This is a genomic window from Silvanigrella aquatica (assembly GCF_001907975.1).
GTDB lineage: Bacteria > Bdellovibrionota_B > Oligoflexia > Silvanigrellales > Silvanigrellaceae > Silvanigrella > Silvanigrella aquatica.
Window position 1 is genome coordinate 1,568,002 of the sequence record NZ_CP017834.1, and the last position, 57,671, is coordinate 1,625,672.

General features: G+C 33.8%; 48 protein-coding genes (2 of these 48 only partly in view). 28 read left to right on the forward strand and 20 right to left on the reverse strand.

What is annotated here, in order from left to right:
- A protein-coding gene (locus tag AXG55_RS06505; RefSeq protein WP_148697320.1) for an NAD(P)/FAD-dependent oxidoreductase crosses the window boundary here: on the reverse strand, positions 1-188 show its 5' portion. Its footprint begins 964 nt before the window's first position; 188 of the gene's 1,152 nt are visible here — the first part of the coding sequence; its start codon is at positions 186-188; the stop codon falls past the left edge of the window.
- A 390-nt stretch (positions 189-578) separates the two neighbouring features.
- Here AXG55_RS06505 and AXG55_RS06510 point away from each other — a divergent pair, with 390 nt between their 5' ends.
- The 7 genes from AXG55_RS06510 to AXG55_RS06540 all read left to right on the forward strand — a co-directional run bounded on the left by AXG55_RS06510 (position 579) and on the right by AXG55_RS06540 (position 8,582).
- Positions 579-1,244: a hypothetical protein gene (locus AXG55_RS06510; protein WP_148697321.1), complete on the forward strand. Its 666-nt coding sequence runs from the start codon at positions 579-581 to the stop codon at positions 1,242-1,244.
- A gap of 107 nt (positions 1,245-1,351) precedes the next feature.
- Entirely contained in the window at positions 1,352-2,389 is a 1,038-nt protein-coding gene (hemH, locus tag AXG55_RS06515) for a ferrochelatase (RefSeq protein WP_148697322.1), read from the forward strand.
- 21 nt (positions 2,390-2,410) lie between these two features.
- Positions 2,411-4,444 (forward strand): excinuclease ABC subunit UvrB, encoded by a 2,034-nt coding sequence (uvrB, locus tag AXG55_RS06520; RefSeq protein ID WP_148697323.1) that lies wholly within the window; start codon positions 2,411-2,413, stop codon positions 4,442-4,444.
- Entirely contained in the window at positions 4,445-5,272 is an 828-nt protein-coding gene (gene truA / locus AXG55_RS06525; protein ID WP_148697324.1) for a tRNA pseudouridine(38-40) synthase TruA, read from the forward strand.
- Positions 5,273-5,398: 126 nt separating this feature from the next.
- Positions 5,399-6,481, forward strand: coding sequence for a protein-glutamate methylesterase/protein-glutamine glutaminase (locus tag AXG55_RS06530; RefSeq protein WP_233231424.1), 1,083 nt, complete (start codon positions 5,399-5,401; stop codon positions 6,479-6,481).
- An 82-nt stretch (positions 6,482-6,563) separates the two neighbouring features.
- Positions 6,564-7,682, forward strand: coding sequence for a phospholipase D-like domain-containing protein (locus tag AXG55_RS06535; RefSeq protein ID WP_148697325.1), 1,119 nt, complete (start codon positions 6,564-6,566; stop codon positions 7,680-7,682).
- Positions 7,683-7,721: 39 nt separating this feature from the next.
- Positions 7,722-8,582: an NAD(P)-dependent oxidoreductase gene (locus AXG55_RS06540; protein WP_148697326.1), complete on the forward strand. Its 861-nt coding sequence runs from the start codon at positions 7,722-7,724 to the stop codon at positions 8,580-8,582.
- Between the two features lie 17 nt (positions 8,583-8,599).
- Here AXG55_RS06540 and AXG55_RS06545 read toward each other — a convergent pair whose 3' ends face one another.
- Positions 8,600-9,421 carry a hypothetical protein gene (locus tag AXG55_RS06545; RefSeq protein WP_148697327.1) on the reverse strand — a complete coding sequence of 274 codons (822 nt, stop codon included), beginning with the start codon at positions 9,419-9,421 and terminating at the stop codon, positions 8,600-8,602.
- Positions 9,422-9,624: 203 nt separating this feature from the next.
- Here AXG55_RS06545 and asnS point away from each other — a divergent pair, with 203 nt between their 5' ends.
- Positions 9,625-11,028 carry an asparagine--tRNA ligase gene (asnS, locus tag AXG55_RS06550; RefSeq protein WP_148697328.1) on the forward strand — a complete coding sequence of 468 codons (1,404 nt, stop codon included), beginning with the start codon at positions 9,625-9,627 and terminating at the stop codon, positions 11,026-11,028.
- 41 nt (positions 11,029-11,069) lie between these two features.
- Here asnS and AXG55_RS06555 read toward each other — a convergent pair whose 3' ends face one another.
- The 9 genes from AXG55_RS06555 to AXG55_RS06595 all read right to left on the reverse strand — a co-directional run bounded on the left by AXG55_RS06555 (position 11,070) and on the right by AXG55_RS06595 (position 25,703).
- Complete coding sequence (locus AXG55_RS06555) at positions 11,070-11,807, reverse strand: substrate-binding periplasmic protein (RefSeq protein ID WP_148697329.1); 738 nt, start codon at positions 11,805-11,807, stop codon at positions 11,070-11,072.
- Positions 11,808-11,985: 178 nt separating this feature from the next.
- Positions 11,986-12,210 (reverse strand): hypothetical protein, encoded by a 225-nt coding sequence (locus tag AXG55_RS06560; RefSeq protein WP_148697330.1) that lies wholly within the window; start codon positions 12,208-12,210, stop codon positions 11,986-11,988.
- A gap of 199 nt (positions 12,211-12,409) precedes the next feature.
- Positions 12,410-13,948 (reverse strand): APC family permease, encoded by a 1,539-nt coding sequence (locus AXG55_RS06565; RefSeq protein WP_148697331.1) that lies wholly within the window; start codon positions 13,946-13,948, stop codon positions 12,410-12,412.
- A 224-nt stretch (positions 13,949-14,172) separates the two neighbouring features.
- Positions 14,173-17,202, reverse strand: coding sequence for an efflux RND transporter permease subunit (locus tag AXG55_RS06570; RefSeq protein WP_148697332.1), 3,030 nt, complete (start codon positions 17,200-17,202; stop codon positions 14,173-14,175).
- Between the two features lie 25 nt (positions 17,203-17,227).
- Complete coding sequence (locus tag AXG55_RS06575; RefSeq protein WP_233231425.1) at positions 17,228-18,328, reverse strand: efflux RND transporter periplasmic adaptor subunit; 1,101 nt, start codon at positions 18,326-18,328, stop codon at positions 17,228-17,230.
- A 159-nt stretch (positions 18,329-18,487) separates the two neighbouring features.
- Positions 18,488-21,343, reverse strand: coding sequence for a 2-oxoglutarate dehydrogenase E1 component (locus AXG55_RS06580; RefSeq protein ID WP_148697334.1), 2,856 nt, complete (start codon positions 21,341-21,343; stop codon positions 18,488-18,490).
- A gap of 98 nt (positions 21,344-21,441) precedes the next feature.
- Positions 21,442-22,854, reverse strand: a complete 1,413-nt coding sequence (locus AXG55_RS06585; RefSeq protein ID WP_233231426.1) for an ATP-binding cassette domain-containing protein — start codon at positions 22,852-22,854, stop codon at positions 21,442-21,444.
- Positions 22,855-22,858: 4 nt separating this feature from the next.
- Entirely contained in the window at positions 22,859-24,646 is a 1,788-nt protein-coding gene (locus tag AXG55_RS06590; RefSeq protein WP_148697336.1) for an ABC transporter permease subunit, read from the reverse strand.
- A 100-nt stretch (positions 24,647-24,746) separates the two neighbouring features.
- Positions 24,747-25,703 carry a succinylglutamate desuccinylase/aspartoacylase domain-containing protein gene (locus AXG55_RS06595; protein WP_233231427.1) on the reverse strand — a complete coding sequence of 319 codons (957 nt, stop codon included), beginning with the start codon at positions 25,701-25,703 and terminating at the stop codon, positions 24,747-24,749.
- Between the two features lie 374 nt (positions 25,704-26,077).
- Here AXG55_RS06595 and AXG55_RS06600 point away from each other — a divergent pair, with 374 nt between their 5' ends.
- Positions 26,078-26,653, forward strand: a complete 576-nt coding sequence (locus AXG55_RS06600) for a lysophospholipid acyltransferase family protein (RefSeq protein ID WP_233231428.1) — start codon at positions 26,078-26,080, stop codon at positions 26,651-26,653.
- A gap of 115 nt (positions 26,654-26,768) precedes the next feature.
- Here AXG55_RS06600 and rpmB read toward each other — a convergent pair whose 3' ends face one another.
- Positions 26,769-26,999, reverse strand: a complete 231-nt coding sequence (gene rpmB / locus AXG55_RS06605) for a 50S ribosomal protein L28 (RefSeq protein WP_148697339.1) — start codon at positions 26,997-26,999, stop codon at positions 26,769-26,771.
- Positions 27,000-27,244: 245 nt separating this feature from the next.
- Between rpmB and lon the strand changes: the two genes are divergently transcribed.
- Both lon and AXG55_RS06615 read left to right on the forward strand, forming a co-directional pair.
- Positions 27,245-29,899 carry an endopeptidase La gene (gene lon, locus AXG55_RS06610; protein WP_148697340.1) on the forward strand — a complete coding sequence of 885 codons (2,655 nt, stop codon included), beginning with the start codon at positions 27,245-27,247 and terminating at the stop codon, positions 29,897-29,899.
- Between the two features lie 5 nt (positions 29,900-29,904).
- A complete protein-coding gene (locus AXG55_RS06615) occupies positions 29,905-31,146 on the forward strand; it encodes a cysteine desulfurase family protein (RefSeq protein ID WP_148697341.1) in 1,242 nt (413 codons plus the stop codon).
- On the opposite strand, the gene AXG55_RS06620 is transcribed toward AXG55_RS06615, so the two are convergent.
- Positions 31,135-32,331 carry a pyridoxal phosphate-dependent aminotransferase gene (locus AXG55_RS06620; protein WP_148697342.1) on the reverse strand — a complete coding sequence of 399 codons (1,197 nt, stop codon included), beginning with the start codon at positions 32,329-32,331 and terminating at the stop codon, positions 31,135-31,137. The two genes, AXG55_RS06615 and AXG55_RS06620, sit on opposite strands and share 12 nt — an antisense overlap.
- A 90-nt stretch (positions 32,332-32,421) precedes the next feature.
- Between AXG55_RS06620 and AXG55_RS06625 the strand changes: the two genes are divergently transcribed.
- The 3 genes from AXG55_RS06625 to AXG55_RS06635 are packed head-to-tail and all read left to right on the forward strand — an operon-like array spanning position 32,422 to position 34,424.
- Positions 32,422-33,108, forward strand: a complete 687-nt coding sequence (locus AXG55_RS06625) for a hypothetical protein (protein ID WP_148697343.1) — start codon at positions 32,422-32,424, stop codon at positions 33,106-33,108.
- A gap of 16 nt (positions 33,109-33,124) precedes the next feature.
- Positions 33,125-33,628: an SCP2 sterol-binding domain-containing protein gene (locus AXG55_RS06630; RefSeq protein ID WP_148697344.1), complete on the forward strand. Its 504-nt coding sequence runs from the start codon at positions 33,125-33,127 to the stop codon at positions 33,626-33,628.
- On the forward strand, positions 33,609-34,424 hold the full coding sequence (locus tag AXG55_RS06635) for an SDR family NAD(P)-dependent oxidoreductase (RefSeq protein ID WP_148697345.1): 816 nt from the start codon (positions 33,609-33,611) through the stop codon (positions 34,422-34,424). Before AXG55_RS06630 ends, AXG55_RS06635 begins: the two co-directional genes overlap by 20 nt.
- Positions 34,425-34,426: 2 nt before the next feature.
- On the opposite strand, the gene AXG55_RS06640 is transcribed toward AXG55_RS06635, so the two are convergent.
- Positions 34,427-34,846, reverse strand: coding sequence for a hypothetical protein (locus AXG55_RS06640; protein WP_148697346.1), 420 nt, complete (start codon positions 34,844-34,846; stop codon positions 34,427-34,429).
- Between the two features lie 124 nt (positions 34,847-34,970).
- Here AXG55_RS06640 and mutM point away from each other — a divergent pair, with 124 nt between their 5' ends.
- The 6 genes from mutM (at position 34,971) to AXG55_RS06670 (ending at position 43,589) form a co-directional block, all read left to right on the forward strand.
- On the forward strand, positions 34,971-35,786 hold the full coding sequence (mutM, locus tag AXG55_RS06645; protein ID WP_148697347.1) for a bifunctional DNA-formamidopyrimidine glycosylase/DNA-(apurinic or apyrimidinic site) lyase: 816 nt from the start codon (positions 34,971-34,973) through the stop codon (positions 35,784-35,786).
- Between the two features lie 9 nt (positions 35,787-35,795).
- Positions 35,796-37,310 carry a hypothetical protein gene (locus AXG55_RS06650; RefSeq protein WP_148697348.1) on the forward strand — a complete coding sequence of 505 codons (1,515 nt, stop codon included), beginning with the start codon at positions 35,796-35,798 and terminating at the stop codon, positions 37,308-37,310.
- Between the two features lie 120 nt (positions 37,311-37,430).
- A complete protein-coding gene (locus tag AXG55_RS06655; protein WP_148697349.1) occupies positions 37,431-39,473 on the forward strand; it encodes a SpoIIE family protein phosphatase in 2,043 nt (680 codons plus the stop codon).
- Positions 39,474-40,029: 556 nt separating this feature from the next.
- A complete protein-coding gene (gene lysA / locus AXG55_RS06660; protein ID WP_148697350.1) occupies positions 40,030-41,382 on the forward strand; it encodes a diaminopimelate decarboxylase in 1,353 nt (450 codons plus the stop codon).
- Positions 41,383-41,433: 51 nt separating this feature from the next.
- Positions 41,434-42,435 (forward strand): tyrosine-type recombinase/integrase, encoded by a 1,002-nt coding sequence (locus tag AXG55_RS06665; RefSeq protein ID WP_233231429.1) that lies wholly within the window; start codon positions 41,434-41,436, stop codon positions 42,433-42,435.
- 155 nt (positions 42,436-42,590) lie between these two features.
- Positions 42,591-43,589, forward strand: coding sequence for a leucine-rich repeat domain-containing protein (locus AXG55_RS06670; protein ID WP_148697352.1), 999 nt, complete (start codon positions 42,591-42,593; stop codon positions 43,587-43,589).
- On the opposite strand, the gene AXG55_RS06675 is transcribed toward AXG55_RS06670, so the two are convergent.
- Entirely contained in the window at positions 43,586-45,502 is a 1,917-nt protein-coding gene (locus tag AXG55_RS06675; protein WP_148697353.1) for a MutS-related protein, read from the reverse strand. The genes AXG55_RS06670 and AXG55_RS06675 overlap by 4 nt on opposite strands.
- 301 nt (positions 45,503-45,803) lie before the next feature.
- Here AXG55_RS06675 and AXG55_RS06680 point away from each other — a divergent pair, with 301 nt between their 5' ends.
- The 4 genes from AXG55_RS06680 (at position 45,804) to AXG55_RS06695 (ending at position 48,578) form a co-directional block, all read left to right on the forward strand.
- Complete coding sequence (locus AXG55_RS06680) at positions 45,804-46,280, forward strand: transglycosylase SLT domain-containing protein (RefSeq protein WP_148697354.1); 477 nt, start codon at positions 45,804-45,806, stop codon at positions 46,278-46,280.
- A gap of 96 nt (positions 46,281-46,376) precedes the next feature.
- Complete coding sequence (locus tag AXG55_RS06685) at positions 46,377-46,736, forward strand: hypothetical protein (RefSeq protein ID WP_148697355.1); 360 nt, start codon at positions 46,377-46,379, stop codon at positions 46,734-46,736.
- A 164-nt stretch (positions 46,737-46,900) separates the two neighbouring features.
- On the forward strand, positions 46,901-47,749 hold the full coding sequence (locus AXG55_RS06690) for an HDOD domain-containing protein (protein WP_233231430.1): 849 nt from the start codon (positions 46,901-46,903) through the stop codon (positions 47,747-47,749).
- 25 nt (positions 47,750-47,774) lie between these two features.
- Complete coding sequence (locus AXG55_RS06695) at positions 47,775-48,578, forward strand: CheR family methyltransferase (protein ID WP_233231431.1); 804 nt, start codon at positions 47,775-47,777, stop codon at positions 48,576-48,578.
- Here AXG55_RS06695 and AXG55_RS06700 read toward each other — a convergent pair.
- Entirely contained in the window at positions 48,573-49,847 is a 1,275-nt protein-coding gene (locus AXG55_RS06700; RefSeq protein WP_233231432.1) for an NAD(P)/FAD-dependent oxidoreductase, read from the reverse strand. The two genes, AXG55_RS06695 and AXG55_RS06700, sit on opposite strands and share 6 nt — an antisense overlap.
- A 116-nt stretch (positions 49,848-49,963) precedes the next feature.
- Here AXG55_RS06700 and AXG55_RS06705 point away from each other — a divergent pair, with 116 nt between their 5' ends.
- A complete protein-coding gene (locus tag AXG55_RS06705) occupies positions 49,964-50,518 on the forward strand; it encodes a thymidine kinase (protein ID WP_148697358.1) in 555 nt (184 codons plus the stop codon).
- 9 nt (positions 50,519-50,527) lie between these two features.
- Here AXG55_RS06705 and AXG55_RS06710 read toward each other — a convergent pair whose 3' ends face one another.
- Both AXG55_RS06710 and AXG55_RS06715 read right to left on the reverse strand, forming a co-directional pair.
- Positions 50,528-51,757, reverse strand: a complete 1,230-nt coding sequence (locus AXG55_RS06710; RefSeq protein ID WP_148697359.1) for a 3-deoxy-7-phosphoheptulonate synthase — start codon at positions 51,755-51,757, stop codon at positions 50,528-50,530.
- 67 nt (positions 51,758-51,824) lie between these two features.
- A complete protein-coding gene (locus tag AXG55_RS06715) occupies positions 51,825-52,712 on the reverse strand; it encodes an undecaprenyl-diphosphate phosphatase (RefSeq protein WP_148697360.1) in 888 nt (295 codons plus the stop codon).
- A gap of 173 nt (positions 52,713-52,885) precedes the next feature.
- Between AXG55_RS06715 and prfB the strand changes: the two genes are divergently transcribed.
- The 3 genes from prfB (at position 52,886) to AXG55_RS06730 (ending at position 55,647) form a co-directional block, all read left to right on the forward strand.
- Positions 52,886-54,026 (forward strand): peptide chain release factor 2 gene (gene prfB, locus AXG55_RS06720; RefSeq protein WP_148697361.1). Its coding sequence is split into 2 segments (ribosomal slippage): positions 52,886-52,945 and positions 52,947-54,026, totalling 1,140 coding nucleotides; the frame shifts between segments, so codons are not numbered across the junction.
- A 37-nt stretch (positions 54,027-54,063) separates the two neighbouring features.
- Entirely contained in the window at positions 54,064-54,600 is a 537-nt protein-coding gene (locus AXG55_RS06725; protein ID WP_148697362.1) for an adenine phosphoribosyltransferase, read from the forward strand.
- A gap of 192 nt (positions 54,601-54,792) precedes the next feature.
- Entirely contained in the window at positions 54,793-55,647 is an 855-nt protein-coding gene (locus AXG55_RS06730; RefSeq protein ID WP_148697363.1) for a mechanosensitive ion channel family protein, read from the forward strand.
- Between the two features lie 3 nt (positions 55,648-55,650).
- On the opposite strand, the gene AXG55_RS06735 is transcribed toward AXG55_RS06730, so the two are convergent.
- Together AXG55_RS06735 and AXG55_RS06740 are read right to left on the reverse strand one after the other, a co-directional pair.
- A complete protein-coding gene (locus AXG55_RS06735) occupies positions 55,651-56,886 on the reverse strand; it encodes a mechanosensitive ion channel family protein (protein WP_148697364.1) in 1,236 nt (411 codons plus the stop codon).
- Between the two features lie 97 nt (positions 56,887-56,983).
- Positions 56,984-57,671: the 3' portion of an esterase/lipase family protein gene (locus tag AXG55_RS06740; RefSeq protein WP_148697365.1), read on the reverse strand. Its footprint extends 515 nt past the window's final position; only the last 688 of its 1,203 coding nucleotides appear in the window; the start codon falls outside the window, past its right edge; it ends in the stop codon at positions 56,984-56,986.

Here is a 57,671-nt window from a genome sequence, read left to right on the forward strand (position 1 = left end):
TTATAGTAAATTCCAGCATGAATAACTTCACTATTTCGTGAGGATGTTTCCCTACCAAATCCATCGTGATTTTCCAACAGTGCGACCGATTTTTTGGGATACATTTTTGCAATATGTGCCGCAATTGATAACCCTATTACGCCTGCTCCGATAATAATAACGTCGTTGTGAAAAATTTCTTGAGTCATTTTATTTTTCTCCTAATTGCTCCTTATTTATATTTAAAATAAAAATAAGATATTTTATAAATTCGATAAGAAAGAGTTTAAAAATGTAATTTATCATTTTTTAAAATATATTCAATTCAATTTGAATGAAATAAATTGTATTCAATTTGAAAATAAATAGCTTTAAAAACGAAAAGCTCTATGGTTTGCCGTTTTATTAAGCATTCATTACATAGGATATAGATATTTTATGCTAGTTATTAGAAAATATTATTATTTAAAAAATGAAACAAATTATTTGAAATATTATTATTTTATAATTATATAAATTGTTTCTTCATCTTTATAAAAAAATGAAGAAACAAAATAATTTAATTATAAATTTTTTTTTAATTTTAATGGGAGATTAACATGAAAATTAAAGTATTCCTTTCTGTTTTGAGTGCTTGTTTTATGGCATCAAATGTTTATGCCGAAGAGACAAAAGTAACTAATAATAACCAAAATTCAGAAAGTGATTTTGATGTTATCATAAGCGGGGGATACTCAAGCCTCACCGGGTTTCAAAAGGCAAACGACTATGCCTTTCAAATTCCAAATATGACCGGGTATAATTTGGGAGTGGATTTTTATACATCATTTGGCAGTGGTTTGATTGCTCCTGTCGTTGGTGGCGGTGCTAACTTTTTATATGCTTCAGGCAGGAATGAACCTTCGAATAACCAGTATCTCAATCTTGCAATAGGTGATTTATCGGCCGTGATTCGCGGTGGTGCGAAATTTAATTTATCAAAAGATTTTGAACTTGTTACTGTTGTAAATCTTGGTATTAGTATGATACAATATTATAATAAAAAAGCATTAAATACTTCCGACGTTGATGCTGATTATCTCAGTTGCTGCTATTTCGGTTTTACTGCCGTAGGTAGTTATCGAATTGCTGAAGACATCAGCATTGGTGCGGGATATACGTTCAACCAAAGATATTTTTCTGTAAAAAGCAAATATGATGACTATGATAAGCTCATTTCAGCTCAAGAAAACTCCATAAACGCGATCATTGAATTTAAGTTATAATTCATACTATTGGCACCCTATTTTACCTGTGTTAATTGAAAGACACACCTTTGTTTAATTAAAGGTGTGTTTATTGTTATCATCATCAATTTAAAGCAGGATTCAAAATGGACTTAAATCAGAAAATAGGTGTGCTTTTGGTAAATGTGGGCACTCCCGATGCTCCTGAAACCTCGGCGGTGAGGCGATATCTAAAAGAATTTCTCTCCGATCCTAGAGTCATTGATATTCCTGCCTTTGCTCGATTTTTACTTCTACGTCTGATTATTTTACCCTTTCGAAGTTCAAAATCGGCTCATGCTTATAAAACAGTTTGGCTCCCCGAGGGTTCCCCTTTAATGATTCACAGCCAAAGTTTGGGGAAAAATGTATCAGAAATATTAGGTGATCATTATTTTATCGAAGTGTGTATGCGCTATCAAAATCCGTCTCTTGAAACAGCTATAAAAAATTTAATTGCCAAGGGTGTAAATAAAATAGTTGTTTTCCCACTTTTTCCTCAATATTCATCTGCTGCAACGGGAACTGTTTTTGAAAAAGTAGGAGAAATTGCTAATAAAATGTGGAACGTTCCGCCCCTTGTTTACGTTCCTTCTTTTTATAATCATCCTGGATTTATAGAAAGTTTTTCTCAAGTAGCAACACCTTTATTAAATGAATTTCAGCCCGATTTTGTTTTGTTTAGTTATCATGGATTGCCCGAAAGACACGTCAAAAAATCCGATCAATCTCATGGAAAATACTGTCTTGCAGATATTAAATGTTGTGACAAAATAGTGCATGCAAATTCTTATTGCTACAGAGCGCAATGTTACGCTACGACAAAAGCGATTGTAAAGAGTTTAGGATTATCTAAGGAGGGTTATACCACTTCTTTTCAATCAAGATTAGGCAAAAGCCCTTGGATAAAGCCCTATACCGATCTTGTTTTGCCCGAATTGGCGCAAAAAGGCGTGAAGCGGATTGCGGTTATGTGTCCTGCGTTTGTAGCTGATTGTCTTGAAACGTTGGAAGAAATTAAAATTCGCGCCAAGGAACAGTGGCTTTCTTTAGGAGGAGAGGACTTAACTTTGGTTCCTTCTTTAAATTCTCACCCCTATTGGTCCGATGTGGTGGCAAAAATGATTCAAAGTGCAGCCCGTTAATATGTTTTCAAAGGAAAGCAAATGAATTCAGAAAAATTCCAAAGTTCTTGGCCTCTTGAGCCGATGGGGGATCAACCTCAAGCCATTCAAAAGTTGGTTGAGGGGCTGAATAATGGTGTTTCTGAGCAAATTCTGCTTGGTGTCACAGGTTCAGGTAAAACATTTACAATTACCAATGTGATTGCCCAAACTCAACGTCCCACTCTTGTTATTGCTCACAATAAAACACTTGCGGCACAGCTATTTCAAGAATTTAAAGAGCTTTTTCCTAATAATGCCATAGAATATTTTATTAGTTATTATGATTATTATCAACCTGAAGCTTATGTGCCTAGCACCGATACCTTTATTGATAAAACCGCATCTATAAATGATGACATTGATAAAATGCGCCACAGCGCCACAAAAGCGTTATTTGAGCGGCGTGATGTTATAATTGTCAGTTCTGTCAGTTGTATTTATGGATTAGGTGCGCCCGATGCCTATTTAAATTCCAGAATTATTTTAGAGTTAAATAAAAAGTTATCCCGCGACGATTTTATTCGTCAATTATTATCAATTCAATATACGAGAAATGATATTTCCTTAGAGCGCGGTAAATTTCGCGTGCGCGGTGATATTGTTGAAGTTGTTCCTGCCAATGAAAATGAAAAGGCAGTTCGCATTCAATTTTGGGGTGATGAAATTGAAAAAATTTCAACAATTGATGCTTTAAGAGGAACTGTTTTTGAAAAAATTCATAAAATAGGAATTTATCCAGCATCACACTATGTTCTCAATAAAGATGAAATTGAAACAATTGTTGCTCATATTACTAAAGATTTATTAATTAAATTAGATGAATTTAAAAGTCAGGGAAAATTAATTGAGGCACAAAGATTAGAACAGCGCACATTACATGATATAGAAATGATCCGAGAAATTGGATATTGCCAAGGGATAGAAAATTATTCTCGTTACCTTGATGGTCGTAATCCGGGAGAACCTCCTTCAACATTACTTGATTATTTCCCTAAGGATTATCTTCTTGTCATTGATGAAAGTCATGTCACTGTGCCTCAAATTGGCGGCATGTACAGGGGAGACAAAGCTCGTAAAGAAACATTGGTGCAATATGGCTTTCGTTTACCTTCCGCTTTAGATAATCGCCCTTTAAATTTTGAAGAATTTAAATTGAGGATGGGACAAACGATTTATGTTTCCGCAACGCCTGCTAAATATGAAATGGAGCATGCAGGGCAAGATATTGTGGAACAAATTATTCGTCCTACGGGTCTCATCGATCCTATTATTGATATAAAGCCTGCTAAGGGACAAATAGATGATCTTTTATTTGAAATAAAAGAAACTGTTGCTAAAAAATCTCGAGTTCTTGTGACAACATTAACAAAAAAAATGGCAGAAAATATCACCTCTTATTTTGCTGATTTCAATATTAAAATAAAATATTTGCATTCTGAAATTCAAAGTATTGAAAGGGTGGAAATATTAAGGGATTTACGCCTTGGTGTATTTGATGTTTTGGTGGGAATTAATTTGTTACGTGAAGGATTAGATTTACCTGAAGTGGCTTTAGTTGCTATATTAGATGCAGATAAAGAAGGATTTTTGAGAAGCCGCACCAGTTTAATCCAAACCGTGGGACGTGCCGCACGTAATGCTAATGGGCGTGTTATTTTATATGCAGATAAGGTGACAGACAGCATTCAGTTTTGTATTGATGAAACAAATAGAAGAAGAATCAAGCAATACGAATATAATAAATTAAATAATATTACACCTCAATCTATAATTAAGAAAATTCCTGAAAATCTAAAAAAATTATATAATTTAGATTTCGGTGATGAGTATCAAGAGAAATTATTACAAGCAATTTCTTATATTGGGGATGTAAAAATTTTAAAAGACCCCAAAAAATTAGAAAAAAACATTCAAAAACTATCTAAGGAAATGCTTAAAGCATCTCAGCGTATGGAGTTTGAATTAGCTGCCGACTTGCGCGATAAAATGAATTTATTAAAGGAACAATTACTATTATTGTCTGGTGATGTTTAAATGGAATCAATAGAATATCAAAATTTAAAACTCATTCTTTCATGGAATGGAGAAAAATTTAGTGGCTATCAATATCAGCCCCATGCTTTTACTGTGCAAGAAGCAATTACAAATGCTTGGCATATTTTAACTAAAGAAACGGTAAAATTACAAGGATGTAGTCGTCTCGATGCCGGTGTTCATGCACAACATTATGTGTTAAATCTACACACTATGACAAAATTATCTGTAGAAAGAATTATTAAAGGTTTAAATGGAATTTTACATTCTAATTTAGCTTTAGATATTAGTGTTTATCAGGGGTGTTTTACAAATTCTGATTTTCACGCGCGCTTTCATTCCAAAGGAAAGCATTATCGATATTTAATTTGGTACGGATTTTCCGAACACACATTTTTAACAAAACGCTGTTGGCATGTGCGCGCCAAGCTTTCTTTAGAAGATATTCAAGAGGCTTTAAACCAATTTATTGGAAATCATGATTTTGCCGCTTTTCGGTCTTCAGACTGTTCAGCAAAAACCACAGTGAGAAATATTTATCAAATAGATTCGTGGATACATCCCCTTTATCCTGAAATGTTGGTTGTTGATATTTGGGGAGATGGTTTTTTAAAAAATATGATTCGCAATATTGTGGGAACTGGTGTTGATATGGCGACAGGCAAGCTTCATAAGAATACCATAACCGAAGCTTTTCAATTAAAAGATCGCAATAAAACAGGAATGTGTGCACCTGCTTGGGCTTTAACGTTAATGCATGTTTTTTATGAAAAAAATGAAATGGAAATGGCAATTAAGAAATCAGGACGTTATTTGGTACCTTGTTAATTTAAGAATATCATTGTGTCATCAATCTTTTTTTCTAGTTACTTTTATCCTCCTTTATCAAAATTTTTCCTAGTAATATAATTTCAGTGAAACAAAATAAAAAATGTTCTTTGCTAGAGGCTATTATTGACTCATAAGCACAAAAATCATAAAAAAATAAAAGTACTTATTGTTGATGATTCCATTTCCATGCGTAAATTTTTTACGAGTTTATTGTCCTATGATAATTCTATTGAAGTCGTAGGTACCGCTCCCGATCCCTTAGTCGCTTTAGAAATGCTTATCGATTTAAAGCCTGATGTCATGACTCTTGATCTTCATATGCCTAAAATGGATGGTCTTACATTTTTAGAAGAAATCATGGCAAAAAATCCAATACCGACAATAATTGTGAGTAGCTATGCCAAAGATAATTCTGATAATGCTCTCCGTGCTTTGAGCTTAGGTGCCCTTGATATTTTTCCAAAACAAGTGCTTTCTCCGGGTATGGATGTGGAACCTATTGCAAGAGCTTTTATTGCAAAAATTAAAGCAGCAGCACTTGCCGTCATGAAAAATCAAATTTTAAAAATCCAAGTGATTAAGCAAGAGCCTATTCAAAAATTACCAACAAAATTAAAAATAAAAATCATAGCCATTGCCGCATCGACAGGAGGGACTGAAGCTTTAAAAGTCATATTATCCCGACTGCCGCCGAATATACCTGGAATTTTAATTGTGCAACATATGTCAGCAGAGTTTTTAATTTCTTTTGCAAAATCATTATCAAAGTTCTGTCAGTTTGAACTTAAGTTGGCAGAGAATAATGATGCTATTTTTCCAGGTAGGGCACTACTTGCTCCTGGTGATAAGCATATGGAGTTGGTGCGCAATCAAAATGAATATGTTGTCAGACTAAAAGAAGGTCCCTTAATTCACGGTGTCCGTCCCTCGGCAAACCCTCTGTTCTCCTCTGTCGCTCGCAATGTAGGAAAAAACGCTTTGGGAATTATTTTAACGGGAATGGGGTCGGATGGTGCTACGGGGATGCTTGAAATGAAAAAAGCAGGAGGCTTTAATATTGCACAAGATGAAAACACAAGTGTGATATTTGGTATGCCTAAAGTAGCAATTGCAACAGGCGGAATTGATGTCGTGTTACCTTTGCATAATATTGCCGATAGAATAGTTGAGGAATGTTTAAAAATTGAAATTAATAATGATATTTAATGTTTATTTTTTTAGTTAAGTTTACAAATTTTTTATGAAATGCTAATATCCCTTTTTACAAACATATACTAGGGGATTTTGCATGAAATATTTTCGTGTTCATGGAATTTTATTATCTATTGCTTTTTCTTTTCCATTATTATCAGAAGCGAAAACTGTAAATCTCCTTCAACAAGAAGCACATCTTGGCTTTAGTCCTAATGCTGGTGCATTGCAATTGATCGTCGATGCTATTCAAGGTGCTCAAAAAAGTATTGATATGGCTACGTTGTTAATTACCAGTGACTCAATTTACAATGCTTTAATAGATTCCCATAACCGAGGAGTGAAAATACGAATTGTTGTCGATTCAAAATCTGCGAATACCTCAGGCTCTGATGTTCAAAGACTTATTGATAATAATATTGCCGTAAAACTAAACAGTGAGTTTCGTATTATGCATAATAAGTATTTTATTATTGATGGTCAATCTGTTGAAACGGGTAGTTTTAATTATTCTGAAAATGCAGATAAAAGAAATGCAGAAAATGCAATTTTTTTATATAATCAACCAAATATTGCTAAGTTGTATTCGGAAATTTTTGAGAGGCTATTTGCGGATTCCAATAAATTAAATAATGTGTATGATTATAATGAGTATCCAAATGAAATATCAAATTATGATCATTTCAGCATAGAAAATACCTATGAATATTCTGCTAAAAGTAAAAATATGGAGACGAAAATATTTGAAATTGAAAAAGGGAAAGTTGATGTTGCTTTTTCAAAGGCATGTAACTATATAAATGATTCGCAATCTGCTAAAGATTTAGTTTTAAATGTTATTAAAAATTCCAAAAATAGTATTTATATGGCGGCTTATAATTTTTCCGATCCAGACATTATTGCATTTTTAAAAATCGCGCAAAAAAACGGTGTTCAATTAAATATTGTTTTAGATTATAAAGCAAATTATTCAAATTCAGCGGTTGATAATTTAAAAGAATTAGGAGCAAATATTTACCTTAATAAAAAATTTAATATCATGCATAATAAATATATTATATCTGATAATGATACTGTGGAATTTGGAAGTTTCAATTATACTTCTTCGGCAAATGAAGATCAGTGTAATAATGTTTTGGTATTTTATAAACAAAATGACTTAACAAAATATTACATGGAAGATTGGAATATGCTTTATCAGACGTCTAAAAAATAAATATTTTAATTTCCTATTTCTGCTTTGAAAGGATGTCAAATGGCTAAAATTACATTTTTAGGTTTAGGTGCCATGGGAAGTCGTATGGCAAAAAGACTTCTTGAAGCAGAAAATGAAGTGACTGTTTATAATCGTTCCGATGTAAAAGCTGTGCCTCTTAAAAATTTGGGTGCTCATGTTGCAAATTCTCCTAAAAATGCTGTTAAAAATGCAGACTATGTCATTTCTATGGTCACTGATGATTTAGCCTCTAAAGATATTTGGCTTAGTGGAGAAAAAGCGGCTGTTCATGGATTAAAAAAAGACACTATTTTAATTGAATCAAGTACAATATCTTCAGAGTGGGCAAAAGAATTAAATAATCAAATGAGTCAGCATCACGTATTTTTCTTTGAAGGTCCTGTATTAGGCTCTTTACCACAAGCAGAATCGGGTAAATTAATATATTTATTAGGCAGTAATGAAGCTGTACAAAGTGAAAAAGTTAAAAATATATTAAAACCTTTATCGGAAGACATACGCTTTGTGGGAAAGGCGGGAAATGCTGCTGTATTAAAATTAATGATCAATGGCTATCTTCTTTCACAAATTGGAGCCTTATCTGAATTGTTTTTAATTGGAAAAAATTATGGCATTGACATGAGTTTAGCCAATGAGATTTTTCAAGCGAGTCCTGCCACAAGTGCATCTTTAAAAGTTATATTGCAATTGGTTGCAGACAATAATCATGCACCACGTTTTCCTGTGAGACTCATTGAAAAAGATTTGAGATATTTATTAAATATTAGTTCAGAAATAAATGCTACGTGTGATATTGTAAATCGAGTTCATAGTTATTATAAAAAAGCCATTCAAGATGGTTTTGAAAATAAAAACGCCTCTGTGATTGTCAAAAATTAATTCTTATTTATGAATTATTAAATTGAAAATCCAACCTGTAAAACGCGGCGTGTTTCATCAAAAGATTTTAATGCCATGGGATTTGCTGTATAATTAGGGTTTGTAATAATAAAAGAATTTTTTTCAAAGAAGCCGCTAAATCTAAAAATTCCAATTTCAATTCCTCCTCCTACTTTAAATCCACTTTGTTGTGCATAATTAGAAGGTATTGCAGGCCAATCATTATTTGAAAAAAGCCATGAGCCTTCAAAACGCAGTCTTTGTGCAAGGTAGACAATCACTGCGGCCTCCCAATTCCATTCTTCGTAATATTGCCCTTGCAATGGTCTCTGCGAATTTCTGAAATTGATAAATAAGGCAGAGTCCTGTTGATTGCGGCCAAAAAAGCGGAGAGAACCACCAAAAGTATCAATATGGTTTAAATTGCGTGAGGCTTCTTCACGGTGCTCTCCAAAAGCTCCTAAGACAATATTAGGAGTGGGAATTTTCAAAATTCCGGAGATAAAATTATTAAAATATAAGCTTCCTCCATAACCCATTCCTTCCCAAACGGTGCCATCACTTCCATTTGCATTATACCAAACACCATATATAAAAGGTTCCAGGCGTGGTGTATTTTTACCCGAACCATCGCTGTAAAAACGGATTAGTAAATCAGACTGTTTGAGTTTATTTTTTTCGGTAAAATAAGTTGTCAGTGACCAACGTTCTGAATTTCGATCATTTTGTCTTTGAAAGTTTGAAGAACTTTGGGCATATGTAAACTTATTTATGATTAATAATATGGCAAGTATGGAATATTTAATAGATTTATTTATGAATTGATCTTTGTGTTTCAAAGAAATTCTCCTATTGATATTGAATCCGTTTCAACGGATTTTAGAAAAAAAGCATCCTCTTGTTTCAGCTCTATATATTGCGCTAAGGCGAAGCTTATGACATACTCTGAGCTTTGGGTGGATTGAAATACTGTAGCAAATAAATAATTAATCCCCAATAATTTTAAGCGGTAACTATTAAATTCGTAATTGCAGGTGAAACAATGGCAACTTTACTTTCTGGCTTAAGTCAGATTTCAGAAATCCATGCTGACAAAATCGCTCCCTCATCTATTACCATCGCGGGTTGGGTCAGAACCCGTCGAGGTTCTAAAAAGTTTTCCTTTCTAGAAATCAATGATGGGAGCAGTGCCAAATCATTACAGGTCATTGTCGATGCAAGTATCTCAAACTATTCAGAAATTGAAAGACTTACGACCGGTTGTTCGGTTAAAATTCAAGGCAATTTGGTTTTGAGTCCGGGCAAGGGGCAAAAGTATGAAATGCAGGCAACGGAGGTTTCGGTTTTTGGTCTTGCGGATCCGGAAACCTTTCCTTTGCAAAAAAAGGAAATGACTCTGGAATATTTGCGTGAAAATGCACACATGCGAGTCCGAACTTCAACGTACTCCAGTATTTTTAGAATTCGCAGTCGCGTGAGTTTTGCCATTCACCGTTTTTTTGTGGAGCGTGGTTTTTCCTATGTTCATACTCCTATTTTAACCACGGCCGACGGCGAAGGAGCCGGGGAATCCTTTAAGGTAACAAATTTTGATATGGCTAAGGTACCAAAAACCAAACAAGGCCAAGTGGATTTTGAACAAGATTTTTTTGCCGAACCTTCCATGCTGTGCGTGACAGGGCAATTAGAAGGTGAGTTACTCACCATGGGACTCAATAAAATTTATACTTTTGGCCCTACATTTCGTGCTGAGAATTCAAATACCTCACGCCATTTGGCTGAGTTTTGGATGGTAGAGCCTGAAGTGGCTTTTGCTAATTTAGAAGACAATATGTATTTAGCGCAAGACATGATTCGTTACGTTGTTGCTGATGTTTTGGAAAATTGCTCAGATGACATTGATGTTTGTGTTCAAAAAACTCAGAATGACACGCGCGGTTATTTAAAAATGGCGCTTGAAAATCCTTTTATTCGCGTGAGTTATACAGAAGCTATAGATATCTTAAAAAAATCAGGGCAAAATTTTGAAAATCCTTTATTTTGGGGGTGTGATTTAAAGAGCGAACACGAGCGTTACCTTTGTGAAGTTCATTTTAAATCACCTACAATTGTTTATGATTATCCTGAAGAACAAAAAGCTTTTTATATGTATTTAAACGATGATGGAAAAACAGTGCGAGCCATGGATGTTCTTATGCCAGGAATTGGTGAAGTTGTCGGTGGAAGCCAACGTGAAGATCGTGAAAATATTTTAATCGAACGGATGAAAGCCAAAGGAATAGATGCCAGCCATATGGATTGGTATGTTTCCTTACGCCGTTATGGATCTATTCCCCATGCGGGTTTTGGTTTAGGTTTGGAACGCTTAATTATGTGGATTACAGGAATGGGTAACATTCGTGATGTCATCCCATTTCCAAGAACACCAGGAAATTGTAAATATTAAGTTAATTTAATTTCAAAGTGAAGCAAGGAATGAAACAGGAATCACGGCGTTCTATATTTTGCATAGATTTTTTCAACCGTGCTATCTTGTTTCATTTTTTTCAAAGTGGAATTTAATTTTTTAATAAGTTCATCACTCGTACCTAAATTAAATGCTGCATAAAGATCCGTTTTATTAAATGTAAATAATTCTGTTATTTTTCCCGATTTCGCTGTTTTCACAATCCAAGGTCCTAAAGTGGAACCCGATGCCCAGAGATCAATACGACCAGCCTCTAATTTTAATGCGTTTTGTTGATCATTTGTTGAAACATCTAAATTTTTATTTCTTTCAAATCCATTTTTAAGAAGATATTCGGTTACAGCGTCTTCGTTATAGACTCCCACCACATGTTTTTTAGCATCTTCTAAACTTATAATTTTTATAGTCGATCCTTTTTTGGCAAAAAAAACCCAATTATTTGCCACAAGGGGACCTACCCATTTGAATAATTTTTCTCTTTCAGGAGTTCGCGTTGTTGAAAACAATGCGGTATTATTTTGTTTTTGTGTCATATTAACACCTCTAGCCCAGGGATAAATATCAAGGGTATATTCAATTTTTTCACGGCGCATGAGCTCTTGCATAATTTCAGTGGACATCCCTGTTATTTTATCATTTACAAGCATGTTTAGTGGCGGCCTAAAATCTTCTGTAATGAGAGTTAGTTTTGTTGTAGAATAAATATAACTGCTATATATTGTGCTTAATATAAGAAAAAATAATTTTATAAATTTCATAATTTTATTCCTTAAGATAATTAATATTATAAAATTTTAAACTTAATAAAGCGATAATGAAAATGTCAAAATTTTGTGATTATAGTTTTTTTATGAACAGTATTTTATGAACAAGAATTACAAATATGATAAGAAAAATTTTATTTTAATACGGTTGGAGCATATTAAAAAATATGTATTAATGACACAAGTATCTTTTTTTGATTTCTAAATTTAATCTTTTATATATAGTAGATATTTTCTTTCTATCTTGTATGCATTCTAAACTAGATTGATGCACAAATCGTTGTTGAAATAAAAATTCATGTTTAAAATAATTGTGCAAATAAGATAAATTTTCAAGGCTTAATTGCTTAATTTCATTTTCATGATTTGAGTATAATTCAGAAATTTTATATTCCATATATATTCCTCTTTTTCTTCAGATTAAAATCCGAATAATAATATATATTTAATTAAATTTTATTAATTAAATATAATTTTCTTTTAATAGATAGATTTTTTAGTGTCAATTATTTTTTATTATTTAGTTTTTTAAGTATTTTAATTTAATTACACATTTTTTGAGTATTGACAAGGAGGGAAATTAGGACTGAAAATTATTATTGTGTAATTGTTCTTTGTTTTTCAACTTCTGAATAGCTTTTTAATGATAATTTTAAATAAATTATGATTACAATTGACACAATGAATTGACTGCCAAGTTCAAAATAAATCGATTCAAAGTCTTTTTTATAATATGTAAATACGGCAATCGAAAACATATGAAAGGGAAGGAGGGCATGATACATTGCGCTAAATTGAAAGTTTTTAGTATAGATGTCTTTTACAAGAATGAAGCTATAAAAAATAGCGAATATAATTGTAACAAATTTAATCGCATTCCAGCCACACCAGATTAGCATGAGGTTTGAAAAATAGAAGCTGAGCAATGAGTATAAGTTATAATGCTTAACTTTGAAACTCGTATCAAGAGAGCCAGTCCCTCGGGCAAATAGCGCGTATAAAGGAACATAGGACATGGTTAATATAATTAAAGCACACAATATGGTGATCATGTTTTGCCAACCAGAGACATTTAAAATAAAAATTATACCAATAACGTAATTCAATAAGTTTGCAATATATGGTGAACCAAAATTATTTCTGTTTGAAAAAAACTTGGGGAAAATTCTTGATTCACCAATATTGCAAAGAACTCTTGAAGCCGCAATTTTATAGCTTAATCCTGTGCCAAAAGGAGATATTACGGCATCAACATATAAGAATATGCTCATAGACATAAATCCAAAAATAGCGAGCAATCCTGCAATAGGACCCGCATCACCAGCAAAGTTTAAATTTGCCCAACCGTCTTTTAAATATTCCGATGGAACAGAAAGGTTGAAGGTAATTTGAATTAATATGTATATTACACAAGCTATAAAAATAGATCCAAAAACAGCAAACGGAACATTTTTTTGTGGATTTTCCGATTCATTTGCTAAGAAAATAGCAGTTTGAAATCCAATAAAAGAAAATGCGATACCGCATGTTGATATCGCAGTTAATGTGCCACTGATACCGCCACTAAATAAATCGGTTGAAATATTGGCAAGAGCATTCGTAGGATTATTGAATATGACATAGAGGAAAATAAGAGTAACAATAATAGGAATTACAACTTTAAAAATAGTAATTATTTTATTTAATACTCCCACTGTATTGATGGCGAATATATTTATGACAAACATGATGGTCATAAGGCCTATGGAAAGCATTAGGCCATAGGTAGAAAGACCAAAAACCGTGGAATCTGTTTTAATCCATTCAAAATAATTGGAGGCATATTGGACTGTCGCTTGGACTTCAATAGGTGGAATAAGAGTGGTCCAAATCCAAGTTAATAAACTGATTAAAGTTTTGCCTCCTTTTCCAAAAGTGTATCCAGCCGCATCCGAAAGTTCAGGAAATTTTTTATTCAATATAACTTCAGCATATCCTAGAGCAATAATGGTATACATAATACCACCAATAATCCAAGAAATAATACCCGAATTTCCAGCGGCTTTTGCCGTATGGTACGCTCCATATAACCAACCCGATCCAATAATCGAGCCTAGTGATAAGAAGAGTAAATTTATTTTAGTAACTTTATTCATGAGCAATACTTTCCTTATTCTTTTTTAAGAATTAAAAACCAATGCGGCCATCACGCAAGCTATAACAAAATAAACGGTAATATAACATAAGAACTTCTTGTATTATAAAAAAAAACCAAAAGCAATAATTAGTTATTATTTTTAAAAAAAATTTAAAATTATGTAATTTGTATTTGTTTATAATAAATTGTTTTGGATAGCTAAGGATATTTAGAAATATACGATCAGTGCTTTTTCTTCGCTATGATCGTATACATGGTAGGAACGATGAAAAGTGTAAATAATGTTCCTATGGAAAGGCCTGAGGCAATGACAAGTCCTATATTAAATCGGCTTGCTGCTCCGGCGCCGGTTGCAATAATAAGTGGAATTACGCCCAAAACCATAGCTGCTGTTGTCATTAAAATAGGACGCAAACGAACAGCTGCTGCTTTTTGAATTGCAGTAACGAGGTCGCATTTTTCTTTATGCTGTAATTCATTTGCAAATTCGACCATTAAAATACCGTGTTTTGTTATAAGACCAATTAAAGTAATTAAACCAATTTGAGTATAAATATTAATTGTCGCCAATCCTAAATTGAGTGGAATTAAAGCGCCGCATATTGCCATAGGAACACTCACCATAATGACGAGGGGATCGCGAAAACTTTCAAATTGCGCCGCCAGAACAAGAAATATGACGAGCAAGGCAAAAGCAAACGTCGCTACTAACGCGCTGCCTTCAAGCTGTTCGGTGCGCGTATCTCCTGAAAAATCGTAAGACATACCATAAGGCATAATGCGATCTGCAGTTTTAATTAAAAATTGAATTCCCGTCCCAGTGGTTTGTCCGGGGCGCATCACTGCACTAAATGTTGCCGAATTTAATTGTTGAAATTGATTTAAAGTATTTGGTTCTGTTGTTGTTTTATATTTCACAAAATTTGATAAGGGAACAAGAGAGCCACTGCTATTGCGCACATAAGCTTTATCTAAATCGCTTGCATTGCTTCTATTCTCATCTTTTAATTGAGGAATAACTTGGTAGCTTCTGCCATTCATGCTGTACAGATTTGTGTAACCACCACTTAGCATTGTGGCAAGAGTATTACCAATTGTTTGCATAGTTATGCCCATTTCAGTGGCTTTTAGTTTATCTATTTCGACATTTAATTGCGGTGATTCGTAGCTTAAGTCACTATCTACAACAATAAATAAACCACTTTTTTTAGCTTCTGCCTTTAATTCTTCCATAACACTATACAATATTTTATAATCATCTGTTGTTTTTAAGACAAATTGCACAGGAAAACCACTAGAACCCGTAGGTAAATCGGGAAGGGCAACAATAAATGATTTTACTCCTGCAATTTGTGATAAATCTTTTTGAATAAGAGGCATTACTTTTTGTGCAGAACGTTTGCGATCTTCCCAAGGTTTAAATATAAATCCTGATATGGCTGCATTTTCTGTTCCCATGCCATTGACATTAAAACTTGCCGCGCGTTCTTCATATTTTAAGAAAACTTTATCAATTTCTTGGGTAAATTTTTCAAGATAATGAACATTTGAATATTGAGGAGCTGTGGTAATTGTAATTAAAAATCCTTGATCTTCTTTGGGTGCCAATTCCTTGGGAGTTAAAATAAATAAAAAGTAAACACTGACTAAAATGACACTACCAAAAAGTAACACAATAGGTTTGGAATCAAGGACTGTTTTTAATGTTCTTTCATATTTGAGTTGCATGCGATCGAGCTTAACATTAATCCATTTGACAAATTTTATATCAGCTTGTTTATTATTTAATATTTTTGAACACATCATGGGAGATAATGTTAATGCAATCACTCCTGAAACAATAACCGATGCTGCTAAAGTTAATGCAAATTCTTTAAATAAAGCACCCGTTAATCCTCCCATTAAACCAATGGGAGCATATACTGCTCCTAAGGTAATAGTCATAGTAATAACAGGAACAGCAATTTCACGTGCGCCTATTAATGCGGCTTCGAGTGGGGCTTTTCCTTCTTCAATATGGCGCTGAATATTTTCAACAACTACAATGGCATCGTCCACAACGAGTCCTATGGCAAGAACCATCGCCAGTAATGTTAAAAGATTAATAGAGTATCCTAAAACGAGCATAATGGAACAAACGCCAATGAGCGATAATGGAATAGTTACGATAGGGATACTAACAGAACGAATCGAACCCAAAAATAAGAAAATAACTAAAATAACTATTATTGTTGCTTCTAATAGTGTTTTAATAACATCTCGAATTGATGCAGAAATAAATTCAGTAGAATCGTATACCATGACTTGATTTAAAGAGGGTGGTAAAACTTTTTGAATGTCAGGAAGAACTTTACGAACATCTTTAATGACTGTTAAGGGATTTGCTGAAGGAACGGCTTGAACGCCAATAAACACACCTTTATTGCCATTAAAAGTAACAGATGAAGAATAACTTTGAGATCCTAATTCCACATCGGCAACATCGCGCATGCGAATTAATTTCCCTTTATTTTGCTTTATAACTAATTCTTTAAATTCTTCCTCAGCGTGTAAATCTGTTTCGGCGCTTACATTTGTTATGGTATATTGACCTTTTAGTTGTCCCGCAGCGGATAAATAACTATTTGCTCTAAGAGCCATACTGACATCATCAGCGGTAATCCCTAATGCCGCCATTTTTTCCGGGCGTAACCAAATGCGCATGGCAAAAGGATTTCCACCTAAAATATCAGCGCTAGAAACTCCTGAAACCGATTGAATTTTAGGCTGCACTACGCGGCTTAAAAGATCGTAAACTTGAGGCCCTGTCATTTTTTCGCTGGAATAGCTTATATAAGCCAAAGCGATATTACTTCCTGTTGATTTTGTAATTACGGGATCGTTGGCTTCTTTTGGAATTAAGGCACGTACGGCATTGACTTTTGCTGAAATATCACCAAAAGCTGTTGTGGAATTAAAATTTAATTTTAAATGTATATCTATTTTACTGACACCTTGAGAACTTGAAGAATTTATATAATCAATTCCTTCTGCAGAAGAAACAGAAGTCTGAATAGGTTGTGTGATAAATCCCTGCATGAGCTGTGCATTGGCGCCAGGATAAGTTGTTGTTACTGTAATAACTGTGTTTTCAACTTTAGGGTATTGGCGTAAATCTAAATTAAAAATTGATTTTAAACCAACCATAAATATAAGAATGCTAACCACAGTGGCGAGTACGGGTCTTTGGATAAAAATATCTGTAAATTTCATTTTTTTCCTCTGCGAGCTCAATTAATTACAAATTGACAGAATTATTAATTGCGATTGCAGAACCATCTACAAGTTTTAGCTGTCCACTGCTTACAACAACATCTCCTGCTTTAATTCCTTCGAGTATAACAACAGAATTATCACGTTTTTCTCCTGTTCGGACAAAAACTCTTTTCACAGTTCCGAGTACTTCTCCCGTATCCGATTTTTTATCGCTTAAAGTAACAAGAAAGGCGGAGTCTCCATACAGTGTATATGTAATTGTTGTTTGAGGAAGTACAATTGAATTTGGGATAATAGGGAGTGCTACTTTTACATTTACAAACATACCGGGTAACAATTTATTCTCAGAATTATCAATTGTTGCTTGTGCTTGAATTGTTCTGGTTGTTTCATCAATTTTAGAATCGATGGCAGTTATTTTACCTTTAAAAATTAGATTTGGAAAAGCATCAACAGTGACAATAACATCTTGGGTTAATTTCACCTTATTTGTGTCTTGTTGTGGCAAAGTAATTTGTGCATATAAGGCATGTGAAGTTTGTAAACTGGCACAAGCATATCCTGCAGAAATATATTGACCAATGTTAACTTGTCTAATTCCTATTTTTCCGCTGAAGGGGGCACGAATTAGTTTTTTTGCAATTAAAGTCTTTACATTTTCATAATTAGCTGAAAATTGTTTTACTTTAGTTGCGGAATCGTCAACTGAGGATTGTGATGCCGCTCCTTGTGAAAAAAGTTGTTTTGATCTTTTGTCGTTAACTTGCGCCAGTTGCAGTTGTGCAGCAATCTCTTTGAGCTGTGCTTGTTCTGAGGAGTCGTCTAATTGAATTAAAGGATCCCCTTTGTTTATAAACTTACCTGAGTCAAAATAAATAGCTTTAACCTGACCCGATGTTTCGGCGCTGATATCAACACCATTAATAGCACTCAATGAACCCACGGAGTAAAGATAAGGTTGCCAATCTTCTGATTTCGCAGTGGCAACAGAGACGACTTGGGGAGGAGGAACGAAATTGGAAAAGAATTTATTTATTTGAAACTGGATAAAAAAATGCCAACCAAAAATACCACCAAAAACAATGGCTAAAATCAGGATTGTTAATTTCATACGTTTAGACATAGATTTCCTCATGTGCATATAAAGATCTAGAATTCATTCATATACGTAAAAACGATTGCCATCAATAGTAGCGAGGGATCTGATTTGACATAAAGTTTATTAAAAATTTGATTCATGAAAATAAGTATTTAATACAAATTCATAATATTCGGTTAAAGTTTAAACTTCAACCGAATTATTTGATTCCATGGCTGCTTTTAAAATTTTATCTTGTTCAATAAAATGTTGTTTTTCTAGGCCGACTGCGGGAGTCGCTCTCCGAGTTCTGCCAAAATAAGTTAAGGGAACAGCAAATCCAGCTTTTTTGATAATTTTATCGAGTTCATGACGAATATAACTCCATGCTCCCATATTGGCTGGTTCTTCTTGAACCCAAGCAATACTTTTTACATTTTTAAAGCGTGACAATATATTTGCTGCTTTATCGGAATGTAATGGATAAAGTTGTTCAATACGAATAATAGCAATATTTTCTGCCTTGTTTTTATGTTCTTCTTTTTCAAGTGTATCAAAAAGATCAAGAGCAATTTTTCCAGTACAAAATAAAACTTTTTCAACTTTATTTGCTTTTGTAATGCGAGAATCATCAAGAATTTCTTCAAAATTTCCTGTTGCTAATTCTTCAATTGTGGTGGCAGCACGAGGGCTTCTTAAGAAACTCTTAGGAGTCATTAAAATAAGCGGTTTTCTAAAATCGCGCAAGACTTGTCTACGGAGCGCATGATAGATTTGTGCGGCGTTGGTAAAGTTACAAACTTGCATATTGCCGTCGGCACAAAGTTGTAAAAATCTTTCTAAACGAGCGCTGGAGTGTTCTGCTCCTTGGCCTTCCATTCCATGAGGTAACAAAAGGACAAGACCTTGTGTTTGAGCCCATTTTGTTTCACCTGATGCAATAAATTGATCGATGAGAACTTGAGCCCCGTTGGCAAAATCTCCAAATTGTCCTTCCCATAAAACAAGTCCTTTAACTTGCCTTACAGCATAACCATATTCGTACCCCATTGCTGCTTCTTCTGAAAGAAGAGTATTAATGACCTCAATTTTTGAGTTTTCAGTTGCACAGGCATCAATTGATGTAAAATGATTACCATTTTCAAAATCAATTAAAGTAACATGACGGTGGGAAAAGGTGCCGCGTTGTGCATCTTCGCCTGCTAAACGAATGCTGTAACCTTCATTAAGTAAGGTTGAGTAAGCAAGTAATTCTGCCATACCCCAATCTAATTTTTTGTTACCATCCGCCATTTCTTTACGTTCAGCAACAATAATGCGTGCTAATTTTGGATTTGGTGTAAAGGTGGCAGGGATGTCACAAATTTTCAATGCAAGTTCTTTTAATTTTGTAACAGGCAACTGTGTTTTTGCAGGCTGCAGCATATCTTTTTCGGTGGCAAGCTTTAATTGAGCTGCATCACGAAGAGGTAAAAACTGTTCTATTTTTAAATGATCTTTTTTCACTTTATCGTAAACAGCATTCATTTCTGCACGATAATTATTATAAATTGTTTTTAATTCTTCCTCAATAAAATTATGCGTTGATGTTAAATATTTAGCATATTCATCGTAGGGAGCAGGTTTATCTTTAATGACTTTATAAAGAATAGGTTGAGTAAATGTAGGCTCATCCGTTTCGTTATGGCCATGTCTTCTAAAACAAACAAGATCAATATAAAAATCTTTTTTGAATTTAAATCTATAATTCGCAGCCATAATCATTAAATTATGTAGCACATCTAAATAATCGGCATTGATATGAAATACAGGAGATCCTGTTACTTTAGCAACGTCGGTACAATAAGTTGATGATCGTGAGTCCGTGGGATCTGTAGTAAACCCGACTTGATTATTAGCAACAATGTGTAAAGTACCACCAATTTGATATCCATCAAGAGACATCATTTGTACATTTTCAAAGACAATTCCTTGCCCTGAAAAAGCCGCATCACCATGCAAAACTATGGATACCACTTTAGAATTGTCGCCTTTATAATAAATTTGTTGGCGTGCGCGGCTGTCTCCCATAGCGACACAACCTACATATTCCAAGTGACTGGGATTAAAAGGCATGGAAACGGTCATTTGATTGCCAAAGCGCGTTTGTCTTTGTGATTCATAACCATAATGGTATTTCACATCACAATCACCGTGAAGACCCTCATGAGGATAACCTTCAAATTCTGTTAATAATCTTTCAAGTGGTTTGCCAATAACGTTGACTAAAAAGTTCAAGCGGCCGCGGTGTGCAATGGCCACAGAGCATTCTGCAGCACCTAATTTTGCACATTCTTCCATGTAGCTTTCAACAGCAGGAAATTGAGCATCGGCGCCCTCAATACTAAATCTTTTTTTACCAATGTATTTTGTCGCAATGGTTTTTTCTAAGGAGTCGGCACGAGCTAATTCTTGGTAAATGCTTTTTTGTACATCTTTTCCAACGGGCGCATATATTTTAGCAAATTCAGCTTGCAACCATGCGCGCTCTTCAGGAGATTCAATATGCTCGATTTCAGCGCCGACAACACCCGCAAATCTTTTTTCAAGTTCTTTTGCGAGATCTTCAAATTTCATAACATCAAGACCTAATAAAATTCCTGCCGATGTCTTTCTTGAGAAATCGCTCTTAGCGATGCCATATAATTCAGGAGATAAGGTAGGTGCTTTTTTAGGCTCAAGACCAAGTGGATTTGTTTTTGCTTGCAGGTGACCATGGGACTTCCATGCCTGAACATAGGCTGCGACCTTAAATTCAAAAGAAAGCACATCCGAACTAATAGAGTCTGCATGAGATGTTTCGCTTGATTTTGCAGGAGCATCGCCCATATTTTTTAAGAGTTCATCGAAGTGGGCAACGTCTTTAGCAAGGGCGGTTGCCGTTCCAAAACCTTCATGAAATCCTTCAAAATAGGAACGCCACTCAATTCCTACAGAATTCGGATCAGAGCTATATCGAGCAAACATCTCTTCAACATACCCTGCATTATTTTGAAAAACAGAATTAAAATTACCACTCATAATTGTCGCAAGTCCTTATCAGGAAAGTAAACAGGAATGCAAATGCACAAGCCCCAGGTTTCCTAGCCTGGCGGCATATGTTTCTCAGACTAACAAATTTAATCGGGTATAAACAATTTTTCTTCATCAGAATCGTAAACAATTAAATTTGCATAACGACACCACTTTAAAAGAGTTTGAAATTGGACATCATGATCTTCAAAAGGGAGCATCATAACAATTTGCTCAATTGCAATATCTGCTTCTAAACCGCTTTCACCCGAATTTTTAACAAGTTCATAAATAGAATAAACAACGGGAAGTTTTAAAATAGCGTTACGCATCATTTTACCACGAACTTCAGCATCATGTTCTGATGCAAAAAGTCGCCCCTCGTCAGTTAACACAACGCGAATTCCAGGTGTAATAATAAAACCTAGTGTTTCCGCAGCAGCAACGGCAGGTAGTACCTGGTCGACGCTTTGTCCCATGTCTTCACAAAGATCATATAAGTCAGTGGTTTCCACTTCTGTGCTCAAACGGCTTACAAGTCCCTCTACAAGTGTCAAATTTGTATTGATGAGAGGCTTTATACGACGTTGTTTTGAAGTGGGTGAATTGTTTTTTGTCAGTTTGTTTTCGGGTTCACTCACTTTATCATGAGTGGAAATGACCATCCTATTTTTATTGAGATTATCAATTTGTTTTTGTCTGGATTGGACATCTGTTGTTGTATTTTCGAATTCATTTTCATCTGTTACTTTATCGAGGTGGAGCTGACCAAATGCTTTTTCGAGCTGCTCTTCAATTTCTTTATATTCAGGTGAATTTGGCATGCGCGGTCTGGGTAAATTGATTTCAATTGATCTAAAAATTGTGCCCGGATTAGATGATAAAATTAAAATTCTGTCAGCCAATTGCAATGCTTCTTCAAAACGGTGTGTGACAAGAACGCAGGAGCGGATTTTTCTGTCGGGTTGCGCCCAAAGACGTACCAATTCGGCGCGAAGGGATTCACTTGTTAAAGGATCGAGAGCGGAAAAGGGCTCGTCCATGAACATAATCATCGGGTCGGAAACCATGGCTCTCGCAAGACTTACGCGTTGCCGCATGCCACCGCTTAATTCGCGAGGAAAGGCGTCTTCAAAGCCTTTTAAACCTACCATTTGGATAATACGATCAATTCGTATGTCCTGCTCTTGACGTGTAAGTTTAGGCATGGAAACAGCAATATTTTCACGAATGGACATCCAAGGGAAAAGAGCAAAATTTTGGAAGACAAAAGCACTTAATTGCATATTTTCTGGAGAAGGTGTGGCATAACTTACGGTGCCTCTATCGGGATTGATAAGACCCGCCATACAACGTAACAAAGTTGATTTTCCTGAGCCGGATAAACCTACTAAGGCTAAAAATTCGCCATCATAAATGTCTAAATGAATACCCTCGAGTACAGTGAACATATTGCCACTGGGGCGTCTGTAATCCTTACAAAGGGAGCGAACAGAAAGAATGATTTTCTTTTTAGACATAACTTCAATCCTTAACTCGTTCAGCATAAATATGCAATGTACGCCAGACGGTTCTATTTAATATCACTAAAGTAACAACAATGCAGATGATCGCTGCTATAAGTTTTTGGTAATTTCCTTCTGCAGATGCTGTGGCAAGTTCGGCACCAATGCCAAAAGAATGCATGGAACCTCCTGGATAATCCACAATTTCAGCTACCATACTGGCATTCCACGCGCCACCCGCGGCGGTAATCCAGCCTGTGGCAAGTGAAGGTAAAATAGCTGGAAAATATAATTTACTGAAGCGATGCCACAAAGAAAATTTATATATTTGTGTGACAAATTTAAGATCAGCCGGAATGCGAGATGCCCCACCGATGACATTAAATAAAATGTACCATTGACTTCCTACGCACATCAGTAATGTGGCATTTAAAAATGAGGGCATTTTTAAAAATGTAAAACATAATGTGAGTAGGGGAAAAAGAACGGGTGCAGGGAATGCTGCCAAATTTTGTATAATGGGTTGAAAAAAACGCTCTAATTTTGGATTTAAACCAAGCCATAAGCCTACAGGGACAGTCCAAAGTGTGCTAATAATAATCACACAAAAAACTTTAGCTCCTGTGAAAAAAACGGCATGAATGAGAGTAAACCAATCTTTATTTGATAAAGATGCTAAGGATTGACCAAATGTTGGTAGTTTAGGTAACAAAGTAAATACAAGGCCACCAATGGCAAAAGTGGCAATCAATGATAATAATGAAGAATGCTTAATTTTATTAACATTGGCATCAGAAAACCAATTTTTGGGACTGATGATTGTGCCCCATTTATCAATATTATCAATTAAATATTTACGAGTGGCACCGGTTTCTTGAATTCCTGCTTTAGGGAATAAAAATAAAATACTTCTTTTAAAAAAATTAGATATGATATCAGGAATACTTGTTTGTTTAATGATACTTAAAAACCAACTTTCCTCAACCATGGCTTTACCATCATCACTATCGCGAAAACGTGTTACCCAAGCTATGAGAGGTTTCCATAAAAAGAGATCTGTTCCCACAATAATTATGAGTAGTGTAACAAGAGCGACAGAAAAATTTAAATAATTTCCTGTTGCAAAAGTTTCTGAAATATAACTTCCCAAACCAGGTAAACGAAAATCTTTATTTCCTAAAGTAAATGCTTCACATGTGGTGAGAAAAAACCAACCTCCCGCCATTGACATCATTCCATTGTAAATTAAAGGGCGATATCCGTTAGGTAAGTCAACAAAAAAGAATTTTTGAATTTTAGAGAGACGATATATTTTGGCAACTTCATTAAATTCAGGCTGCAATGTACGTTGTGATTCATAATAGGCAAATGCCAAATTCCAAACTTGCCCTGTAAAAATGGTTAAAATGCAAGCAATTTCTAATCCCCAGCGGCTGCTGTGAAAAACAGAAATCAATGCCAACACAAAGCCTGGTAAAAAAGCAACTACGGGAAGACTTTGTAAAACATCGAGGAGGGGAATTAAAAAGCGTTCTAATGTTTTATTATTTGCTGCCAGAGTTCCATAAATAATAGCAAAGATATAGCTTAAAATGAGAGCAATAAGGCTTCTTATTAAAGATAAAAGTGCATAACTTGGTAGTGAAGATAGTGAGGAATCAATTTGTGTTTTTTCAACATAGCTCGCGCTACCTATGCTATATAAATTAGCAAACCCCATTCCTATTACGATAACAACAAATACGACAATAACATCGGCTCTAATTAAAGCACCGCGGGTTGCTTGCACTTTTGCAAATTGTGTCATGCTCACCTCTTGGATGGAATGAAAACAAGCCCCATTTGGGTTAACTTCATTTGTAAAGCATAATGGCTGATGAAAAAGCAAGGTATTTGAAAACAATTTGTTATAGCTTTTGAATTTCGCGTGCTAAGGTATAGATATAAGTTGGTAGAGTTTCTAAGACAAACCCTTTTTCATTTCTTTTTGGATATTGTGGGAACAGAATATAACCGTCAAAAGGCGCATAAAAAAATTTTCCATTGTGATTTTTTCCTAGTGGGGTATTTTTTTTAATTTTTTGAAGATTTTGATAGTCCTCAATTAATGATTTATCTGGTGTTGAAAATATTTCAGAATGTTTAATTTCAAGAAAAGTAAAATCTTTATTTTTACGGGCACATTTTGATAATTCTTTTCTTTTCAGGAAGATATCATCCATAATAAAAAGCGCTTTTTTCATAGCATTTAAACAAATTATTTCTGCGTTTTTATGAATTCCTTGTTCTCCTAATTCTAGGGTAATCCCTGCCTTGCTTAAAAAACGCATAAATTCATCGGAACACATTCCTTCTGGTGAGTACGGCTTTTTTATTTTTCGAGTGACAAAAATATTGCTGTTCCCAATGGCTCTTGCCCAAAGGTAACTTTTTTCGTGCATTGAAAAAATATAAAAGGGTTCGAGACTCGGCTTTGTCGTTTGGTGAAAATCGACAAAAACATCGGCATCTAATAATAACTTTTTTATTTCAGTAGCGCGCTTGCCTTCTAAGGTGTTTTCATGTGGACCTTTATTTCCAAAGCTGCGGTTCAAATCGTATTCTAAAAATCGAATATTTTTTAAGCAGGCTTTTTTATTACCCAGTAATAAGGTAACTTTTCCACCATAATTGATTTTTTTATTTGCAAGCAGTTTCGCAATTTCAAGAAGAGCAGGGAGCGATCCTGTTTCATTACCATGGATGATTCCTGAAAAGACAATATGCCCCTTATGTTTGCTAAAATTAAAATTTAAACTGTCTGGAATACAGCCTGGATATTGCTTTTCTAAGATTTCAAAATCAGAGAGATATTTTTTAATCACCTTATTTTTACCGCTATTTAAATACGAGCGAATGTTTGAATTATCTTGAATCTTTAATTCATTGTCAATTATTCTGAATTTATATTTAATCCAAAATTTTTTCAGTGGTTAAAAAAAAATTACTAAAACTTTATAATTTTAAAATTAAAGTCATTTTTTTATAGATTTAAAAAATAATTTTTGATATTTGTATAATCCTTGGCCGTGGGGGGATTTTTTTTTACATGCTTGGCATTATTTTAATAAGCTTGAGATGCTTTTTCATTTTTGCAATCTTCTTTTTACTAAGTTTTGTATTTCTTTTCGTATTTTTAATTCGGTTTAGAAATAAAAATAACAATGTTCTTTTTGGCAGAGCATTTTCTTATATATCAATGAAAATTTTGCGTATAAAAATTGAATTTAGAGGAAAACGTCGCATTTTAAGAAACAGAACAGCTGTTTTTATTGCAAATCATCAATCCTTCTTTGATTTAATTATTTTTGGTGCTATAGTCCCTAAAAATACTTTGATTATCGGGAAGAAATCTTTAATTTGGTTTCCTCTTTTTGGGTGGGTCTTCTATTTGGCAGGCAACCTGTATTTGAATCGAAAGAACCATCAAAAGGCTATGGGAACCATGAAAACTGTAGATGTCGCTTTACAAGAAGGATCCTCTCTCTGGATTTTTCCAGAAGGCACACGCAGTCATGGCAGGGGTTTAAAGAGCTTTAAAAAAGGTGGTTTTTATGCTGCTCTGCAAAATCAGGTTCCTCTGCAACCCCTCGTTGTATCTACATTTAAAAATGCTCTAGATTTTTCAAAATGGTCTCCCGGTCGTGTTGTAGTCGAGGTTTTAGATGCTATTCCGACCCATGGTCATGGAATGGATGACATTTCTGACATTATGGATAAGGCTTACAATGTGATGAAGAATAGAATTGCATTTTTGGATAAAGAATTAAAATGAATTTTAAAAATATGTTTTTTAGATTGTGTTCACTAAATCTAATTTCTTAAATAAATAAAAGCATCTTATTTTAAAATAAGATGCTTTTATTTATAAAAAAATACAGAATTATTAATTAACGAATTACAATTCCATTTTTAGCGCAATAAGCTTCAATACCGATTTTATTTACAGTACGTAGTGCGCTTGTGCTAAGACGAACTTTTACAAATTTGCCTAGGCCAGGAGCGTAAATGCTTTTGGATTGTAGGTTTGGAAGAAGGCGAACTTTGGTTCTATTTTTTGCATGGGATACGCGGTTGCCAACAAGACCGCTTTTACCAGAAAGTTCACATACACGTGACATAAAGAAACCTCCAAGAACTTTAATATTTCAAGAAAAATAATATAGCATACAAAGGACTTATATAAAGCCTATGGTTAGCCGTAAGCTTAAAGCCTTTAACAGGATTTCAATCGGGATGCAAGGCTTTAGCGGCGCCTGTTCAAGATTCTTTTAACATATTGACATATTCAATTTGCGAGCCATATTCGCAAAGGAACGATTATAAATTCCTTTGGCTGAAAAGTCACGGGCGTTAAGAGGGTATCATGGAAGACAAGAAAAATAATAAGTTATCTAAAATGAATAATGAGAACATAGAAGAGCAAAGCGACTCTCTTAGTGAGGATACTGAGCAGCTCCCTGTGGTAGTAGACAAAAAAATCCGTGTCATTGCAAAAAAGCCAAAAGAGAACGTTAATAAAGCAGAAAATGAAAAACAGGCTCCTCGCATTTTAAAGATAGTTCCTGTTAAAAATATTGTCCTTTTTCCTCATAACGTCTTGCCTTTTGCGGCAGGAAAAGAGTGGACCACGGAAGCTGTCGACAGAGCTGTCCGGATTGGTGGCAAAATTGGAATTTTGGCTCAAAAAAATTCTGATGCAGAATCGCCTCTACCCGAAGATCTCTATGAAATTGGGACAGAGGCAAAAATTTTAAAGATTATGCGTTTTCCCGATGGTTCTGGTGGAGCTGTTGTGCAAGGCGTGAGACGCTTTCGTATTTTAAATTACGTGAATGCAGAAGCAGAGCATCTTTCGGCAGAGGTGGAGTTTTTAGAAAATGAAACCTTAGAACAAGAAACGCGTTTGGAAGTGGTTGCTTTGGGTAAGGCGATGAAGCAACTTGTGCAAAAAGCAATTTCTTTGTCTCCTAATATTCCTTCAGAAGCGAATTTATTCATTGAAAATGTGCAAGATGCGGCTTATTTAGCAGATCTTATCGTCCCCTATTTGAGTATGGATTTTCAAGTAAAACAGTCTCTTCTTGAGACGGATGATCTGGAGTTGCGCTTGCGCCAAATACATGCAAGTCTTACCAAAGAAATTGAAGTGCTTGAAATTTCTAATAAAATTAACTCTGATGTCAAGTCTGAAATGGGCAAGCAGCAACGCAAGTACTTTTTAAAGGAACAGCTCCGGCTTCTCCAAAAAGAACTTGGTGAAATAGACGGAAAACCTCAGGGCAGTCCGGCCAGTGAACCTTCCGATTTCCATGAACGTATTGCAAATAGCAAAATGAGTGATGAGGTGAGAGAAATCGCCGTACGTGAAGTGGAGCGTATGGGCATGATGATGCCCGGTTCACCCGAATATATGGTAAGCCATAATTACGTTACATGGTTATTGGACATTCCGTGGCAAATATTTACAGAAAACGAAATCAACTTAAAAGAAGCGCAAAGTGTATTGGATAAAGATCACTACGGTCTTGCCAAAGTCAAAAAGAGAATCCTCGAGTTTCTTGCCGTTTGTGCCTTAAAAAACGCTTTAAAAGGTCCTATTTTATTATTTGTAGGCCCTCCTGGAGTGGGTAAGACGAGTTTGGGCAAATCTATTGCGAAAGCTTTAGGACGGAAGTTTATGCGCATTGCCTTAGGTGGGGTGCGTGATGAATCTGAAATACGTGGACATAGAAGAACTTACATCGGGAGTATGCCTGGTAAAATTGCCGATGCGCTTAAAAAATCAGGTTCTATGAATCCTGTCATCTTATTGGATGAAATTGACAAATTGGCTGCGGATGGCAGAGGAGACCCCGCCAGCGCTTTACTTGAAGTCCTTGATCCGGAACAAAATCATACCTTCACAGACCATTTTTTAAATGTGCCTCTTGATTTAAGTAAGGTCTTTTTCATTGCTACAGCGAATAACTTAGCTACAATTCCTTCTCCATTAAGAGATCGTATGGAAATAGTTGATTTGAGCAGCTATACCCTCGAGGAAAAAGAGCATATTGCTTTTGATCACTTGTTACCTCAAGTGATTGATGATCATGGCATGAGCAATTTGGTCGATTTAAAAATTCAACCAGAAACCATGCGTCGTATTATTCAGCTTTACACACGTGAGGCGGGTGTTCGTCAGTTGAAAAGAGAATTGGCTGGAATTGTCCGTGGACTTGCGCGGGAATGTGTGGAAGCGGGAATGAAGCAACAGGAAACAGAATCCGAGCAAAATCAAACTGATGAAATAAAAGTAGAAATAAAACCGTTAATAAAAGAAATTAACATTGAAACAGTTAAAAAACTCATTGGAAACTTTCCCTTTAACGATAAAAAACGTCCTGAAATTTTGCCTATTGGTGTTGCAACGGGATTGGCATGGACTCCCAATGGAGGAGATGTGCTTTATATAGAAACCGCAGCCAGTTCTCCTGGAACCGGAAAATTTGGTTTAACGGGACAATTGGGCGATGTCATGAAAGAGTCTGTCCAAACGGCCTTTGCTTATATTCGTTCTCATGCGGAATCTTGTGGCGTGAATGCGAAATCTGTGGGTAAAAAAGATTTACACGTTCACTTTCCTGAAGGGGCAGTTAAAAAAGATGGTCCTAGTGCAGGAGTTGCTACCTTTTTAGGAATTGTCAGTCAGTTTACGGGAAAACCTATTGCGTCCGATTTGGCTATGACGGGAGAAATTTCCTTACGTGGGGATGTGCTCCCCGTGGGTGGCATTAAAGAAAAGTTGTTAGCGGCTCATCGCTATGGAATTAAACAGGTTTTAATTCCTCATGAGAATGAGCACGATCTCGATGAAATACCTCAAGAAGTATTGAAAGAAATGCGCGTTGTTCCTGTATCAAACTTAAATGAAGTTCTTAAAATTGCCTTTGGCAAATCTAAAAAATCGGCGGAAAAAGTATTGGCAAGTAAAATTGCTTCTCATAAAAAATCAGGTCGCTCCCTGAATGCGAGGTCTTAGTTTTTGTGAGAACAATTTATCTCGATCATAACGCGACCAGCCCCTCTACGGACGCTCATTTAAAAGAACTTTTTACAAAGCTTGCAGGTTGCTTAGGAAATCCTTCAAGTCCCCATGCTGTGGGAAGGTCAGCTTCTGTTGCTATAACAGAAGCTCGTCGCTCTATCGCCCAAGCTTTAGGTGTAGATGTTGCCGAAATTATTTTTGTATCGGGGGCATCTGAAGCTGATAATATAGGGACAGTGGCTGTCATAAATCACAATGACATTCCATTGAATGAGCAACATGCGATTATTTCTTCTATTGAGCATCCTGCTGTTGATCAGCCCCTTGAAATTCTAAATACATATAAAAATTTAAATTTGACAAAAATTTCTGTGAACGAACAGGGCTTTGTTACCTTAATTGATGTTATTAAAAATATCACTACACAAACAACATTAATTTCTATAATGGCTGCAAATAATGAAATAGGTTCTATCCAACCTGTAAAAAAATTAGGTGATTTTTTGCATTATAAGCGCTGGGGGATTTTGTTGGATGGCGATGAAAAAGAAGAATTTGAAAAACTCAGTGAGCATTTAAATCCTAATATAACAGTTGAGAATTTACGCAAAATTCACTTTCATGTGGATGGTGTGCAGTCCTTTGGCAAACTGCCTTCAAATCAATGGCTATCAATGGGAGCGGATTCTTGCGCTATTTCTGGACATAAATTAGGAGCTCTTCAAGGAGTTGGGGTTTTATTTTTAAGACGAGGACGTAAGTTCAAACCCTTTGTTTTAGGTGGAGCTCAAGAAAAAAATAGAAGAGCGGGAACGGAAAATCTTCCAGGAATTGTCAGTTTTGGACTTGTTGCTAATAAAATAAATCAACCTGAATGGTTTCAAAATCTTGAAAAGGTAAATGATTTAAGAAAAACATTTTATCAAAAAATTGTTACTTTACCTCATGTTGAAATGAATTCTCCTTTTGAAAATGTCATTCCTAATACAATTAATTTTTCCTTAACCGGAAAAGGATTTAAGGGTGAAGATTTATTGGTTGAGTTGGATATGCAAGGGGTTTGTGCCAGTTCCGGATCGGCCTGCAGTAGTGGCGCTAATTTGCCTTCAAAAGTTATTTTAGCCTTAGGAAAATCGGCGCCATTAGCAAAAAATGCAATTCGTTTATCTTTAGCTCATGAAACAACGGAAGATGAAATAAAATATACTTTTAACTTATTAGAAAAATACTTAAAGCGTTAAAGCTTTTTCTATTTCGTCCAAAGCTTTTTTAAATTGCTGCGGTTCTATACCCATTCCCAAGCGAAATCCGCAGCCTTTATTTATTTCAGATAACTTAACATTTTTATAAAATTCTTCATTTTGAAAATCAAAAGATCCAAATTCCATACTTGATAACGGTAAAACAAAAATTTCTTTTTGAAATAATTGATTAAATAATACTTGAATGTCCTTAGACTTATTTCTGTTTTTAAATCCGAGAGAAGTGACAAGACCTCCTTCAGGAGCGCATCCATAAAGTGTCTTTGATTGATTTAAAAATTGCGTTAATATATTTTTATTTTCAAGCCATTCTTTTTTAACAAATTGAAATAAATTGCTGTTTTGATTTTTTAAAATTTCAAATGAAATCCACTCTGAAATGGGATTGACAGTATGAGTGGTATAATTTTTTTCATTTTGCATAGCATTTAAAGCCTTTTGCGAACCTACACACCAGCCAATACGCAAACCAGGAGTCCCAAAACATTTGATAAAAGAACCGGTGATAAAAGTATTCTCATTATTTTGATAAATGGTATTTCCCAGAGTTTCGGTGTCAGAAGATAAAAAACGATAATGTTCATCACCTATTAAGTTACAATTTATATCTTGAGATAATTTTGTTACTTTTGAGATAAATTCTTGAGATAAAATAAGACCAGAAGGATTGTGAGGATTATTAATAATAATACAATCGGGTTGTTGATTGCGAATGGTTTCAAGCCATTCTTCCTCATCGATAAAAGGCTGTCCAAATTCTGAATAACGAATAGGGAGGGGAATTATTTTAGCACCTAAAGAAACAGGCAGTTCATATAACAATTGAAAAGCAGGGAGAGCTAATGCTACTTTTTTGGGATTTAAATGTCTAAATAATAAAAAGAGAGCTTCACTTGTTCCTGTTGTGATGAGAACATTGTCAATATTGGCTCCTGGATGCATATTTGCAACAAGTTGTCGCAGATCGTCGCGACCGCGGTTGGGACTGTCGCATAATTTCATTTGCAAAAAGGTATCAGTGGAATTTTGTTTGCTTACTCCCGAAAGAGAAAGAAGTTCCTGGACAACTTTGGGGCGTCCCCCTGATTCACCTAAATTAAATTTTGCTTGGAATCGGAATGATTCGAGCCAATCTTCCATGAAAAAAGTTCTTAAGGCTTTCATCTTTATCCCTTCTGTATCTTGACTACTCGGTTATGCTAGCATCATTATCGATATGTGCTTTTTTATTATTTGAAACAAGGATACGCATCTGTGAAATTTAGAGTTCATTTTTTTAGACACATCAACCCTTTGTTTAAGACACTGGGGTATAGCTTTTTTTTAATTTTATGTACAGCTTGTTCAACTCTTTATTCTACAAATACTCCTCAATCTGCAATTGATGATGTAAAATATCAACCCGTGCTTGAGAAATGGAGAAAAAAAGTAAGTGCTTATAAAGATTTAGAGCTTAAATTTACAGCATCAGCAGTCTTGGTTTCTCCTGAAATGGAAGATTCTTATCGTTTAAGAATGCTAGAAATTCAAGGAAATCAAGAACAAGTAGATAGTAAAATAATTTTAAATAAAGATACCATAAGTGTTGTTGTCGACCTTTTTACAAGGTCAGAATCTTATTTAGATTTAGATGATAAACGTTTTTGGAATATAAATTTAATTATCAATGGAAAAACAATAAATCCTTTATCTGTGAATCGCTATCGTAAACCCGAACTTTTGACTCCTTACTTTCCAAAAGGAAGTGTTTGGAGTCGATTTTATGTGGTTGTCTTTAAATTACCTGTAGAAATATTGAATGGTCGTAATGCAAAAGATTTATTTGAATTAAATGAAGCAAAATCTCAAATGCCCCTTGGACAAGACAGAACTATTATTTTTTCAATGAATTCGAGTGAAGCCCAGGCTCAGTTTTCTTGGGAGCTCTCACTTATAAATTAATTGGAAAGGAATTGTTTTGGAATTAGTTCAAGAAAATAATTCAATTTTTCATCCTCAGTTAGAGGAAGATAAATTGTGGAATATTGCCGATTCATTTCGTAAATTGGTATGTTCTGAATTGAGAAATTTAGCCTCAAATGAATTGTCTTCGCTGCGTGGAGATTTTTTATTTAAAATTGATGGGGATCCCCGTTTTATAGTTATGGTTGATGAACAAGGCTCTTGGTCTGTTTGTCTCTCAAAAGATAAGGAAGGATCATTTAATTATTTAGTTGATCCAGAGTGTATATGGCCTGTAACAAAAACTCAAGTTATAAATGTAATAGATGGCTCGGCTCGTTCAACAATTTATACAGATTCAAATACATTATATAAATTATTAATAGGTACTTTAAAAGCTCACATTGCCTTTGTGACAGGTAAGGTTACAATTACAGGCGATTTAGCGGCTTTTTTGAAAATGGTATCGCTTTTAAAACAAAGTGGAGTCAAGCCTAAAAATGAAAAAAGATCTCAATGAAAATTCTAAAAAAAATTTAACAGCTCTTATCACAGGAGCTTCTAGTGGAATTGGACTTGATTTTGCGCATTTGTTTGCAAAAGATGGTTATAATTTAATATTAGTAGCAAGAAGTGGTGATAAATTAGATCATCTTGCAAAAGAACTCATTGAAAAATACAAAATTTTTTGTAAGCCTATTTCGTGCGATCTTGCAAAACCTGGTGCTGCGCAAGAACTTTTTCGAAAAACCCAATCACTGGATGTACATATTGATTTTTTAATTAACAATGCCGGATTCGGTGCTATGGGAATGTTTTATGAAATTGACACTCAAATTCAGACAAATATAATACAAGTTAATATTGCAGCTCTAACGGAACTTACTCATATTTATTTGAAACCTATGTTGGATAAAAAGTTTGGACGAATTTTAAACGTAGCTTCTACGGCAGCTTTTCAACCGGGCCCATTAATGAGTGTCTATTATGCTTCAAAAGCCTATGTTTTATCATTTAGCGCAGCGTTGGAAAATGAATTAAAAGGCACGGGAGTTAATGTCACAACTTTATGCCCGGGTCCCACCCAGTCAGGGTTTCAGTCGGTCGCTAAAATTGATGCGCATTCTAAAATTTTCAATTCGCCCTTGGTTTCCGATTCTGCTTCCGTGGCTCGTGCAGGGTATAAAGCTTTATTCGACGCTCAAAGCATTATTATTCCAGGTGTTGTGAATAAAATTGGAGTGTGTTCGGCGAAGTTTGTGCCGCGGCAATTTGCTACGCGCGTTACCCGTTGGTTGCAAGAAAAACGTTCATAGTGCTATTTTCTGAGCCTTTCCTTTTCTTCTAAGCTCAAACCAAAACGAGTGCGGGGCAGTTTCACGTCGTGAACGAGTGGCATGGGAAGGGAATCTAAGTCATTTCTCTTTTTTTGGCCAAAATCATAAATTTCAGCGGCATTTTTAGTTTTAGGAAAAGGTGCTTTTTCTTCATTTAAAAAATTATTTTTACTTGCCGTTTGTTTAGCGGGAGTGGCTGCCTGAGAATTATTCATTCCGGCAAACATAGCTTGTGTTTTTGCCCTTAATTCCAAGGTCATTTCAAATAAGTCGACCACTCTTTGTGCAATTTTCTCAATTCCATCGTCTGTTAAGATAAGGCCAAATCGACCTTCCACAGCGCTTTCTTCAATGATTTCACGAATGGCTTGACTGGTCGCAATTCTAAAGATTTGACTCATATCTTTTCCTTTGTTTTAATGATTTGTTTAGGATATTGTACCCAAATTTTGAATTTGTTTGGGTGTGCGCCAAATTCTTAAGTAAGAAATTTCTACCTTTTTTGTGTTCTGATGTGGAGTGTGTATGCCGGAGTTGCCTGAAGTACAAAATTTTGTGAATGCATTAAATAAATCATATGCGGGACTTAAAATAAAAGAAATACAGTTCCATCGTGAAAATCTACGCTATCCTTTTCAAAAAAAGGAACTTTTTAAAATATTTTCACAGGGGAATTTTTTTCAGCGCTGTTACCGTGAAGGGAAGCAGATGGTTTTAGAGACGTCTCAAGGATCCGTCCATGTGAGCCTAGGGATGAGTGGTTCTTTTAAGCCTATTCTTTCAAAATCATTAGAAAAACATCAACATGTCTCACTGTATTTTGAAAATGGGGAAGGCTTAGCTTATGTCGATCCTCGTCGATTTGGTTTTTGGATAATAAAACAAGAAATTGATTCTGAAACTTCTTCATGTGATCCCTTAAATAAAAATGAATTAGAAATCCTCTTTTTATCAGAAGAAGTCATGCAAAAAAGAGTGACTGTAAAAGATTTACTGATGGATCAAAAAATAATTGGAGGGATTGGAAATATTTATGCTGTAGAAGCTTTATTTCATGCAAAAATTTCCCCATTAAAATTATGTTACGAAGTTTCTCTGCAAAAATGGAAAGATCTGGCACAAGTTATTCCTCAAATTCTTGAGCAAGCGATTCATTTGGGTGGTTCAAGCATTTCTACTTATCGTTCTTTAAATGGCAATAAAGGCTCTTTTCAAGATGTTCATCAGGTGTACGGACGTGAATCACAAGCTTGTTTAAAAAATGATTGTAAAGGAACTATCAAACGTATTGTGCAAAAAGGGCGAAGCACTTGGTTTTGTTCTTTATGCCAAAAAAATTAAGGATTATCTATGTCTGAAGAAAGTCAGAATAATTCAAATTCGGCAACACATGCGGTCTTTTTTGCTGAAAAGATATCTCATCCTGAAAATATGCTGAAAAATATGCTGTGTTCTTTAAAGGAGAATTATCAACATGTTCAGCATGCTTTTATTGTCGCGACTTTTGAGCTCGATGAGCATTGGCTTCAAAAGAAACAAAATCTTAAGGTAACTTATCAAGTTTTATTTGATACCCATAACCGAAATTTTTATATACCCTCTTTTGTTATTCAGCCTGTTCTTTCGTTAATTATTGAAAATTGCATACAAAGTTTAGGGAGAGAAGAAAAGATACAGGAACAAGATACAAATAATTTGATACCCATAACCGTTTATTTTAATCATTTTTTGTTTAATAATATAAAAAATGATTTTGAAAAGAAAGAAAAACAAAAAGTTTGCATAAAACCTAAAGAGTTTTTCTTTTTTGAGCCTGTTTTTATTCCTAAACCTTGGGGGCAAGAAATTTGGTTTACAGGCGTAGAAAAAAGAGGGGTTTCTAAGGTATTTACACACGAAAATCCTGCTTCTTCTTTACCGCTACCATGGGTGTTTTCTTGTTATCCACAAGGTTTATTAGGGCAAGAGCATAAAGAAAAAAATTTAACTTTGGTTAAAATTTTAGATCCTATTGCAGATGAAGTTTATGGGGATCTTTATTATGAATTACATACAGAAAAAAATGAAGTCTATGTGGTTACTGATATTGCAACGGATTTTGGCAAAATTAAATTTGGTATTAATCCTGAAAAATTAAATGAATATTCCTCTAATATCAATGAATTTAAAATTCACTTTCAAAATGCCATTCACGAATATGAATCGGTAAGAAGAAAAATAGATAAAATATTCGATCAGTATCGGGAAGAAAATCAAATTCCTTTAAACGAACCTATTGCTTCCGAACAAATTAAAGCCTGGAGTGCTCGACTACCAGAAAATTTAATTTTAGAAGAAAAAGAAAAACGAGTATTAATGGATTCCTTTGCAGGTTATATTCATTTAACAATTGGTGATGTTATTCGTGTTCCTACCTTAGTACCACATGCTCTGCAACATGGAGTTAAAGTCATTGAATTTCAAACTCCCACTTACGAACGTATGATTATCAGTTTTGCCCAAAAAGTTTTAACACAACCTTACTGGGACACAGCAAAAGCTTTTGATAAAATGAAAATTTTACCGCCACAAAAAACCACATTAGAAATACTTGTTGAAAATGAAGATTATTGTGAAGAAAGAGTCTGTTCCTTTCAAGAATTTCAATCCTCACGTTTTAAATTAAAGTCTCAAAAGACAGTAATGTTAAAACCCAGTCTGAGCTATAGATTGCTTTTTCATGTTCATGGAAATTTGCACTTAAGCACTCAAGAAACTGAAAAAATCGAAGTTTTGACAGGACGCTGTATTTTTTTACCGCCACATAATAACTATTTTTTGACTTCAAAAACAGAAGTAACCTTTTTGATTTGCACTCCAAACTAATTTAAATTGTGAAAAAACCAATGATGTTAAGTGCTAAAATATAAATCCGATAAGAAAGGATAAATTTAGGGTATAAAATCTGAAAATTGAACTTATAAGTTTTCAGATTTTGGGGGTTACATGAAACTTGCTCCTAAAATCATTATTTTACTACTTGCCGCCACTTTTGGTGTGATGTCATTATATAGTTTTTATCAAATCAATCGTGCTGCAAAATCGTTTAATACGGATGCAGAAGCGAATCACATTTTACTTCTTTCAAATTCATTAGGCTTTTTATCTAAATCACTGTGGGAATTGGATAAGGATATTTCTATCCGTGGTATGAAGCCTTTATTTGAAGCGGGAACAATTCGAAAAATTCAAATGTATGATGCAGATGGAAATTTCTTTTCAGGTATTGACATTAAAAAATCAGCGGAGAATAAAGTAGAAATTGTTGAACAGGATTCTTCCACAACTGATAAAAGTGTTAATTTAAAATATCTTTTATCACAAAAAAAGCCATTTGATTTGACACCTTCAAAAATGATTTCTGTAATGATAAATAAGAGTGATATTTATCATGAACTTGTCGGTTCATTATGGTGGAAAGAAACTGAATTCTCAGAATCTAAATTTTTAGGTTATGTTATTTTAGATTTCTCAACAGAATATATTGCCAATAGATTGTGGGAACAAAAAATTACGTTTATTTTATTTACGATTGGTCTAAGCTTTTCTATCATTATTCTTTGTTATATATTTTTAGAGGCTCAAGTTATTTCCCCTATTAGAAAATTAGTAGAGGCCAGTTTGGATATTGCATCGGGTAAATTTTCAAGGGTGCAACTTGGTAAAGGTAACGATGAACTCGATAAACTCTCTAAAAACTTTAATTACATGGTTGATAAAATAGAGCATAGCTTGAATTTAATCAGAGGACTATCTGAAGCATCACAAGTCATAGTTAAAAGTCGTAGTATAAAAGAATCTGTTGAAATATATGAAAGATATTTAATAAGTTTAGCTGATGCAATCAAAATAGAAGTCTGGTTAAATGTTGAAAATGAGGCTCTAGATGATTTTAAATCTGTTATAAGATTGTCCGATTCTCTTGAAAAATCAAGGCATGAACCTATTCTTGAAAAAATATTATCATCTAAAGAAGTTGCTTTAGAATCAAGTAATGCAAATTTAGCAAATGAGTCAACGAATTATAATGTGATAATTGTACCTTTATTAAATTCTAAAAATATATTTATGGGTGCCGTTGAATGCTATTATAATAAATCACTTCATAGACTCGATGAAGAAAAAAGCAGAGTCATAAAATCATTATCGACATCATTTGTTACAGCAATCGAAAATGAATGGCATATTCTTCGAGAAAAGAATAGAGCAAATTTGGAAAGAGATATAGAACTTGCAAGTGCAGTACAAGATTCCATTATTTCAAAAAATATTCCTGTATCCTCATTATATAAATATTCCACATTTTTTAAGACAGCGAGCCAATGTGGTGGAGATTGGTTTGGGGTCTATCAAATTGCAGAGGGAAAAATTTTAGTCTTATTTGGTGATGTGACCGGGCATGGCACTCCTGCAGCATTAATCACCGCTGTGACACGCGGTGCTTCAGATATGTTAATGCAATGTGTTCAAATGGGTGCAGTTCAGGCAAATTCTGATTTGCCTGCAAAAGTTTTAAAATCTTTAAATGAATGTATTCTTGATACAGGTCGACAAACATATTTAATGACAATGGTAGCAACTTTAATTGATTTTAAATCGCAAAAAATTTATTCCTCATCAGCCGGGCATACGCCTCCTGCGATCATTTCCTTTAAAGGCAGCAAGCACGAAGTAAAATATATTTATCCTGCTACGGGCGCGCGTTTAGGTTTTGCTAAAGAAACAACTTATGAAAGTAAGGAATTTGATTTCCAACCAGGACAGCAAATTGTCTTTTATACCGACGGTATTATTGAGGGAGAATCGCCAAGCAATCGTGAATACGGACTAAAAAACTTTAAAAAATCAATGGAAACGCATGCTTATCAAGATCCTGAGGAATTTGTAAAAAACGTAACTGATGATGCCTATTCATATTTTGCAGGCGTTCCACAGAAAGACGATATCGCCCTTTTAGTGATTCGCTTTTTAGATGATCATAATAATTAAATATCTACAGATAATTTAATAAATTAATTTGTGTTTTTAATATTTTTTTTATTCAAATGGGGCGCTGTTTTTAGATAATTACCAATTAATAATTCTTGATATATAAAAATTAATATTAAAATGTAATTTTTTAAGACATTTCATTAAATTTTAAATTCTAATATTTTTCAATAAATTAATGATCAATGATAAATGACCAATATTTTCTTAGTTTTCTATAATTTAGATATTTATAATTTTATTGAATTTTCAAATGTCTTTTTTTTGGACAAGGGCACCTTTTATTGTGATCAAAAAAAGCATGAGTCATATTTATACATAATTCATGGGCTTCTTATTTCTATTTTGTCCTACCTAGCATTGTCTTACTTGAATCTTGCCTCAGTTTTTTCAATACTTCCTACCGCAAAAATAGAAGCTCATAAATTTTTTTGTAATTCCAAATCAAGGAAACAGATTCCTGCGCTGGACTTCACCTATTGGCAGCTGATACAAAAGAATTGTAGGCGCCCAATTGTTAGGGCAGTTTGAATCATTTTGAGATAAGGCCTGAAAAATGCGTCCTTTTATTGATTTAAGTCCCTTAGAAAAGCGAACGAATGGCAACGGTCTTGTTATTGATTCTGTTTCGTTAGAAAAAATTTTATCATTAAATCGATCGCCTGTTTATGTAACAAGCTTAAATGCTGTCGCAGAAAGGGTGAAGCAATACAAAAAATCATTAAATTATTTTTTTAGAAATAATGAGGTTTTTTATGCAATGAAGGCAAACTTTTCCTCTCCTATTTTAGAGGAAATTAAAAACTCTGGAGCAGGAATTGATATTGTATCTATTGGTGAATGGAGAGCTGCCGTGCAAGCCGGTTTTGCTCCCGAAAAAATATGTTTTGCCGGAGTTGGTAAAAAAGAAGAAGAATGGAAGGAGGCTATAACGGGTGGTTTGGGTTATTTAAGTGTTGAACACTTAAGCGAATTAAGTGACATTTTATACTATCTTGGAGAAGAAAAAGCAAAATTAAAGAAGCATCCTAAAATTTCTTTAAGATTAAATCCTTCCATTGAAGTTGACACACACCCGCATTTAAAAACAGGGGCATTAAATTCAAAATTTGGAATTTTATTTGAGCATTTTGAAAAATGGCTTTTGAATAAAAAAGATACATTTAAAAATAAAAAAGACTATTTAAGTTGGATTTCACCATTAAAAGGTTTGCATGTTCATGTGGGATCACAGCTTACTGAAAATTCTATTTTTCCTTTGTTAGTAAAAAAACTATTGGATTGTACCCAATTTATGTACACGCATGATATTGCCATTCATCATATTGATTTTGGTGGTGGTTTAGGTGTGCCTGTAAATGGTGTTTCTTTTGATGGAGAAGATATTGAAAAGCATCTTCATTTTTTATTATCTACATTTGTAAACTCAGCAAGAAACTATGCGCAACTCATGCAGTTATGGCAAGAAGATTTTTCAAAGTTATTTGTAAGTGTTGAGCCTGGTCGTAGTATTGTTGCAAGTTCCACAATTTTTTTAACCAAGGTTTTATTTGAAAAGAAAAATTCGGAAGAAAATTTATTTTGCTATGTTGATGGTGCGATGAATGATTTTCCAAGACCAAGTCTTTATGGTGCTATTCATCATTCTGAAATTGTTAATTTTAAAAATAAATCAAGTATAGAAAAGCAATTATCACATGGATTATTGAAATGGAAAATTGTAGGTCCCGTTTGTGAAAGTGGAGATTTTTTATCAAAAGAATCTTTACTTCCACAAATTCAGAAAGGTGATGTTATCGCCTTTTTTGAAGCTGGGGCTTATTGTCGTTCTATGGCAAGTCAATATAATTTAAGACCTCTTCCAAGTGAAATTTTTGTAAAAAATGGAAATATAATTAAAGTTATTTAATCAAGAATGATTTAAAGTTGACTTAATAATTGCTTTATGAAAGTTGCAAGGATGCAAAATGATAATGTAATTAGTGTAGTAATTGATAGAACTACACTATTAAAAAAAGAAGAATATATTGGACAAGACGTTATTGAAGCTATGCATTGGTTTATCCAATCATATCAAAGTGAAAATACGAAACAATCCTACACGAGAGATTTAGAAGAATTTTTTTTATTTTCATTTAAAATTCTTAAAGTAAAAATTACCACGTTAAAATTAGTTACAGAAAGACTTGTAATAATATGGAAGGAAAGTTTATCCGATTTTTCTTTAGCATCCGTTGCAAGAAAATTGTCAGCCCTTTCTTCTTTTTTAAATTTTTCAAGAAAAAGAGGATTAATTGAGTTTAATGTTTTAGAGTTAATCAAAAAGCCAAAATTGGATAAACGTGGAAAAACAAATATTTTAAATGAGGAAGAGGTTTATAAATTATTGGAATTTGCTAAAAAGCAATATCAAATTTCAAGATCAAAGCAGAGTCGTTGCTATTGTATTTGGAAATTGCGTTATACTGTCATGCATACACTCTTTACAGTTGGTATGAGAGCAGAAGAGCTTTGCGAATTAAAAATTAATGGTCTTGAAAATGTGGGTCAATTTTGGCGACTGCATTTGGTTACCAAGGGAAATCTCACTCACTCGCCTATTATTCATCAGCAAACAGCCCAAGTTTTGCTTGAATATAAAAATGAATTTAGAACAGATGCAAAGCCAAACGATTATTTTTTCATTCGTACTCAAATGTCCAAAAATTTAACAAAACTCAACCGCACCTCCATTTTTGACATGATTAAAATTTCAGTTAGAGAGTCTGGAGTTTTTAAAGATATAAGTCCACATAGTTTTCGAGCAACACTTGCTACGCTTCTTCATTCACAGGGAGTTCCTATTTTACAAATTCAAAGATTGCTAAATCATAAGCTAACAACTACTACTTCAATTTATATTAAAAAATCTACAGAACTTTCGGAATCAGCAACACAAAAAATTGATTTCTTAAATTCATAAATCTTCAAAATTCATATTTTTTAGATATTCTTTAAAATATAAACATTTTTTAGCGGGTCTGGTGTCAAATTTAAAGACAAATGACCCCTTAATTGAAAATGAATATAGGTTGACATATACAGGTAATGGGTAATTAAACTGTGTAGGGATGAGCTATGTTTAATAATGTAAAAAATACAAATAGTAAATCCAAAATTTTTTTTAAACAGTTTTATTTTTATTTGATTATTTTAGGAACTTCTCTAAATTCATATGCAGAGGAAATAAAGCTAAATATTTTTTTTACAGATGATCGTATCCTTCTAGAAAAAGAAAACTCTCTTGTTTCTTCCCCTTATCGCATTCAAGTCGAAAATTTATCACGTATAGAAAATATTCAGGGAGCTTCGCTTTGCCGTGTCATGTTTTCAATGCATCAAAACACCTTAGTTATTAAAGATCCTAGGGAAAAATTTAAATCTTATATGGAATGCACTTTGTTTTTAGCAAATCAAGATAATTCAAATAAAAAAACATACCGAATTGGCATGAACAGAACTTTTTTGTCTTGGTGTCAAATGCGTAAGTCTGCGGATAATGGGGTTCAAAAAACCGTTGATGCTGTTATGAATATTGTTCAAGCTACAGATTGCAAAGATTCATCCATAAAAGAAAGTTTATTTAATGCTCGTATGATGAATTTAGCAGGTCAGGATATTGACGACCTCTCACCTATTGGTAGTTTGATTCAATTGCGTGCCCTATGGTTGGATAACAATGAAGTTTCTGACTTAAAGCCACTTTCTTCATTAAAAAATTTAATTGTTTTAAGTCTATCTAATAACCATATTTCAGACATTCAAATTTTACAGGCATTTAAAAATCTACAATGGCTATTTTTAAGTGCGAATTCTATTGAAAAAATAGATAGCCTTACAAGACTTGATAAAATTAAAGTTTTGTCAATTAAGAACAATAATATTGAAAGTATTAAACCACTCTTTCAATTTAATTCTAAAACATTAATTTTAGCAAATGGAAATCCATTTCAAAAAGATGCTTGTAAAGATTTTAATTCGCATAAAATAGGTCAAAGTCCTTTTATATGGCTTGAAAAATTATGCTCTAACGAAGTTAAAAAGAAAATCACAAAAATAGATGATTCTTCTATTTAAGGAATGGGTAAACCTTCTTGTTTCATAATGAATAAAGCATTTGTTGTGGGGCAAGCTCCTTCTTTAATGAGATAATCAAATACAAGTTTATTATCTTCGACATGCTCTCTAAAATGCATATTTACCATTCTTTTGTCCTCCTCATGTATTTGAGCTAGGGCGAGATCATGTGTGGATATAAATCCAAAGGAATTTTTTTCAAATAATTTATGAATAATATGATAGCTTCCTGTAAAGCGTTCTTTATTATTAGTTCCTCTAAATATTTCATCTATTAAGAAAATACCTGGCACAGAATGCAGTTCATTTAAAGAGTCTAAAATATATTTTAATCTTTTGACTTCGGCATAAAAATAACTTGTGCCTTCTTCCAAAGAGTCGTCTATGCGAATGGCGCAAAGCAATCGGCTAGGTTGGATTATAAATTTTTCTGCACAAACCGGTGCTCCCATATTTGAAAGTAAAATATTTGTTCCCAGTGTTCTTAAAAATGTACTTTTTCCAGCCATATTGCTGCCTGTTAATAGCACGACAGGAGATGATTTCATTAATTTAATGGAATTACAAATTCGATTTTCTTCTGCAATTAAGGGATGTCCTAAGTTATGGAATTCCATAAAAAGAGGACTTGTGTTTGCTCGTTCTTCTTGAGTTATAAAACGGCTTGTGGGATTTTCATTATGGAAGCGAGCAAAACTCGCAAGTAAATCAAATTCATAAAGGTCATTTTCCCATTCAGGTAGATTTTTTTGTACTGATTTTAATTTAAATTGAAGAATAAAACATATAACAGCATCAAATGGAAAAACAAGATGTAACGTTATCCAAAAAATAGGGTTTCCTCTTAAAGAAATTAAATTGATTAAAAAATTTAAAGAATTAATATTTTTAATTGCTGATTTTTCTAAAAATGAAAAGTGAAAGGAATTCGTTTTTCCATTTTTAATCTTAAGTGATTTAATTACTTCTTCAATCATTTTTGTGGAATGTGCAACTTTTGCTGCCATTTCTGTAATAGAGTTAAAAATAAAGGCACCTAAAAATATAAAAAGTGCATATAAAAATAGGGGTTGTATTAAAAACTCTGATTGTGAAGTATTTATAAATTTTAACATAGCAGGAAGTAAAATAAGAATCCATGCCATGATGCTTATAATGCAAAAAATATTTTGTATGTAAAAAAATGCTCTATCTTTATTATTTAATTTTTCCTTAGAATGTGAAACTATTTCTTTTTGTGACTCTTCAAATTGAATTTTTTCTTTTTGTTTATAAAATTTAGAAATAAAGTTTTCATCGAGACGAAGTGCTTCAAATTTCCGAATTAAATGAGAGCTTTTACTTATTAATTTCGCTTTTGCAGAGCGAACTTCAATTGTTTTTGATGGGGAGGGATTTATCCCAGCTTCCATAAATAACTGAAATAATTTTTCAGATCCTACTTGAGTTGAACACGTATTAAATAAAGAAAAAAGCTGGGTGTGAACGTCTAAATCTGATGAATAGATATGTCCTTTTGGCACTTCGATGATATCATCGTGCCAAGGAGATATATTTTCTTCAATCATTTCAAAATTTCTATTTATTCTTGCTAAGGATAGTTCATAGCTGAGAGTAAATGATCTCCATTTGCGGAGTTTCATTTGAATATATCCATGAATCCATGAAGTTATTAAGCAATAAATCAAAAATAAAAATATTAAAATAAAGTTATTTAATTGATTTTGCTTCGAAAAGAGTCCGACAATAAAGGCTAAAAATGCAATTGTGCTTATGAGTCTAAAGAGTGCAAAGCGATTGTCTCGGATTTTTAATTTATTTTCAAAATAATGAGCTTTCTCTTTGGCATTTTTAAGCTGATGAATTAAAGTATTGCATTTATTTGTTGATTTATTATTGTCATAATTAAGCATTATAGATGATCTCACTCAAATGGATTTGGCAATGGCTTACAGCCTTGGGGAAAAATCTAGCATAATTGCTTTTAGAATGACAAGAATTCAGTTTTTTATAAAAAATGTATAAAATTTATACACTTTATGGTTTAGTGTTTACTTTTTATGCACATATGGTTTCCTGAAATAGTTTCTTAGCTATTATTCCAGTGAGTTAGTTGTGGCACAAATCTTGCTCTATCTGTATATATGCTTAATTATTAAGCATATATATATTTCTTAAGTTAACAACAACTTAACAAGATAAAAGGATATACAAGTGAAATTGATTTCAGCTCTTATGTCGATCATTCTTACTTTTGGTGCCTTTGGTGCTCCACAAGTAAGAAAGATTAAATCGAAGTCAAATAACCGTCAAATGACGCGTGAACAGGTGGCTCTTACCCTTGAAAAAGCGGGTTTTCCAAAAGAAATGGTGCCGGTTGTAACGTGTTTAGCGGAGTTTGAATCCAACTTTATACCGACAGCTATAAATAGCCACAACACAAATAATACAAAAGACCATGGATTATTGCAGATCAATGATATTTGGATGGAAGACTGTCGTTTAAATGAAACGGATTTAGCAAACCCTTTAAAAAATGCGCGTTGTGCATATAAAATATATCAAAAACAAGGCTTAACAGCTTGGGTTACATATAAAAAGTTTAAAAGAACTTGTTTGGCTTATCAAATACCAAATTATAATACAAAAAATTTAGCTGAAATTATAATAAAAAACAATCAGTTAATGTAACAACATATAATTCATATTAAAAATAATGCCCTTATCTAAAAAAATGTGTATTCTAAAAGGAGTTTGGAATACACATTTTTTTGAGGTGATCATGTTATGAAACGAAATATTGCTTCCTGGATTGCCGCAGTTTTAAGTTTTATTTCCTTAGTCATGGGTGCTGTTAAGCTGATTCCTCATTTTAATAAGTCTGGAAATCCCGATCAGACGTGGATTATTTTTATAGCCACCGCTTTTCCTTTAATGATTTTTGTTTATGCCCTTGCAGGAACCGATGAAAATGCGAAAAGTGTAGCTCCCAATAGTTATGGACTTGTTTTAACAATTCCAGCAATTATTGCCTCCCTGTATTTAGGGGCTTGGATTGAAGTGATTTGCTTAACCTTAGTCTTTGTTTTAATTCTTCAGCAATTATTTAGTGATAGCAATGAAAACAAAGAAGGTAAAAAACATTAATTAAGGGCACTTTTTTAGCATAAATAAAACACGATATATTTTGCCCACCAATTTTTAAATTAAACCATTAAAAATTGACATTATTATAAAGGTAAAAAAAAAGACGATAATATCATTGCTGTAAAAGTATGAAAAATTATAAATTTTTTGGAAAGCCTTTTATTATGAAAATGTTTCTTCCTGAAGGATTTAAACTTCCAGCAATGCCCCAAGTGGCAAGAGAGTGTCTTGTCTATCTTTATAATCCCAATGCCGATTCGGGAGCTTTAGCAAAGTCTCTTTCTAGGGATATTGGGATTTCTGCAAGCATTTTAAAACTGGGTAATTCGGGTCTTTTTTTACTTGGCAAAGGGACTCCTACCAGCGATTTAAAAACAGCAATATTTAGGATTGGCCATGATAATTTAAGACAACTTATGATCTTGCATGCTCTTGAAAACACGTTTGTTTTTAAAGATTCTTTGACTTTTGATTTTAATAGTTTCACAAGGCATTGTTCCTTTGTCAGTCTTCTTTGCGCGGAATTTGCAAAAAGAGTGGCGCCTGACTCTGTGGCAGATATTCAAATGGCAGGGCTCATGCATGACTTAGGAATTGCCATTATGGCCAGTCTTTTTAATGAAAACTTTACTCAAATGGCTAAGTATTGTCTTGAAAATAAAGTTGATTTTGCCACTGCAGAAATTCAATTAGGACTTGAGCCTCATAGTAAATTGGGTTGTCGTGCTTTAGAAACCTGGGAAATACCAGAGCGTGTAAAACAGCTGATTGCCTTGCATGACACAAAAAAATTAGAAGGTAGAGATACGGCTTCTGTGGAAGTCAATAAACTTGTAGATATCCTGATACTATCTGATACTTTAGCGCATAGTTATGGCTTTGGCTTTAAAGAATATAAACGTGATACCAGAATTGAATTGTCATTGCTAAAGAGAATTGAGCTAACAGCCGATGTGGTCAAAGAAGTTGTAAAAAATGCTTTAGAAACGGAATCTGCAATGCAACCTTCGTAAGATTGTTGTAGAGGGAATGGTAGCTATGCCAATAGATAATTTCAATCCAGAAGACAGAGAAAAAATTTATGCCATGGCAGAAAATATGACAGGCAACTGTCAACAAGGAAGCTATCGAAGAGAAATTATTATTTCAAATGTCTTACGAAGAGTTCAGGTAAAAAAATCTGCTACTTTAGATGCCTATTTACAATCAGCTATTGCCGATGACCAAGAATTTGCACAATTATTAAGTGCTTTTACCATTCATACAACAGAATGGTTTAGAGAAATGCCTCACTATAAAAAATTTGAGGCCTTATTAGCAGAACGTTTTAAAGGAACAAAAAAATTTAGAATGCACTCTGGGGGATGCTCCACAGGTGAAGAAGTTTATTCCTTTGGCTTAGTTCTTGAGGCATTTAGAACTCAACATCCTGGTTTTGATTATGAATATAAATCTTTTGATATTGATCCCGTATCGGTCGAAATGGCCAAAAAAGGTCTTTATCCTATGAAAGATTTCATTAAAATTGCGCCAAATTATCAAAATCATCTTAAAAAAATGGATAAAGAAGACTCCTTTACGCCAGATCAAAATATTAAAACGAGATGTCAATTTTATACAGATAATTTAATAAAGTTACAAAATATGTCGCCAACATATGAAACAATAGTTTGCCGTAACGTGTTAATTTATTTTACTCCCGATAAAGTAAAAGAAATTATTGCAAAACTTGTTATGCGTCTTGTTAAAGGTGGTATTCTAATTATTGGCCATAGTGATAGCTTAGACGCTAAATCATTTAATTTAAAGACCTTAGGAAATTCCATGTTTGAAAAATTATGAATCATTATTCTTCCAATTTTGATTTGTAATTAAACGAGCTCCTCTTCCAAATGTAATATAAGACCAAGTCCATTGGCAAAAAACAAAGAACTTATTTCTAAAACCAATTAAATATAAAATATGCACGACTAGCCAGCACAGCCAAGCGATTTTTCCACTTAATTTAATTCCTGAAAACTCCGTTATAGCACGACCTCTTCCAATGGTTGCCATTTGTCCTTTATCAAAATATTCAAAAGGAGAGGGTGATTTTCCATTTACAATTTGAATGATATTTTTAGCAGTATGAATGCCTTGTTGAATAGCGACAGGTGCTAAACCTGGTAAGGGTAAATTATTTTTTCCTTTGGCATGAGCTTGATCTCCTAAAACAAAAACATTTTTATAGTTTTTAAGGTTTAAATAATTGTCAACTAAGACTCTTCCTAATTGATCTAATTCTGTTCCTAAGAGTTTTCCCGTTTCGGATGGTTGAACTCCAGCCGCCCAAATCACTGTTGCTGCAGGAATAAGTTTTCCATTTAACCAAACACCTTCTTGCGTGATATTTTCAACTCGGGAATTTAAGAGAACAGTAGCTCCTATTTTATTTAGATCTGCTAAAGCCTTCGCGGTAAGCGAGTCGGAAAAATTTGCCAATACTTTTTTTCCTGCTTCAATTAAATAGATTTTTGTTTTTTTAGGATCGATATTTTTAAATTCATTATTCAAAGTAAAATAAGCAATTTCACAAAGAGAGCCTGTTATTTCAACCCCCGTAGGACCTCCTCCCACAACAATAAAAGTAAGGTAACTATTAATTTTTTGTGGATCATTTTCTCTTTCTGCTAATTCAAATGCGGTAAGGACTCTTCTTCTTATTTCTGTTGCTTGCTCAATTGTTTTCATGCCTGGAGCAAAATTTTCCCATTCATTTTTTCCAAAATAACTATGGGATGCGCCACAAGCAAGAATTAAATAATCATATTCATATTGTTTAAATTCAGTTTGAACAATTTGATTGGAAAGATTGATATTAGTAACTTTACCAAATACGGTATCAATATTTTTATATTTAACTAATATAGACCTGACAGGTGATGAAATCTCAGCAGGACTCAAACCTGCCATGGCAACTTGATATAATAAGGGTTGAAAAAGATGATAATTTTTTTTATCAATAATTGTGACCCTGATGCCACTCTTATTTCCTAATTTTTTTGCAGCATTTATTCCTGCAAAACCAGCACCGACAATGACGACATGTGCTGAAGTCATATGACTGTTCATTTTAAACCTCATTTCTGTATCAAGACATAAAATACTGTACATCTGCTCTTGCTTAAGTTGCAATTCATTTTAAATTATATTAGCCAAATAAATGTTATTTTAATATTGAGGGTTTTATGTTGCGAAAAAATGATAATGGCGTTCTTGAAGTTATTTGTGGTTGTATGTTTAGTGGAAAAACGGAAGAATTAATTCGTGTTTTAAAAAGAGCAATTATTGCAAAACAAAAGGTTCTTGTTTTTAAACATGCTTCTGATATCCGTTATTCACATGAAGAATTATACAGCCATAATGGTCAAAAAATCACTTCACATTTAATATCAAACACAAAAGAGATTTTTTCACTTGATTTAGATGAGGTCGACGTTATTGGCATTGATGAAGCTCAATTTTTTTCTGATGATATTCTTGAGCATGTTGAACTTCTTATGGAAAAAGGTATACGTGTGATTGCCGCAGGATTAGATTTAGATTATCGACGCAAACCTTTTGGCTGTATGCCCCAGTTATTAGCTATGGCAAATAAAGTAACTAAGCTTTCTGCGATATGTGTCCAATGTAATGATGAGGCGCATTATAGCCAACGACTTATTCATAATAATCAAATTGTATTAGTGGGGGCGGCTGATAGTTACGAACCCCGTTGTCGTAAACACCATAAAATCACATAAAAAAATAATTTAGTTTATTTTTTTCGCAAATTTATGTATTAATTCAAGACTTTGCTCTTTATTAAGTCTAGGATCGCAATATGTTTGATAATTGAGGAGCAAATTATTTTCTGTAACATTGGATTTTTGTCCTCCTAAACATTCTGTTACGTTTAAGTGGGTTAATTCTAAATGAATGCCTGCTAATATTGATCCTAATTCGTTATGCAGTGAATAAGTATCCATGAGTTCTTTAAAAATACTTTCAAAATCACGCGTTTTAATTCCATTTTGAGTTTTAAAAGAATTTCCGTGCATGGGATCGCAGCTCCAAGTTACGGGAGTTTTAGCTTTATTTACACTAACTATGATTTTAGTTAAAACATCACAAACTTTATTTGCACCAATTCGTGTAATTAAATTAATTTTACCTGGTATATGATTTGGATTTAAAATTTTAATAATATCAATTAATTCTTGCGCATTGGATTTGGGACCAATTTTTATTCCAATAGGGTTCGATATGCCTCTTAAATACTCAATATGAGCACTATTTAAATCACGCGTGCGTTCTCCAAGCCACAAATAGTGTGCGCCGTAATTAAACCAATTATCCGATATTTTAGATTTTCTTGTTAAACAGGATTCATAATTTAATAATAGAGCTTCATGGGATGTAAAAAATCGCGAATTTTTAAATGCAATGTTATTTTCATGAAAATATTTTCTAATCCAATTTAAAGTTAATTTTGAATTTTCAAAAGCTTCTAATAATCGTTTAGGCTCTGGAACTCTTTTATTCTTTTTAAATTCAATGTTATTAATAATATCGCCTCGATAGCTTGGGAGTTCAAATCCATTTTGAATTTCAAACTCTTCGGAGCGGGGTTTTGCGTATTGACCTGCAATGCGACCAATTGTAACAACAGGTTTTTTTAATATATTTTGAATTATTTCAGATAAATCTTGTAAATGAGTGACGCGTTGTATCACATCACCATATTGGCAGCTATCAAATGTTTCGGCACAATCTCCTGCTTGTAAAACAAAAATATTTCCTTTTGCCGCTTCTGAAATATAGTGCCGATTGAGTAATATTTCTTCTTCGGTAACAAGAGTTTCAGCCGAATTTAAAATATGCAATGATTCAAACAAATGCGATTGATTCGGATATTCTGGTTGCTGGATAAGTCTATAATTAATCCAACTTTCAGGATGCCAAGGCAAATATTGCGTATCATTTAGTTTGGCAGGTTTCATGAATGACCTTAATATCCAGTCGGTTATTTATTCTGAAATGGATACAGTGAAAGGGTAAATTTGTGGATTAAACTATCCAACCTAAGCTGGCACCAATAATCAGAATAAAACCTAGAGTCAAACGATACCAGGCAAAAATAAGTGTTGATCTCTGTTCAAGGTATTTCATAAGTCCAAATACAGCAAGAAAAGCAGCTATAGAGGCTGTTATAATTCCGACAGCAAGCACACTCCAGCCATGGGTTGTCATTCCTGCTTTATACATTTCTTCAATTTGTTTTAAACCAGCAGCAACAATGACAGGAACTCCTAAAATAAAGGAAAAGGCAGCTGCAGTTTCTCTTTTTAAGCCTAAAAAAAGACCGGCTGAAATTGTGGCGCCAGAACGTGAAACTCCAGGAATAAGAGCAGCTACCTGAGAAAGTCCCACAATAATGCAATCTTTAAATGTTAATTTAGAAAAATCGCGCTCATGTTTGCATATTTTTTCAGCGACAATAAATATGGCACCCATGACAATGCAAGCAACACCAATAACATAGAGAGATCTTAATGGTGAATTTGGGGCATTTAGAGTTGATTTTAATAATAATCCCATGATACCAACAGGAATAGTGCCAATAATAATGCCCATTCCTAAACGAAATTCTGAAGAAGAATAGTCTTTATTTTTTATACTTTTTATTGAACCGTTAAAAATATTAAATATTTCTTTTCTAAAATAGATCATGACTGCAAAAAAACTAGCCAGTTGTACCGCACCTGTAAAAGGCGTCCCGGGATCTTGCCAGCCTAAAAAAGAGGGGACAATGCGAAGATGAGCTGTGCTGCTGATAGGAAGTAATTCTGTAATTCCTTGAACAATACCTAAAATGATAATTTTAAAATATCCTAAGTCCGCGAATCCACAGTCGATCAATTGGCCATGAACAGGAATGGGGCAAGCAAGAGTCATCGAATATCTCCCTGCAAAAAGAGTTGCACAAACAAACTAGATACCATATCGTCTCACGAAGGCCACAAAGTGGCCTATAAATTTTTTTAAAAAAGAGCCCGTCTTTTCAATTATACTACTGACGGGTTCTTTTTTGCTTGCTTAAAAATTTATTTTTTTATTTGAGGAGAATCATGAGCGAATTACAACGCGCATTACTTGCAGAAATCCGCGAAAAATTTGAACCTATTCGGAGGTATCTTTGACACTCCTCTGAAAAGAAAGCGTATTTTAGAAATTGAAGCAGAAAGTAACAGCGATCCTAATTTTTGGAACGATCGTAGAAAATCTTCCGCACTCTTAAAAGAAAAAAAGAATATTGAAGATGGTGTGATCTCTTGTGAATCTTTATTAAAAAAATTTGAAGACACTCTTGTTGCCATTGAATTTGGCGAAGAAGGAGATGAACAGTCAAATAAAGAAGCTGATGGCTCTATTTCTGAATTAACTCAGGACGTCAATTTGTTAGAAACGAAGCGACTTTTATCAGGTGAAACAGATAAAAACAGCGCTATTATCACAATTAATGCTGGCGCGGGTGGGACAGAGGCTTGTGATTGGGCGCAAATGATAACGAGAATGATGTTACGTTTTTGCGATCGTAAAGGATTTAAAGCAGAGGTTGTTGATGAGCTAGAAGGAGAAGGCGCAGGATTAAAAAATGCGACTATTACTGTCGATGGTGAATACGCTTATGGATTATTAAAATCTGAAAATGGTGTTCACAGATTGGTGCGCATTTCTCCTTTCGATTCCAATGCGCGTCGTCACACTTCATTTTGCTCTGTTTTTGTGAGTCCTGTCATAGATGACGACATTAATATTGAAATAAAAGAAAGCGATTTAAAAATAGATACCTACCGCGCTGGAGGCGCTGGAGGACAGCACGTTAACAGAACCGACTCCGCCGTACGCATGACACACATGCCTACAGGTTTTGTTGTGCAAAGCCAGCAACAGCGTAGCCAAATTCAAAATAGAGAAACATGTTTAAAATTGCTCAAAGCCAAGCTCTATGAGCTTGAAATAAGCAAGCGACAAGCGGAATCAAAAGCAATTGAAGATGCTAAAATGGATAACGCTTTTGGTTCGCAAATACGCTCCTATGTGTTGCATCCCTATAAATTAGTTAAAGATGTTAGAACTTTAGCTCAGAGTAGCGATCCCAATGTGATTCTCGATGGCGACATTGAATCTTTTTGTTTAGAGTACTTGCGCCAGACGGCGGCAGGACAGTTTAAAGGAAAAGGCGGATCGGTTGACGATCTCGATTAAAAATGTGTCTTTATTAATATGAAATAAGGAAAATAAAATGAGTCTGCAAAGCGAATTATTGACAATAATAAAAGATGTTCCCGATTTTCCAAAACAAGGAGTGATATTTAAAGATATCAACCCACTTTTGAGAGATCCTCTTGTGATGAAAAAAGTGATTTCTCAAATGGCGGATTATGCTCGTTTGATTAATATCCAGCATATAATTGGAATTGAAAGTCGTGGATTTTTCTTTGGAATTCCCTTGGCATTAGAGCTTAATTTGCCTTTTATTGCGGCTCGTAAAAAAGGAAAATTACCGGGTTCTGTTATTTCCGAATCCTATGCCTTGGAATACGGCACAGATTGTATTGAAATTCAAAGTAGCGCTTTAAAAAAAGGCGACCGTTACCTTATTATTGATGACGTTATTGCTACGGGCGGAACAGCAAGTGCGACGGCAAAAATTGTCAATAAAAGCGGCGCTATTGTTGCCGGATTTTCATTTTTAATTGAACTTACTTTTTTAAATGGAAAAGATCTGTTGTTAAAAGATAATGAAAATGCTCAAATTCAAAGTTTAATTAAATTTTAATTTAATATTTAGATTTATAATCTTCTAATGAAATAATTAAATTCTCATCTATCCATACATGCATGCATGCAATGAATTATCAATATTGCAAGATTTATAATTTTCTGTATAATACTATAATAAAAATACAAAATTTAGTATTTTTATTTCTGCTAATCCATTGCTATATTTTTAATAAGGAAGATCTGACAAATGTTTTTCAATAAATTTCATTGGGATGTTCTTTGGGACTTTAGTTATAATTTGTTACTATCTGTTATTGCAGCTGGTATTATGTTTTTTATTGTAAAAGGACTTATTCGAGCACTTCGTAAAGCAAATTTAAAAGGGACTAAAATAGATTCTACCTTGGTTCCCTTTACAATAACAATTATTCGTTATGCTGGCTTTATCATTACGGTTTTAATTACATTAAATATTTTTGGAGCAAATACCAATGGTATTATTGCTTTTCTAGGTGCAACAGGGCTGGGTGTGGCTCTTGCCTTAAAAGACACATTGCAAAATATTGCATCGGGAATTATGCTCATTTTTTTACGTCCTTTTAAAGTAAATGATGTTATTGAATGCGGTTCAAATTCAGGAAGTGTTCAAGAAATTAATTTATTTACAACGACGTTAAAAACTGCTGATGGTTTATACTTATGTGTACCAAATAATCTTCTATGGAATTCATCTATTAAAAACTTTACAAGAAATGGCACTAGACGTCTCGATTTTGTAGTTGGAGTTGCTTATTCTACTCAAATTGAAAAGGCAAAAGAAATATTATTAAATTTAAGCAGTCGCGATGGTCGTATTTTAAAAGAACCTTCTCCTGTTATTGCTGTAACGGCTTTAACAGAAAGTTCCGTGAGTATTATGTTACGTTGCTGGATTCATGTCGATAATTATTGGGATGTGAATTTTTATTTGCAAAGAACGGTTAAAGAATCTTTTGATGAAGTAGGAATTTCAATTCCATTTCCACAGCGTGATATCCGCCTACATATTGCAAATGAAAAAAATATTGATGACAAATCACATGCTATCATGGCCTTAAAATAAGTACTAAGAAATTTTATCTTTGTCCTTAGCTCTTTGATTTAAAAATCCATTGGAAAAATCGGTAGTAGAAATTGCATTTTTATCACCATTGCGAAATGCTGTATAATGGGGTGACATAATTTCAATTTTTGCTTCATGAAAAATATCTTGAATATTTTGTCTTAATTCAGAATAAATATCTGCCATTCTATTAGGCTGATTTGTATAAGCATTGATTTCATAGGAAACATAAAAATCATTGAATTCTTTTTGCAAAACAAATGGCTTTGGTTCTTTCAGAATATCATTGGTTTTTAATGCGGCATCAGTAAGTAAACTGTGAACAAGGCGCCAAGGAGTGTCATAATTGATGCTAATTGTTGTATTCAGAATTAAGCCATAGGATTGAGCTGAAGAGCTATAATTTATAATATGACTTCCCAATACCATGGAACTTGGAATGGTAATGTCTTCATTTTTTATTGTGCGTACCCGAATCACAAGCAGATTTTTTTCAATCACATCGCCTACAGTAGAAGATATTTTAACTCTATCTCCTACTTTAAAGGGCATCATATAAGTTAGCACAATTCCCGAAACCATATTTGCGACTGCTGAACTGGATCCTAATGAAAATAAGATGCCTAAAAAAACCGATATTCCCTGAAATGCGGGTGAACCCGAACCGGGGAGATAGGGAAATATAATAATTAATGAAAATGCTAAAATAAGAATGCGAACAAGTTTGTAAGAAGGTTCTGCCCAATCTTTATAAAAGCCATTAATATGTATTGTTCCACTTCCAATTTCTCTAAAAATAAATTTTATAAATTGAAGAATATATTTTGTAATTATAGCAACAAATATAATTATAAAAATTTTAGGAATATAATCAATGATGACATTTGAAATGACTTTTAAAGGATCTGTTACGTAATGTAATAATATAGGAACATAATTTTCTGTCCAAGGAAAAAAACTGAATACAAGAGGTATATAAAAATAAAGCAAAAGTAGAGTAAAAAAAATTCGCAGTGCTTGAATACATCCTAATAGAGTAGAGATAAGACGATCCGCTGTGAGAAGCTCTAGGTTTCGAATGCGTAAAGGGCGAATTTTAGTTCCCTTCCAAGTTAAAATTTTATTTGTGAATTTTGACGATGCTAAATTCAAAAAGTAAAGAATGATGAGCAATAATATTGTTGAAATAATTGAATACATTACTGAAAAAATCATTTCGTTGGAGTCATGAATGGGCATTTGAAAAAATCCTTACCTTTTAGTCATCAGGGCAAATGATATTGCTCATAATATTTAGACCAATGAAGCATATGACTCAACCATAAAATTAAAATTTTTAAAGTGAATGTAACAATTCTAAGTGCTGCATGTAAATATCTTTTACACTCCAATATGATTTTCCTAAAACAGGAACAGCACCAATAATATCTAGATGGTTCCAGCCTTCTTTAGTTCCTAAGTGATTCCAAACACCTATGACAGCGCTATCGTGATATTCCTTTTTTATGCTTTGGAAGGGTGCTGCCATGCTATAAGTGTTTACAATTCCGTCATTGGCTAACCATTTTGAATCAATTGTTACTTTGCCATTTTCTCTTTGTGTAAAACAACCAATTGCACCTGAAGGAAAATCAAGAATGGAAAGAAGTGATAATTTACAGCTATTAAATGGATTTGTAATAAATGTTGAATGTGTTGACATTGAAAAATAATAGATATCCTGATATGTTTTCTCAGAATCATTAAATTCTTTAGCTCCTTCCGGACTTAAATCCCATTTACTCATATCCTTAGTATTCCAAACAGCGGAGTTAAAAATTTTATTAAAATAATCTTTTAGAGATTCTTTTTTCTCTCTAGCTATTCCCCAATGTTCTAATTTTAAGTCCAATAAGGGATTCTTTTGCACATTTACGAAGGCACTAAATGTTGTTAATAAGGCTTGAGCTGTAGGAAGAAAAGCATCTACAATATTTGTAAGAGACGTTCCATTATTTGGTGTTGCAATAGTTGTAATACTTGTC

What these genes read in the sequence shown, in the direction of transcription:
- AXG55_RS06510 (WP_148697321.1), top strand. Translation starts at nt 579, where the DNA reads ATGAAAATTAAAGTATTCCTTTCTGTTTTGAGTGCTTGTTTTATGGCA.
- hemH (WP_148697322.1), top strand. Translation starts at nt 1,352, where the DNA reads ATGGACTTAAATCAGAAAATAGGTGTGCTTTTGGTAAATGTGGGCACT.
- uvrB (WP_148697323.1), top strand. Translation starts at nt 2,411, where the DNA reads ATGAATTCAGAAAAATTCCAAAGTTCTTGGCCTCTTGAGCCGATGGGG.
- truA (WP_148697324.1), top strand. Translation starts at nt 4,445, where the DNA reads ATGGAATCAATAGAATATCAAAATTTAAAACTCATTCTTTCATGGAAT.
- AXG55_RS06535 (WP_148697325.1), top strand. Translation starts at nt 6,564, where the DNA reads ATGAAATATTTTCGTGTTCATGGAATTTTATTATCTATTGCTTTTTCT.
- AXG55_RS06540 (WP_148697326.1), top strand. Translation starts at nt 7,722, where the DNA reads ATGGCTAAAATTACATTTTTAGGTTTAGGTGCCATGGGAAGTCGTATG.
- asnS (WP_148697328.1), top strand. Translation starts at nt 9,625, where the DNA reads ATGGCAACTTTACTTTCTGGCTTAAGTCAGATTTCAGAAATCCATGCT.
- AXG55_RS06555 (WP_148697329.1), bottom strand. Translation starts at nt 11,807, where the DNA reads ATGAAATTTATAAAATTATTTTTTCTTATATTAAGCACAATATATAGC.
- AXG55_RS06560 (WP_148697330.1), bottom strand. Translation starts at nt 12,210, where the DNA reads ATGGAATATAAAATTTCTGAATTATACTCAAATCATGAAAATGAAATT.
- AXG55_RS06565 (WP_148697331.1), bottom strand. Translation starts at nt 13,948, where the DNA reads ATGAATAAAGTTACTAAAATAAATTTACTCTTCTTATCACTAGGCTCG.
- AXG55_RS06570 (WP_148697332.1), bottom strand. Translation starts at nt 17,202, where the DNA reads ATGAAATTTACAGATATTTTTATCCAAAGACCCGTACTCGCCACTGTG.
- AXG55_RS06575 (WP_233231425.1), bottom strand. Translation starts at nt 18,328, where the DNA reads ATGTCTAAACGTATGAAATTAACAATCCTGATTTTAGCCATTGTTTTT.
- AXG55_RS06580 (WP_148697334.1), bottom strand. Translation starts at nt 21,343, where the DNA reads ATGAGTGGTAATTTTAATTCTGTTTTTCAAAATAATGCAGGGTATGTT.
- AXG55_RS06585 (WP_233231426.1), bottom strand. Translation starts at nt 22,854, where the DNA reads ATGTCTAAAAAGAAAATCATTCTTTCTGTTCGCTCCCTTTGTAAGGAT.
- AXG55_RS06590 (WP_148697336.1), bottom strand. Translation starts at nt 24,646, where the DNA reads ATGACACAATTTGCAAAAGTGCAAGCAACCCGCGGTGCTTTAATTAGA.
- AXG55_RS06600 (WP_233231428.1), top strand. Translation starts at nt 26,078, where the DNA reads ATGAAAATTTTGCGTATAAAAATTGAATTTAGAGGAAAACGTCGCATT.
- rpmB (WP_148697339.1), bottom strand. Translation starts at nt 26,999, where the DNA reads ATGTCACGTGTATGTGAACTTTCTGGTAAAAGCGGTCTTGTTGGCAAC.
- lon (WP_148697340.1), top strand. Translation starts at nt 27,245, where the DNA reads ATGGAAGACAAGAAAAATAATAAGTTATCTAAAATGAATAATGAGAAC.
- AXG55_RS06620 (WP_148697342.1), bottom strand. Translation starts at nt 32,331, where the DNA reads ATGAAAGCCTTAAGAACTTTTTTCATGGAAGATTGGCTCGAATCATTC.
- AXG55_RS06635 (WP_148697345.1), top strand. Translation starts at nt 33,609, where the DNA reads ATGAAAAAAGATCTCAATGAAAATTCTAAAAAAAATTTAACAGCTCTT.
- AXG55_RS06640 (WP_148697346.1), bottom strand. Translation starts at nt 34,846, where the DNA reads ATGAGTCAAATCTTTAGAATTGCGACCAGTCAAGCCATTCGTGAAATC.
- mutM (WP_148697347.1), top strand. Translation starts at nt 34,971, where the DNA reads ATGCCGGAGTTGCCTGAAGTACAAAATTTTGTGAATGCATTAAATAAA.
- AXG55_RS06650 (WP_148697348.1), top strand. Translation starts at nt 35,796, where the DNA reads ATGTCTGAAGAAAGTCAGAATAATTCAAATTCGGCAACACATGCGGTC.
- AXG55_RS06655 (WP_148697349.1), top strand. Translation starts at nt 37,431, where the DNA reads ATGAAACTTGCTCCTAAAATCATTATTTTACTACTTGCCGCCACTTTT.
- lysA (WP_148697350.1), top strand. Translation starts at nt 40,030, where the DNA reads ATGCGTCCTTTTATTGATTTAAGTCCCTTAGAAAAGCGAACGAATGGC.
- AXG55_RS06665 (WP_233231429.1), top strand. Translation starts at nt 41,434, where the DNA reads ATGCAAAATGATAATGTAATTAGTGTAGTAATTGATAGAACTACACTA.
- AXG55_RS06670 (WP_148697352.1), top strand. Translation starts at nt 42,591, where the DNA reads ATGTTTAATAATGTAAAAAATACAAATAGTAAATCCAAAATTTTTTTT.
- AXG55_RS06675 (WP_148697353.1), bottom strand. Translation starts at nt 45,502, where the DNA reads ATGCTTAATTATGACAATAATAAATCAACAAATAAATGCAATACTTTA.
- AXG55_RS06685 (WP_148697355.1), top strand. Translation starts at nt 46,377, where the DNA reads ATGAAACGAAATATTGCTTCCTGGATTGCCGCAGTTTTAAGTTTTATT.
- AXG55_RS06690 (WP_233231430.1), top strand. Translation starts at nt 46,901, where the DNA reads ATGAAAATGTTTCTTCCTGAAGGATTTAAACTTCCAGCAATGCCCCAA.
- AXG55_RS06695 (WP_233231431.1), top strand. Translation starts at nt 47,775, where the DNA reads ATGCCAATAGATAATTTCAATCCAGAAGACAGAGAAAAAATTTATGCC.
- AXG55_RS06700 (WP_233231432.1), bottom strand. Translation starts at nt 49,847, where the DNA reads ATGAACAGTCATATGACTTCAGCACATGTCGTCATTGTCGGTGCTGGT.
- AXG55_RS06705 (WP_148697358.1), top strand. Translation starts at nt 49,964, where the DNA reads ATGTTGCGAAAAAATGATAATGGCGTTCTTGAAGTTATTTGTGGTTGT.
- AXG55_RS06710 (WP_148697359.1), bottom strand. Translation starts at nt 51,757, where the DNA reads ATGAAACCTGCCAAACTAAATGATACGCAATATTTGCCTTGGCATCCT.
- AXG55_RS06715 (WP_148697360.1), bottom strand. Translation starts at nt 52,712, where the DNA reads ATGACTCTTGCTTGCCCCATTCCTGTTCATGGCCAATTGATCGACTGT.
- AXG55_RS06725 (WP_148697362.1), top strand. Translation starts at nt 54,064, where the DNA reads ATGAGTCTGCAAAGCGAATTATTGACAATAATAAAAGATGTTCCCGAT.
- AXG55_RS06730 (WP_148697363.1), top strand. Translation starts at nt 54,793, where the DNA reads ATGTTTTTCAATAAATTTCATTGGGATGTTCTTTGGGACTTTAGTTAT.
- AXG55_RS06735 (WP_148697364.1), bottom strand. Translation starts at nt 56,886, where the DNA reads ATGCCCATTCATGACTCCAACGAAATGATTTTTTCAGTAATGTATTCA.